We start from the raw sequence: 42,330 nt of genomic DNA, 5'->3' as shown, positions 1-42,330 counted from the left end.
TGATCGGCAACGACGTCGCCATCACCATGGCCGCCGAGGCCGGACAGCTCCAGCTCAACGCCTTCGAGCCCATCATCCTGCACTCCCTCTCGGAGTCCATCACCCACCTGCGCGCGGCCTGCCTCACCCTCGCCGAGCGCTGCGTCGACGGCATCACCGCCAACACCGAGGCACTGCGCGCGAGCGTGGAGAACTCCATCGGCCTGGTCACCGCCCTCAACCCGCACATCGGGTACACGGCCGCCACCGACATCGCCAAGGAGGCCCTCGCGACCGGCCGCGGTGTGGCGGAACTCGTACTGGAGAAGGGCCTGTTGCCGGCCGAGCGGCTGGCCGAACTGCTGCGCCCGGAGGCCGTGGCGGGCAACGGCCAGGTCCTGTTGTAGGGCGCGTATGGACATTCGGCAGCTGGAGTACTTCCTTGCGATTGTTGATCGTGGGGGGTTCAACCGTGCGGCCTCGGCTCTGTACGTGTCGCAGCCGTCGCTGTCGCAGGCCGTGCGGGCACTGGAGCGTGATCTCGGCTCCGAGCTGTTCCATCGCATCGGGCGCAGGGCAGTCCTGACGGAGGCCGGAAGGGCCCTGATCGAGCCTGCCCGGGAGGCCGTGCGGAGTCTGGAGACGGCGCGGGCGAGTGTCGCGGCGGTGCATGAGCTGCGTGAGGGGCGCCTGGATGTGGCAGCCATGCCGTCGCAGGCGGTGGAGCCGCTGACGACCTTGGTGAGTGCCTTCAGCCACCGGTATCCCGGCGTCTCTGTGGCCATCAAAGCGGCGTTCACCTCGCGTGATGTGATCGACATGGTGCGCACGGGTGCCGTGGAGTTGGGGCTTTTGGCGTCCGCCGGTCCGGTCTCCGACAAGGAGGTCTCCTCACATGCGCTGGGGCGGCAGCGTTTTGTGCTGGTGGTGCCGGCCGACGGCCCGTTCGCTGATCGGACGGCGGTGGACTGCCGGGAGCTTGCGGGACAGCGGCTGATCGTCGGGCAGCCGGGTACCGGGATGCGCGCCTACGTCGACGCGCTGCGGGAACAGGGCATCGAGTTCACCGTCGCCGCCGAGACCGAGCACCGCGTGTCGCTCATGCCCCTGGTACTGGCCGGGGTCGGGCTCGCGGTGATCACGGATTCCTGGCGGGACGTCGCCCGGCGACTGGGCGCCCGCGTCCTGGACATCGAGCCGAAGGCCACCTTGGACATCGCCCTCGTCAGCCGCCGCGGCAGCCTGTCCCCCGCAGCCACCGCGTTCGTCACGGCCGCCACCTCGGCCGGCGACAGCTGACAGGCATGGCTTATAAGCAGGTCCGCACCGCGTCTTGCCGCCGCCACGGCTTCTGCCTGCCACGGGCGCACCGGACGGCACGAACCGGTCTGCGAGCACCAGCCGGTCGATCGGTGCACCACGGAACGTCCGCGTCTTCAGCAGTGCGATGACCTGTCGTCCCATGAGCCGAAGCCACCCGTGATGACGATCCTCATGCGCTTTCCCCTCGGTGGTTCCGGTAGTCGTTCAGCCAGCGGAGACCTTCGCTCGTGCCGGCGCGGGGGTTGTACTCGCAGCCGATCCACCCGTCGAAGCCCAGCTCGTCGACCACGTCGAGCAGGTGGCGGACGTTGAGCTCACCCCGGTCGGGCTCGTTGCGGTCGGGCACACCCGCGATCTGCAGATGACCGACCCGGCCGGTCGGCAGGTCGCGGCGCAGGGTCGCCGTGAGGTCGCCCTCGACGATCTGGCAGTGGTAGAGGTCGAGCTGCACCTCGAGATTCGAGGCTCCCACCTCCTGCACCACGGCGTGGGCCTCGGCCTGGGTGCTCAGGAAGTATCCGGGCATGTCGCGGCCGTTGATCGGCTCGATCAGGATGTCGACGCCCACCGCGGCGGCCCGTTCCGCGGCCCAGGCCAGGTTGGTCAGGTAGGTGTCGCGGTGCTTGGCCCGCTCGACCGGTGTCGCGTCCGGTCGGACCAGCCCGGCCATCAGGTGAACCCGCGGGCAGCCCAGCGCCGCCGCATATTCCAGCGCCCGGTCGACCCCGGAACGCACCTCCGCCTCGCGTCCGGGCCGTGCCGCCATCCCGCGCTCTCCGGACTCCCACGCTCCGGGAGGTGCGTTGAAGAGCACCTGCTTGAGGCCGTGGTCGTCGAGCCGGCGGCGCAGTTCGGCGGCGTCGTAGGCGTAGGGGAAGAGGTACTCGACGGCCTGGAAGCCGTCAGCCGAGGCCGCGGCGAAGCGGTCGAGGAAATCGTGCTCCTTGTACATCATGGACAGGTTCGCTGCGAACCTCGGCATGCTGGCTCCTGTGTTCCGGCCGGGGACGGCCAGGGTCAGTTGTTGACGACGTGCTGCTTGGTGGAGAGCACCGCTGCGGTTCCGACGACGAGGGCGACGCCAGAACGTACATCGGGATCACCGCCGAGCCGGCGGCGTCCTTGACCGATCACGTAGCGGCTGACGAAGCCGACGAGGTTGCCCACCGAGTTGATCACGAGGTCCGCCTAGGGTCTTTCGTTTGGATCAGGCCGGACCCCGCGAGCCCGGCATGATCCAAACGAGAGGCCCTAGGCCCTTTCTGTGGCACGGACAGGTTCAGCCGTCTGCTCGTGCAGCACGCGCACCGCGTTCTCCGCTCCGCTGCGCGGGCTGGAGAGCACGGGCTTGCCGACGGCTTCGGCTATCGCGGGAGCCAGCCGTGCCATGGACGCTTGGGCCAGCACGATCACGTCGACCTCCGCGGCCAGTGCCCGTGCCCCGTCCAGCACCATCGCGTCGTGGCGGTCGCGGTCACCGGACATCAGCACCGAGAAGGCGCCCTCGCAGAGCCGCTCCTGGACGGTGATGTCGCGACCGGCCGCCCGTGCCTTCTCCTCGACGAGGGCACGGGTCGGCGGCAGCGTCGTGGGGACCGTCGCCAGGACGCCGATGGCGTCCGCGGTCTCGACCGCTGACGCGGTCATCGCGTCGTCAATCTTGACGATCGGGACGGAGACCAGGCGTCGGGCCACGTCGATGGCCGGACCGAGCGAGGAGCAGGCGGAGAAGATGACGTCGGCCCCCGCGGACTCCGCGGCCTGGGCCAGGTGCACCATGCGCTGCGCGCTGGCAGGTGAGATCTCGCCGTCGCGCACCACGGTTGCGAGCACGTCGCTGTCGACGAAGTGCAGGACCTTGGCGTCCGGAGCGAGTTCCGCGAGGTAGTCGTTGAGGACCGGCTCGACGTTGATGAACAGCAGGCTGGTGTGCAACACGGCGATCGAGGCAGTGGTGGACATGGTGGCTCCAACAGTGTGCGGCATAGGCCCGCGTGCCGAGAGGGCACGAGAGCGCGAGACAGAGCGGTGCGAACCGCGCGCAACGCGCGCGGCCGGGGGCGTACGACGGTCGTGTATCCGTCGGTGTGGTGCGGCTCGGGGTCAGCGGGACTGAGACCAGGTCACGCGTTTCCCCCCTCGGCGCGGGGGCTCAGGCGGCCGATGACCTCCAGGGCGGCGTCCCGGACCGCGTCGCGGCCCGCCGCCCACAGGGAGACGACGTCGGAGCCGGGCAGCGCGGCCGGGAGGGTCGCGCGGACGGCCTCCAGACAGGCGCGGCGCAGTTCGGCGTTGACGTTGACCTTGGCGACGCCTCGGGCGAGAGCGCCGTGCAGCTCCTCGACGGGCAGGCCACTGGCGCCGTGCAGGACGAGCGGGACCGGTACGGCCTCGTGGATCGCGGCCAGCCGCTCCAGGTCCAGGCGGACCGGGTGCTTGGTGAAGCCGTGGACGTTGCCGACGGCGACGGCGAGTGCGTCCACGCCGGTCGCGGCCACGAATTCGGCCGCTTGCTGCGGCTCGGTCATCGCCGCGGTCTGCGCGACGGCGTCGGTGGAGACGTCCTCGTCGCCCGGGAGGGCACCGAGTTCGGCCTCCACCCAGGCGCCGTGGTCGCGTGCCCGCCGGACCGCCTCCTTCGTCAATGCGACGTTCTCGGCGAACGGCAGGTGGGAGCCGTCGACCATGACGGAGGTGTAGCCCGCCTCCAGGCAGGCGGTGATCTCGTTCAGGTCCCGGCTGTGGTCGAGGTGCACCCCGAGGCGGGCGGCGGAGTGTCCGGCCGCGTCCAGCGCCAGCCGCATCAGGGCCTCGCGTCCGGCGTGCTTGAAGGGGCTGGAGCCCGCCTGGATGACGAGCGGCCGTCCGGCGGCCTCGGCGGCGGCCGTGATGCCCTGGACCGTCTCCAGGTTGTAGGCGACGAACCCGGGCAGGGCGTGACCGGCGGCCGCGGCCTCCTTCAGCGCATCGGTTCCGTGCAGCAGCATCAGGCACTCCTGAGCAGGTCGAGGGCGTCGGCGAGCGCGTCGGCGCCGCCGACGTTCCCGGCGAAGACGATGTAGGGGATGCCGGCGGCGGGGCCGTCCGCGGGCTCCCAGAGCGAGACGATGCCGGGCAGCAGCGTGCCCCGGGCCCAGACACGGCGGATCTGAAGGCCGTGGGTGGCGGTGTCGCTGGAGGTGATACCGCCCTTTGCGACGACGAAAGCGGGCCGCCGGGCGGAGTTGACCTGGCGCACGGCCTCCACGAGCGCGGCGGAGACCCGGCGGGAGATCGCAAGACTGTCGTCCGCGTCGGCACCCGTCACCAGCACGCGAGAGGTGCGGATCACGGCGTCGGCCGAGTCCAGCGCGCCGACGGCCGCGGCCGCGACCTCGGTGATGTGGGCGTCACACCGCTCCTCGTCGAGCAGGAGGGCCACGTCGAGTTCGTACTCGGCGATCCCGCCCCGCTCCCGCAGCCGGTCCAACTGCCGTGTCGTCAGCGCGACATGAGACCCCACGACGATGAGACCGTGCGGTGCGTCCCCGCGCAGGGGGCGCAGTTCGGCCGGGGTGAGTGGTGCCCGCGCCGCCTGTCCGGCGCGGGCCCTGACGAAGGACGGCCCGACCCGATACAGCAGCCGCGTGCCGTTCTCCTCCGCCTGAGCGAGGGCCAGGGCCAGTACCCGCAGATCGTCGTCGCACACCGCGTCGACCACGGCCGTACGGCCGCCGCGCAGCGAGGACAACAGCCGCGCCGTGTGCACCGGGCCGCCGCTCCGCAGGTCGTCGAGGGTGATGCACAGGACCTCGTCCGCGGGCACGCGTCCGCCCGTCTTCTCCTCGACCCACTGGGGCAGCGACGAGCTGCGGTAGCCGAAGGTGGCGTCGCGGGCGAACTCGCTCTGGCCGACCGGCAGCAGCCCGTCGGCCGTCCGCATCCAGTGGCGGGAGCCGACGGTCAGCCGGCCCGCCTCGATGTAGGCGGGGACCAGCACCACGCCGTCCGGAGCGCCGACGCCCGACTCGCTGAGTTCCTCGGCGAGGACATCGGTCTCCAGCGGGAAGTGGCCGCGCAGCGTCGAGTCACCGCGACTGGCCAGGACGTAACCGGTGCCCTCGGCCGCCGACGCCTCGCGCAGGGCACGGACCACCTCGCGGTTGCGGGCGGCGGCGTCCTCAGGGGAGAGGCTGCGGGTGTTGGTGAGGACGAAGAAGACGGCGCTGTCCTGGCGCAGCGCCCAGCGCAGATCGTCCACCGTCCAGGAAGTCAGGACGGGCACGTCGGCGACGGTCTGGGTGCCGGTCGGATCGTCGTCGAGGACGACGAGACGGGGGCCACCGGAGATGCGGGCGGCCACCTCCGCGGCGCTCACCTCACGGACCGGAGGCAGCCCTTCCAGCACCGCGGCCTCGGGGACGGCCCGCGTCTGGGCATGGAGGGGTAGGGGCATGGCGAACTCCTGGCCTGTTACGAGTAGTTGAGGGGGAACGTCAGTCGAGGTCGCGCTTGATCACGTCACACCAGGGCTTGACCGGGTCCCGCGACGACCTCGGGACGGAGCAGCTCGGCGAGGGCGTCGGCGGGCAAGAGGTTTTTCTCCAGGACGAGTTCGGCGACTCCGCGCCCGTTGGCGAGGGCCTCCTTGGCGATGTCGGTGGCCGCCTCGTAGCCGATGTACGGGTTGAGGGCGGTGACCAGGCCGATTGAGTTCTCCACCGCCGCCCGCAGCGCCTCGGTGTTGGCCGTGATCCCCGCGACGCACCGCTCGGCCAGGGTCAGGCACGCGCGCTGAAGGTGCGTGATGCTCTCCGAGAGGGAGTGCAGGATGATGGGCTCGAAGGCGTTGAGCTGGAGCTGTCCGGCCTCGGCGGCCATGGTGATGGCGACGTCGTTGCCGATCACCTCGAAGGCGACCTGGTTGACGACCTCGGGGATCACCGGGTTGACCTTGCCGGGCATGATGGACGAACCGGCCTGCACCGGCGGCAGGTTGATCTCGTTCAGACCCGCGCGCGGCCCCGACGACAGCAGTCGCAGGTCGTTGCAGCTCTTGGAAAGCTTGACCGCGATGCGCTTGAGCACACCGGACATCTGCACGAACGCGCCGCAGTCCTGGGTGGCCTCGACCAGGTTGACCGCGGTCACCAGCGAAAGCCCGGTGATGTGCGACAAGTGGCGCCGCGCCGACTCGGCGTATCCGGCAGGAGCATTGAGGCCGGTGCCGATCGCGGTGGCGCCCAGGTTGATCTCGTGGATCAGCTCCACCGCCTCCGCCAGCCGGCTGCGATCCTCCTCCAGCATGACCGCGTACGCCGAGAACTCCTGACCCAGCGTCATCGGCACCGCGTCCTGCAGCTGGGTGCGGCCCATCTTCAGCACGTCACGGAACTCCACAGCCTTGGCCGCGAAAGCGTCCTGCAGCACCGCCATCGCCCTCAGCAGACCGCGCACCGCATACACCGTCGCGATCTTGACGGCGGTCGGGTAGACGTCGTTGGTGGACTGGCCGAGGTTGACGTCCTCGTTGGGGTGCAGGAACCGGTACTCGCCCTTGGCGTGCCCCAGCAGCTCCAGCGCCCGGTTGGCGATCACCTCGTTGGCGTTCATGTTGGTCGAGGTGCCCGCGCCGCCCTGGATGACGTCGACCACGAACTGGTCGTGCAGCTTGCCGTCACGGATCTCACGGCACGCCTCCACAATGGCGGTGGCCTTCCTCGGCTCCAGCAGGCCGAGTTCCTCGTTCGCCAGGGCGGCGGCCTCCTTCACGGCGGCCAGAGCGTCGATCAGATGCGGGTAGGCGGCGATCGGCGTCCCCGTGACGGCGAAGTTCTCCCTGGCGCGCAGGGTGTGGACGCCCCAGTACGCCTCGGCGGGGACGTCGCGATAACCGAGCAGGTCGTGCTCGCTGCGGTGAGCTACGGCGGTCATGGCAGGGCGGGCCTCTCTCGGAGCATGTTCAGGCGTGCGTGTGCGTGGGGTGCAGCAAGGGGGCGAGCGAGCACGACCCGCCAGGGCAGTGGGGGACTTCCCACGACCACGTCACGGGAAGTCCCCACGGTGTCACCGCCGTCTGTATCGACTCAGAACAACTTGTCCTTCGCCTTGTAGTTCGAGCCGCCGAACGGCAGGAACCAGGCGGTGCCGCTGTAGAAGGGAACCGGCCCCTTCCGGGCCCACTCGGGTGCCGTGAAGCCGCGCGTGCGGCGGCCCCCCTGGTCCACGTCCGCCTTGCCGGCCAGCGCCACCTAGGGTCTTTCGTTTGGATCATGCCGGGCTCGCGGGCCCCGGCACCGCGCCTCGCCGCGTTGTCGTCGGTCGGCAGGGCTCCGCCCCTGCCGCCCTCCTCCGCCTTGCGATGCACGGCACCGGACCCCGCTCCCTGATCCGGCCTGATCCAAACGAAAGACCCTAGGCGATGGCCCTCCCGTCGGACGCCTCCAGGACGGTGAAGGAGCGCCCGTCGGCGGCCGGGACGTGCTTGCCGTCGATCAGCAGCTCGGTCAGCTCAAGTTCGGCGCTCACGGCCGGATCTCCCCTTCGACGGCACCGAAGATGACGACCTCGTCGCCGGGACGGACCGTGCGGATCCGGCGCACCCAGAGCACGATGCCGTCCTGCGGCGCGGTGACCTCTTCCAGGGTGTTGCCGTAGTGGTCGGTGATGGTGGCGATCAGATCACCTTCCTTGCAGGTCTCCCCCGGTTCGGCGCGGGCGACGAAGAAGCCGCCGGAGGCGGAGCGGGCGAAGGTGCCGGAGACGGTCGTGTAGGTGTCCCGCAGCTCCGCCTCACCGTCGGTCATGCCGAGGCTGCGCAGGATGTTGCGGACGGAGTTCATGTGCCGCTCGACGTTGGCCTCGCGGTAGGTGGCGCCACCGCACTCGATGGTGATGGCGGGCTTGCCGGCCTCGAGAACGGGGTGGCGGACCGTGCCGCCCCACTTGCCGCCCTTCCAGACCAGCTCGTGCCCGGCGGCGAGGGCCAGGTCGGTGGCCAGGTCCTCGTAGCCGCCCTGGAGGATGACCAGCGGGGCGATCTCGCCGTAGGCGCCACCGGTGTGCAGGTCGACCACGGCGTCGACGGCCGGGACGACCTTCTCGACGAAGGTGGCGGCCAGGCGCTGGGAGTACGAGCCCTCCGCGTCGCCCGGGAAGATGCGGTTGAGGTTGAGGTGGTCGATGCCGCTGGCGCGGGCGGCGGCCTCGAAGGCGGGGGTGTTCAGGCAGGGGATGCCGACGACGGTGCCGCGCAGGGTGGCCGGGTCGATCTCGGCGAGGACACGCCGGATGGCCTCCTGGCCGTCGTACTCGTCGCCGTGCACGCCCGCGTCCACACACAGGACCGGGCCGTCCTGGGCGCCGTTGACGACGATCAGCGGAATGCCGAGCTCCACGCCGTAGCTGCTGGTGCCGACCGGGATCAGGCCCTGGGCGCGCTCGCCCGGGGCGACGGTCAGCGAATCGATGGAGTACATGTGGTTCCTTCCCAATAAGTGGATCAGATGCGGGCGGACGCCTCGGCGAGGGTGCCCACGAGGATCGCGGCGATACGGTTGAGGACGGCGCGGTCGCTGATCAGCGGGGGCGCGATCTGGACCAGCGGCGCGGAGCGGTTGTGGACGCGGGCCAGCAGGCCGGCTTCACGCAGTAGGCGAGGGATCAGGTCGAGAATCAGATCGGCGCGGGCGCGGTCGCTCAAGCCGCCGCCGTCGAGGTCGCCGACGAGTCCGCAGGAGTAGAAGAACCCGGTGCCACGGACGTCGCCGACGATCGGCAGGTCCGTGAGTGCCGCCATGCGCTGCGCCAGGTCGTCCTGAAGGGGCGGACGTTGTCCAGGATCCGGTCCCGCTCCATGATCTCCGGGTTGCGCAGGGCGGCGCTCTCACGCTCCCGTGGTGGTCAGCTGGGGTGGGGGTTGTCTAGGGGCGGGGGTCCGCCTCGTCGGATCCGCGGCCCATGCCGGGGACCGGGAGGGTGTCGGGTCGCGTGGCCGTGTCGGGGTCCCACGGGATGGCCAGGGCGGCGAGTTCGGTGCCGGGGCGGACGGTGAGGCCGTGCATGCCGTAGATGATCCGTCCGCCGGCCGGGGAGACGTTGAGCCGCCCCTGGTACGCGGCGTCGATGGGGGTGAACTCGCCGCCGTGCACTCCCGCGGTGATGACGACCCGGGGGCCGGGGCGGGTGCCGTTGACCAGGGTCAGCGGGATGTCCGCTGTGAGGGTGCCGAGGTCGGCGCGGACACTGCCGCGCGCCTTGGTGCCGGGCTCGGCGTCCAGGGAGCCGACGGAGAGGGTGGTGCCGCTCATGGTCACGCCTCCGTCCGGCCGAGGGTGGAGATGAAGTCGATGGGCTGGGGCGAGGAGCCGTCCAGCGCGAGGTCGGCGGCGATGTCGCCGAAGGCGGGCGAGAGCTTGAAGCCGTGGCCGGAGAAGCCCGCGAGCAGGATCACGTTCTCGGCGCCGGGGAGCGGGCCGACCAGGGGGCGGCTGCTCTTGGTGTAGCCCTCCATGTAGACCGACAGCCGGGTCGGGTCGGGGTTGAGGTCCGGTATGTAGCGGCCGATCAGGTCGGCGTAGATCTGCAGTTCCTCCGGTGCGACGGTCCGGTTCAGCTGGTGCGGGTCACCGGCGGGCTTGTTCAGGGCCTGGGAGAGGCCGAGCTTGACGGAGACGCCGTCCGGGGAGGGCAGGCCGTAGCAGTGGACGGGTGCCGTGCGGATGAAGGCGGGACGCTCCTCGCCGAACCAGGCGTCGGTGGTGGGCATGAACCAGGCGCTGACCACGCGGAGGATCTCCACCTCCCACGGCAGGCCGGGCAGCAGGTCGTTGACGTAGGGGCCGACGGTGACGACGACCGCGTCGAAGCGCTCGCTGCCGGCGTCGGTGCGGACCTCCACCCCGCCGTTCGCGACGGGGACGATCTCGCGGACCGTGGTGTAGCGGTGGATCACCGCACCCAGCTGCTCTGCGCGGCGCGCGGCGGTCTGGATGGTCAGCTCCGGGCGGATGAAGCCGGCGCGGCGGTCGAGCACGGCCGCGTCGCCGTCCTCGATGCGGTACTGCGGGAAGCGCTTGGCCAGCGACTCGGCGTCCAGCACCTCGTGGTCGAGGCCGTGCTCGGCGATGGACTCAAGCACGGTCGCCATCTGCTGCTGCTCGGTCGGCCCCATCAGCAGGCACCCGGTCAGGCGGCGCAGCTCGCGGCCGGTCTCCTGCTGGAGCTGTTCGTACAGGGCGTCGGAGTGCTTGAGCAGCGGGACGTAGCGGGAGTCCTCGAAGTGGGCGCTGCGGAAGATCCGGGTCTCGCCGCCGGCGGCACTGCGGTCGTGGCCGGGTGCGTACCGGTCGTAGCCGACGACCTCGGCGCCGCGGGCCGCCAGCCGCCAGGCGGCCTGACTGCCCATCGTTCCGACGCCTACCACCGCGACACGCTTCTTGGCAGCTGACACAGGACTTTCCTTTCGTATCGCCGAGGCGCATGCTGAGCCCTCGACGTGAGGCTGTTCGAGTAAGAGGGTTTGGACGGGAGTTGGGCCCTGAGTGGCCGATGGCTCACAGCCGCCCTTTGTCCCGAGGTTCCGGCTCAAGATCCCGGTACGGCGGTGTACTCGGATGCGGTTCCGAAGGGCCGGGACGGTCAGCGAAGTTCCAGCAGCTTCTCGGTGAACTCGTCGGTCGTCGCCGTGCCGCCCAGGTCGCGGGTTCGCACATCGGACTTGGCCAGGACGGCGGTGATGGCGTTGTCGATGTCCCGGGCGGCCTCGGGGTGGCCGAGGTGGTCGAGCATCATGGCCGCGGACCAGATCGCGCCCAGCGGGTTGGCGATGCCCTGGCCCGCGATGTCTGGCGCGGAGCCGTGCACCGGCTCGAACATCGAGGGGAAGTCCCGCTCGGGGTTGAGGTTGCCCGCCGGGGCGATGCCGATGGATCCGGCGACCGCGGCCGCGAGGTCGCTGAGGATGTCGCCGAAGAGGTTGGAGGCGACGACTACGTCGAAGCGGGCGGGGTCGAGGACGAACTTCGCGGCCAGCGCGTCGATGTGCTCCTGGTTCCAGGTGACACCGGGGTGCGCGGCGGCCCGCTCGGCGATCAGCTCGTCCCAGAACGGCATGGTGTGGATGATGCCGTTGGACTTGGTGGCGGAGGTGAGCTTCCCCCGGCGGCGGGCGGCGAGCGAGAACGCGTAGTCGGCGATCCGGGTGACCCCGGCCCGGGTGAACACCGCTTCCTGGACGGCCAGTTCCTCGCGTGTGCCCTGGTTCATCCGTCCGCCGATCTCGCTGTACTCGCCCTCGACGTTCTCCCGCACGACGACGAGATCGACCTCACCCGCGGCGGCGCTGCGCAGCGGGCTGTCCACGCCCTCGAAGACCCGGATCGGCCGCAGGTTGACGTACTGGCGGAAGGTGCGGCGGATGGGGATCAGCAACCCCCACAGCGAGACGTGGTCCGGCACGCCCGGGTAGCCGACGGCGCCCAGCAGGATCGCGTCCGCCTCGCCCAGCCGGTCCAGGCCGTCCTCGGGCATCATCGAGCCCTCGCGCACATAGCGCTCGCAGGACCAGTCGTAGGAGGTGTAGGAGAAGCCGATTCCGTGGCGGCTGCCGACGGCGTCCAAAACTCGCCGGGCGGGCGGCAGGACCTCGGTCCCGATGCCGTCACCGGGGATGAGGGCGATGCGGTGGTTCTGGATCGTCATACGGTCGATTGCAGCAGCGGGCCGGGCAGCGCGTCCAAGACACAATCCCGATGTGCCTTATAGGGGCGCCTTATAAGGCGGCCCGATTGCGGTTCCGTCAGCGCTCCGTCCAGGAAGGCCATCGCCGCCGGGGACAGCGGGCCGCGACGGCTGATCAGCGCGATGCGCAGCTCGGCGTTCGGTTCCAGATCGAGCACCAGGGCGCCCGCCCGCTCCGCAGTCCGCCGACAGGAGCCGGGGTCACTACCGCCGGCCCCACCCCCTCCAGCACCGTCTGGCTCACGCTTCCAGACGGATGGCCGCGCCCCGGGGGAGGCCGATACTCTCGCCATGATCGATCCGGACAACCCGTGTTCTGAGGACGGCTTGGACGTGGGTGGCGGACGGCCACACACAAGCCGCGGGACGTCCGGAGCGTCAGACGATTCGACAGGGAGAGGGTAGTGACCGTTCTCGATGGGATCCTCGCGGGGGTTCGCGAAGACTTGGAAGAGCGCAAGCGTGCGACGCCGTTGGCGGAGCTGCGCTCCCGGGCAGCGGACGCGGCACCCGCGCTTGACCCGCTGCCCGCGTTCCGGGCGCCTGGGGTGTCCATCATCGCCGAGGTGAAGCGAAGGAGCCCCAGCAAGGGTGCGCTGGCGGACATCCCCGACCCTGCGTCCCTCGCGGCCCAGTACGCGGCCGGCGGTGCCGCTGCGATCAGCGTGCTCACCGAGAGCAGGCGTTTCGGTGGCTCCCTCGCCGATCTGGACGCCGTACGTGCCCGGGTCGACGTGCCCGTCCTGCGCAAGGATTTCATCGTCGACCCCTATCAGCTGTGGGAAGCTCGCGCGCACGGCGCCGATCTCGCGCTTCTGATGGTCGTGTCGCTGGACGACGGCCAGCTCACCGACTTGATGGGGCTGTGCGGAGAGTTGGGTCTCACGCCGCTCGTGGAGGCGCACTCGGCCGACGAAGTGCGGCGCGCTGCCGCCGCGGGAGCTGAGCTTCTCGGCATCAACGCGCGGGACCTGACAACGCTGGACGTGGATCGCACCGTGTTCGCCGACCTCGTGACGGGCATCCCCGAAGGCACGGTCAGAGTCGCGGAATCAGGAGTGACGGGCCCGAAGGACGTCGCGGAGTACCGCGGTTGGGGAGCCGACGTGGTACTGGTCGGCGAGGCACTGGTCCGCTCGGGGGACCCGCGCAGCGCCGTGGGCGAGTTCATCGAGGCTGCCGGAGCGTGATGGCGTATGGCTCGGCGGGTGTGGCATGCGTGGAAATGCCGCGAGCCGAGCCATACTTCGTAGCCCCTCGCCGACGCTGATGTGAGGGTGCTCGTGGTGACAGACGGGCATGCGTGCTCTGGGGCGTTCACCCCGCCGACCAGTGGGCAGGACGACTGCACGGCCACATCAGCGCAACAGACGCACGTCGCGCAGCCGGATGGTGGTTGCGGGGCCGACCGCTTCGAACGCGCCGATCAAGCGGGAAGGCGGAACGGCCAGATCCAAAAAAGAGGTTCTCGTGGATCAAGGGGCGCTTGCACAGCGTGAAGAGGCTTGTGGTTAAGGCTTTAATCACTCAGCCTACCCGGCGTCGGCACGACAGCGACGGCCGCCGGGTGAGGAGTTCTCAGATGCCAGATGCCTTCGACGGCGCCTCTGCGAGACCCGCGGGCGGTCCGCCGCACCGGCGGACGTTCCTGGCCACCGCGGTGCTGAACGGGCGGGTGTTCACCGGTACCCACGGCAGCGCACGAGCGCAGACGGTGGCCGCCGGCAGCGACGGACGAGTTCTCGCGGTCGGCGGCAACGCGGACAGAGGCCGTCGCGTCGGCCCTCGTACCGTCGTCAATGCTGAGGCGCGGGGGTGCCGACCCACCTGTCCGGGTGTCTGACGGGTTCACGATTTACCAGCGTGCCGATGGCAGAACAAGCACAGTCGAGGCCAAGCAGAGCCCTTTTTACGTCAGGTTCCCTCTTCTTGCCGCGACCGGGGCTGTATGAAGTCAGGACGCTCGGGTCCTCGCGACCTCGCGGGTGCCCGGCGCAAGTGCGTCACATGGACAATGAGGGGAAGCGGTGGAGGCGACGAGTACACAGGTGCGGCAAGGCACCATACCTGCAATCGTTGCGGCGCGGTGGGCGCTGTGGACGTTTGTCATCGTCAACTTGGTGATCGTCGAGGTCTTGTTCCTCACCGCCGGGACAGGCAAGAACGGGGTGCTCACGGTCGCCAAGTTCTTCGGCCTGCACGCCGCCGTGCTGATGCTGTTCCAGCTGCTGCTGGTGGCCCGACTGCCGTGGCTCGACCGCCGTATCGGCATGGACCGGTTGACGGTGTGGCACCGGTGGGTCGGCTTCACCCTGCTGTGGACCATCCTCACCCACGCCGTGCTGGTCGTGCTGGGCTACGCGAGGCTCGATGACGCGTCGATGACCAAGACGTTCTTCGCGCTGGCCGGAGTGCCGGCCTCCCTGCTCGGGATGTTGGCCGCGGCGGTCGTCGTCGTGGTCGCCGCGACTTCCGCCCAGTATGCGAGGCGGCGGCTCCGGTACGAGACCTGGCACGGCCTGCACCTGCTGCTGTACGTGGCGTTGGGGCTGGCGTTCGTCCACCAGTTGCTGGAGACCACGACCTTCAGCTCTTCCGTGCCCGCGAAAACCTACTGGTGGGCCCTGTGGCTGTTCGCGTTCGGTGCCCTGGTCACAGGTCGGATCGTCATGCCTGTGTGGCGCAACGCCTATCACCGATTCCGGGTCACGGCGGTGGTGCCGGAGGCTGACGACGTCGTGTCGGTGCACGTCACCGGCCGCCACCTCGACAAGCTGCCGGCCCGTGCCGGCCAGTTCTGCATCTGGCGATTCCCCGGCCACAACCACTGGTGGCTGGCGAACCCCTTCTCGCTGTCAGCGGCACCCGACGGCCGTACTCTGCGCCTGACCGCCAAGGCGGTCGGCAGCACCAGCGCAGGCCTCCGGCACATCCCGATCGGCAGCCGCGCGTTCGTCGAGGGGCCGTACGGGGCCTTCACCTCGTTGCACCGCACGCGGCCCGACGCACTGCTGATCGCCGGAGGAGTGGGGATCACGCCGGTTCGAGCTCTGCTGGAGGAGGAGCCGACGGGAGACGTCGTCGTGCTCTACCGGGTGCGCAGCGAGAACGACGCCGTGCTGGTCGATGAGGTGCGAGCCCTGGTCGCGGACCGCGGCGGTCAGCTGCACCTGATCACCGGCCGCACGGGGGAGGGGAACACGGCGTTCGAGCCGGACAGTCTCCGTGCCCTGGTGCCCGACATAACCGAACGCGACGTGTACGTATGCGGCCCGCCCGCGATGACCTCGGCCGTGCTCAGCGCCCTGCGCGGACTGAAGGTTCCCCACCTGCAAGTGCATGCCGAGCGGTTCGGTTTGGCCTGACGACCGCCGTTCCGGCAGGACTGCTCGGAACTGAGAACTCACTGCCAGCCGCCGGCATGACCGGCGGCTGCGGTGCGACCGGCGGACTGCGCCAGGGCCGGTGGCCGGCCGTACGCAGGAAAGTGCTGCTGCGGTCGGCCGCCCCGCCCTCTCGTCCAGGTTCAGCAACCTTCGGAGTGCGGCGATATCGGCGGCGGTCGACCGATCTCCGTCTCCTGGTACTGACCGCTGCTGCGCTTCGAGGTGTTCCGTTCGCCGGGCTCGCCGACTCGAGCTGGTCGTCCTTCCAGTCGTACAACTTCCCCGACCGCTACATCCGCCACTACGCCTACGAACTCCGCCTCGACCCGATCACCACCACGACGGCCCGCAGCGACGCCACCTTCCGCGTGACGAGCTGACCGCGCAGAACAGGGATGCCGGCGCCCTCACGGCGACCTCCCACCGGCCGCCCGCCCTCGGCGGCGGGGAAGGCGCCGGCATTCCGCCCGCGAGCCATCCCGGTCGAGCACCGTGTGACCGGCCCGCTCTGCGAGCTCCCGAGCGTGCCGATCGCGTAGCGGACGGTCCCGGTCCCCGGAGACGGGCCCACTGACGCGCAGGCCGTCGCCGTTCTGCCGGGTCCCCGGCGACGGCCCGCCGGGCTCGGATCTCATCGCGGCTCGGGCTCGGTGAGGGTCTGTGCGCACCAGATCGTCTTGCCGTCGGTGCTGTGCCGGGTTCCCCACCCCTGGGTGAGCTGGGCGACGAGCAGCAGGCCCCGGCCGCCCTCGTCGAAGGCGCGCGCCCGGCGTAGGTGCGGGGCGGTGTTGCTGGCGTCGGAGACCTCGCAGATCAGGGAGGTGTCGCGGATGAGCCGCAGCCTGATCGGGGGCTCGCCGTATCTGATGGCGTTGGTGACCAGCTCGCTGACAACCAGTTCGGTGACGAATGACGCCTCCTCCAGGCCCCAGGCGTCCACCTGGTCCAGGGCGAACTTTCTGGCGCGCGGCACCTGCGCGGGGTCGGGTTCGACGTCCCAGTCGGCGACGTGCTGGGGATCCAGCGCCAGAGTGCGAGCGAGCAACAGGGCGGCGTCGTCGGTGCGGTGTTCGGGGAGCATGGTGTCCAACACCGTGTCGCAGAGGCCCTCCAGCGAGGTGGCCGAATGGTTCAGGACACGCAGCAGTTCGGCGATCCCCTGGTCGACGTCGCGCTCGCGGCATCCCACCAGTCCGTCGGTGTAGAGGGCGAGCAGGCTGCCCTCGGGCAGCTCGAGTTCCGTGGCCTCGAACGGCAGCCCGCCGATGCCGAGCGGTGGTCCCGGCTGTGCGGGTGCCGGGGTCCTGGTGCCGTCCGGGGAGATGATCAGCGGCAGCGGATGACCCGCGCTCGCCAGTGTGAAGCGGCGGGAGACCGGGTCGTAGACGGTGTACAGGCAGGTGGCCCCGAATTCGCCGGTCGGCTGGAAGCAGCCGGTGGGCTGGAGGTCGCTGGCGAGGTGGATGACCAGGTCGTCCAGGTGGGTCAGCAGCTCGTCCGGCGGCAGGTCCACGTCGGCGAGCGTGCGGACCGCCGTGCGCAACCGGCCCATGCTGGCCGAGGCGTGCAGGCCGTGACCGACCACATCGCCGACGACCAGGGCGACCCGGGCACCGGAGAGCGGAATGACGTCGAACCAGTCACCACCCACCTCCGCGCCGGTCCCGGCGGGCAGATAGCGGGAGGCCACCTCGAGCGCCTCCTGGCTGGGCAGCTGCTGCAGCAGCAGACTGCGCTGCAGCGTCAGTGCGGTCGTGCGCTCGCGTGAGTACCGGCGGGCGTTGTCGATGGCGACGGCTGCCTTGGCGGTCAGCTCTTCGGCGAGGATCAGGTCGTCGGCGGTGAAGGCCTCGGGCCGGTCGCTGCGGGAGAACGTGACGACGCCGAGCAGCGCGCCGCGGGCCCGGAGCGGCACGGTGATCCGGCCGGTCAGCCCCTCCGCGGCGATCGACTCGTCGATCAACGGGTTGCCCGGCGGCCAGTGGGCCGGGTCGGCGGCGAGCCCGGGCCCGAAGGCCCATTCGCCGCCCTCGCCCGGTTCGGCGGCGAGCTGAACCGTGGACCTGCCGGTGGCCATGCAGCGGACGGCGACGGAACCGGGAGCGTGACTGACCGGCACCGGGGGCCCGGGAGCGCGGCCGGTGTCACACTTCGCGCTGTGCTGGGCGGCGCGGCTGAGCGCGACGGCTTCGCCGGAGGCGGAGGCGGGGGAAAGAGGCGGTTCCTCTCCGCGCAGCACCTCGTCGAAGAGATCTACGGTGACGAAGTCGACGAATCGCGGCACGGAGGTCCTGGCCAGCTCCTGGGCGGTGCCGATCACGTCGAGTGTCCGGCCGATGCCGCGGCTGGCCTCGTTGAGCATGAGCAGGCGCTGCCTGGCCCAGTACTCCGCGCTCATGTCGAATCCCCAGTTGGCGACCGCGCGGACCCTGCCCTCGGCATCCCGAACGGGCCAGATGCTGGTGGCCCAGGCGTTGGCGTAGTTACTGCCGAGTGGCCGGAAGACGGTGATGAGACGTGCGGGCTTGCCCGTCCTCGCCACTTCGGCGAGCTGGTCGGTGTAGGGCTTGTCGTCCCTCTCGGGGAACAGTTCGCGGTCGAATTCGGGAAGCACCTCGCGGTACTTCTTACCGAGCACTTGCTCCTCGGAGTGCGCGATCACCCGGCCCGAGGACGCGTTGATCCACAGAAACCGCAGCTCAGGGTCGTAGACGCCCAGAGCGAAGGGGCTCTGCTCGAAGGCCAGGTCGGCGATCACCGGGCGGCGTTCCCAGCGGTGGACGGTCACCGCATGGCCCAGCGCCCGGCCGTCGGCGCCGAACAGCGGGTGAGCCGACACCAGAGCGTCCACCGTGGAACCGTCTCGGTGGCGCAGGGGGACGAGCCCCGTGTGGTCGGGGCCGCTGCCGTAGCTCCCGGGGAAGCCGGGTGGTGGGGGAGCGGCCAGCAAATCGGTCATGGGGCGCCCGACGGCGTCCTCCGCCGTCCAGCCCAGCAGCAGCCGCCCGCTCTCGCTCCAGCCGCTCACCACGCCGTCCGGGTCCACCACAAACCCGGCAGTGGGGGCACCCTTGCTGGTCATGGCCACGCGCGATGCCTCCGTCCCGACAGCCGTGCCCGTCAGGGCTGGTTCCCAGCGACAGCCTCCAGCCTAGATCCGCTTCTGCTGCACGGCGCCCCGGCCGGTGCGTTCCGGATCGCCGGGTGCCGGAGTGGGCGGGCCGGTGCCGGCGCCTCCGCGCCCTTCGGCACGGTCGAGGCCGGCGCCCCGATCGTGCGTGGGCTCAAGGGGGCGGCTCGTGCGTGGGCTCAAGGGGGCGGCGGACCGTTGTTCGCCAACCCGGTCCGCCCCGCACGGCCTGGTCGACAGGACCGCGTACCAGTTCTGCGTCTCGACCGCGAGTGCAGCATGCACGGCACAAGGACGCCGTCGCACCGACAGCGCGGGCAACGCCGTAGCGGGGAGTCGGTCCGGCTCTGCCGCGCGGCGTCGGACTTGTCGCCGTCGGCACGCTGGCATCCCTTCCCGCGCGGCGCTCGGTGCCGTCACCAGCCTGTCGGCAGACCGGTGAGGAACGAGGTGAGCCGGTCGGCGATGACTCGGTCGTCGTGGGCCGAGTAGTGCCAGTCGCAGCCGAGGAAGTCCAGGCCCGAGTCATCAAGGGCCCAGTAGCGGACCCGGCTGTCGCCGGCGTCGTTGCGCGCCTTGACCACCTGCTGGACATGGCCGGCGTACTGGCCGGCGCCTACCGCCACGATGGTCGTGTCGGCCCCGTAGCGTGTGCGCAGCTTCTGGATGAAGGCGCCGTAGGCGCTGCGGTAGCCGGCCGCGAGGCTGTCCGGCGTCCACGGCTCACCGGGGTTGATGGCGGTCGAGAAGTCGTTGGTGCCGAGGTTGACCACCACGACCTGGGGGCGCCAGGTGCCCGGGTTCTGCCAGACGTCGCCCGACACGTTCAGCAGGGCACGGTCGTAGAAGGTCCGGTACGTGACGTCCGGCGAGCCTCCGTTGTAGTTGCGCACCATGCCACGGCCCGAGTAGCCGTTGATCTGGTAGTCGGCGTTCAGTTGCCGGGCGGTGAGGGCGCCGTAGCTCACGTCGGCGTTGGTGGTCCGCTTGATCTGGTCCTGGGTGCAGTCGCGGGAGGTCGAGAGGTTGCCGTAGCCCACCGTGAGGGAGTCCCCGATGAACTCGATCTGGCGGTCGCGGGCCGTCGGTCTGCTCAGTACGGCACCGCCGGGCGCGGCCACGAAGCCTCCGAACGTGCTGGTGTCCCCCGGGCTGTCGTTGCGCTTGACGAGCCGGACGGTGTGCTCACGGTTCTGCAGGCCGTTGATCCAGTGCGTGGTGTCGCCGGGCGTGACGAGTGTGGCGACGGTGGCTCCGTCGACCTGGACGTCGTAGTCGGCGGCCGAGTCGTTGAGCACGATGCCCACGCCGGTGCCACTGACGCGGCCCTCGAAGTACACGCCGGGCCAGCTGTACTGCACCGTGTTCCCGGCGTCCTTGACCCGCCCCGCGGTGTGCACCTGTGCCAGTACTCCCGTCGCGCGGACCAACTGCCACTGCTGGTTGGCCCCGCCCCAGTCGGTGAACTGCACGACCTTGGCGCCGTCCGCGGTGGAGGCGGTCTTCACCTCGACGGCCTTGCCGCTGTTGCGGTTGATCAGACGGACGTAACCGTCCGGCGAGTCGGCCAGCCGGAACTGCTGGTTGGTACCGCCGGCGTCGCCCCACTGCACGATGTCCGCGTGGTCGGCACCGGAGTAGTTGTAGACGTCCAGCACCTTGCCGGAGTGCTGCGCCTTGAGCCGGTAGTAGCCGCCGCCCGAGTCGACGAACTGGAAGCGCTGGTTGGCCCCGCCGTGACGGGTCCACTGCTGGACGGCAGCCCCGTCAGCGGCACTCGCACCCGACACGTCGAGCGCCTTGCCACTGCCCCGGTTGACCAGCACATACCACGCGCCGGTATCCACCGTGGCCGCCTGCGCCGTCCCGGCGGCACCCAGCCCGCTCACGAGCGCCGCCAGCAGGGCGATCACCGCGCCGAGCACCCCCGCACGCCTCCCACGCCCCCACCAGGGGGCCCCGCAATTGAATGTCATATGCATGTCATCCATCCGCATTCGTGTCGCATCACTGAGTGAGGCCGCCCGTCCCCGGGACACGCGCCCGAGGCAGGGCCCAGCAGCGTCGAAGTGTGCGAACTCAGCCGACAGGCCTGCGCCGGACTCGGCGCGTCCACCCCGCGTCGGTGCGGCATCCGGCGATCGGCCATCGCGGCCATCGCATCCGGTCGCATGGCTGGAGGTTCGCACCGCCGGCGGCCGGCCGCCCCGGCACTGACTGCGGCTCCTTCATCTCCGCCGACGGCAGCGGCAGCGGGCTCCGCCGGCTACAGCGCGGTGAAGGTCCACAGCAGGTTGGTGCTGCTGCCGTAGGTCCACTGCTTGGTGACGGAGCCCGAGGCGACGTCGCCGCCGCCGTCGAGGACCAGGCCGGTGGTGCGGTTGGCGATCGAGTAGCGGTCGCCGCCCCGGTGGGTGATCGTCCACTGCTGGTTGGTGGCGCCGTTCCAGGGGGCCTGTCTGGCTGCGGAGCCATCGGCGGTGGCGCCCCAGCCGTCGGCGACCATGCCGTTCGTGCGGTTGACCAGCTTGTAGTAGCCGCCTTCGACCGCCTCCGCGTGCCACTGGAGGTTGTTGCTGCCGTTCCAGGTCCATTGCTTGAGGTTGGATCCGGAGGCCACGTCGCCACCGCTGTCCAGGGCGAGACCGTCGGTGACGTTGGTGATCCGGAAGTACGTCGCCGGGTCGAACTGGACCCTCAGCGAGGTGATCTGGTCGTTGTTGCCGGTGACCCGCAGGTCGGGGTTGTCGGCGGTGAAGGTCCAGGAGGTGCCGGTGAAGTTGTCTCCGGAGTAGCCGATCACCTGGTAGCCGGGGGCCGGCCGGAGGGAGGAGAGAGTGCGCGCGCCCAGCCCGGCCGTGCTCAGGTCGGCCTCGGTGTAGTCACCGACGGTGAGCACAGCGGCCTTGCCGGTGTAGTTGACGTCCGTGCAGACGACGGCGCCGGCGAGCGGCCGCAGGCCCGGGATCGCGCCGGAGAAGGCGAGCTTCAGCACGTAGGCGCCCGCGTTGTACGGCGCCGAGGACGGCAGGGGGACCGTGAGGCCGGAGGCGTTCTGGGTCGGTGTGGGCAGGTCGATGTAGGTGCCGGCGGTGTCGCCGAGGAGCTTCACCGAGGTCAGCGAGGAAAGGTTGATTCGGTCTGAGCTGAGGGTCTTGATTGTCAGCGAGCTGCCGGGCCAGCCCAGGACGGTGGCGTACAGGACGTTGCCCGCCTTGTTGCGGGTGAAGCGGATGTCCTGCGCGGTGCCGGCATGCGGGGTGGTGAAAGAGCCGCCGCCCATCTTCGTCGGGCCCTCGCCGTACGCCGTCCAGGCGCGGGTCGCGTACACCGACTCACCGAAGCGCTTCAGGTAGTCGCCCATACCGAGCAGGATGTCCTTCTGCGCCTGAGGGATGGTGCCGTCGGCCATCGGCGCGATGTTCAGCAGCACGTTGCCGTTCTTGCTGACCCGGTCGATGAACGAGTGCAGCATCTGTTGGATGGTGTAGTAGCCGATGCCCTGGGTGTAGCACCAGCTGCTGCTGGAGATGCTGTCGTCGGTCAGCCAGTACGGTGTGGTGAGGTCGGCCGGGCCGCCGCGTTCGTAGTCGAAGACCTCGCCCTTGCCGTTCATGCCGTCCTTGTAGGTGGCGACGACTTCACGGCCCCAGCCGTTCGCCTGGTTGTAGTAGTACGCCAGGAAGTTCAGGCGCTGCGTCTCGTCGACCTCGTCCAGGTTGAAGTCCTGCCACAGGATGTCGGGCTCGGCACGGTCGATGACCTCCTTCAGCTTGTCGAACCAGAGCTGGTTCTCCGCGGCCGAACCCAGCTGCCCGTAGAGCTTCTTGAGGCTGGGGTCCGTCTGGGCGGGGGCGAACTCGTAGAAGCCGGTGAAGTTGTACGCGTGGTGCATGGCCACCAGCAGCTTGAGGCCCCTGGCGCGGATGGCCGTGGAGAAGAGCCGCAGCAGGTCAAGACCGGGGCCCTTCTTCGCCGAGTTCCACTCGTTGACCTGGCTGTCCCACATGGAGAAGCCGTCATGGTGCTCGGCGACCGGCCCGGCGAACCTGGCGCCGGCGTCGACGAACAGCTGCACCCACTCGTCCGGGTCGAACTTCCCGCCGGCCGACTTCAGCTTCGGAGCGAACTTCACGGAGTTGCCCGCCAGGTCCTGAGCTCCGTTGATGAAGTTGTGGTACGGCCATGCCGACGGCTGGCCGTAGGTCGCGATGTGATGCTTGTTCGCGTTGCTTCCGGCCTGGTACATGCTGCGTGGGTACCACTCGTTGTCGGAGGCGGGGACGCTGAAGGCGCCCCAGTGGAAGTAGATCCCGAACTTCGCGTCCTGGAACCACTCCGGAGCCGGCGGGTGCTGGTCGAGCGAGTTCCAGTCGGGCGTGTACGTGCTGGGCGCCGCCTGGGCGACACCGGCACTGACCACGTCTCCGGCAACGGCCGCCGCGGCCACGCAGGTGGCGCCGGCCAGGAAATGGCGTCTGTTGATCGAACTCGACATGGAGACATCCCTGGTGCGAAGGGGGCAGGGGAGTACGGGGCTACGCGAGTCGGCGTGACAGCTGTGCATGAGGCGCCGCTTGTTACGCATGAAGGTCCGCCATGCCTCCCTGGGATGTCAACGGGTGTGCAGGGATGAAAGTGGCCGTACACTCAGGCGAGTTGCCCCATTTGCTTCACTTGGTTGCACACTGCGGCCAGGCAGACATGGCATGTCTGGCGGTGTTTCGTGGCCAGATCTGAGCCATCGAGTGGCGATGATTGATGGGATGAATACTCGCCTCCGGTTTGCCACGTCTCCATGTGCGGGCACGCGTGACCTGGGCATTCATCGTGATTTGTACGGAGGTCTGGACAGGCCCCCGGTCGCGCCTCTATAAACATCCCATCTCTAGTCGCGGCGATCCGAAGATGTCGTCGAGGCGAAACATCTCCCGCTACGGGACCGGCGCGAGGAAGCACCGATGAGACTCAGAACCGCCCTCTGTTCCGCCGTCTCCGCCCTGTCCGCACTGGCGCTGCTCAGCGCGTGCGGCGGCTCCACCACGTCGGCGTCGTCGAGTGGCGCGCCGCTGGTCGGCGTCGACTACCCGCGCTCCGACACCGACTTCTGGAACTCCTACATCAAGTACACGCCCCAGTCCGCCAAGGAGTTGGACCTGGAGCTGAAGACCACCAACTCGCAGAACGACGTCGCCAAACTGACCGCCAACGCCCAGACGTTCATCAGCCAGGGCGTCAAGGGCGTGGCGATGGCCCCGCAGGACACCGCCGCCATCGCGCCCACCCTGGCGCAGATGGAGGCGAAGAAGATCCCGGTCGTCACCGTCGACACCCGCCCCGACACCGGCAAGGTCTACATGGTCGTACGGGCCGACAACCGCGCCTACGGCGAGAAGGCCTGTCAGTTCCTCGGCACCAAGCTCGGCGGCAAGGGCAAGGTCGTCATGCTGCAGGGCGACCTCTCCTCCATCAACGGCCGTGACCGCACGGAGGCGTTCAACGCCTGCATGAAGAAGAACTACCCGGACATCAAGGTGTTCGGCGAGGCCACCAACTGGGACGGGGCGGTCGCGGCCCAGAAGCTGCAGACCGACCTCACCGCCCACCCGGACATCAAGGGCATCTACATGCAGTCCAGTTTCGCCCTCTCTGGCACCCTCCAAGTCCTCAAGCAGAAGGGCCTGTTGGCCGACCCCCAGGACAAGAAGCACGTCTTCGTCGTCTCCAACGACGGTATCCCCGAGGAACTCAAGGACATCGCCGCCGGCAAGATCGACGCCACCGTCTCCCAGCCGGCCGATCTCTACGCCAAGTACGCCTTGTACTACCTCAAGGCCGCGATCGACGGAAAGACCTTCAAGTCCGGCAAGACCGACCACGGCAGCACGATCATCCAGGTCCGCGACGGCCTGCTCGAGGACCAGCTCTCCGCTCCGCTCGTCACCGCGGACGGGGCCACCTACGGCGGCGTGCCCAGCGTCAAGAGCGACGACAAGTCCCTGTGGGGCAACAACCTCGGCTGATCCCCCTCCGAATACAACGGCCCACGACCACAAGGCGGTTGAGATGAGCGGCGAGGAGCGAGCAGTCACCCCCGCGCCCGCCCCGGCGGACGACGGACGGGCCCCGGCGGACCCGCCCGTCGTCGAGGCGAGGGGCATAGTCAAACGATTCGGTCCGACGGTCGCCCTGAACGGCGCCCGGATCACCATCCGACCCGGCGAGACCCACGCGCTCGTCGGCCGCAACGGAGCGGGCAAGTCGACCCTGGTGTCCGTCCTCACCGGCCTCCACGCCTCCGACGAGGGAACAGTGACCTTCGGCGGCGAACCGGCCCCCCGCCTGGGCGACCGCGACGCCTGGCGCCGGCGCGTGGCCTGCGTCTACCAGAAGTCGACGATCATCCCCACGCTGACCGTCGCCGAGAACCTCTTCCTGAACCGGCACGGCCACGGACGCAACCGGCTCATCAGCTGGCAGGCCACGCGTCGCCGCGCACAGGACCTGCTGTCGACGTGGTCGGTGGACGTCGACCCGCAGAGCCCGGCCGGTGAACTGAGCGTCGAGCAGCGGCAGTTCGTCGAGATCGCCCGGGCGCTGTCCTTCGGGGCGCGGTTCATCATCCTCGACGAGCCGACCGCCCAGCTCGACGGGGCGGCCATCAACCGCCTCTTCGACCGCATCCGCGACCTGCAACGCCAGGGCGTCACCTTCCTGTTCATCAGCCACCATCTCCAGGAGATCTACGAGATCTGCGACATGGTGACGGTCTTCCGCGACGCCCGGCACATCGTGACCGCGCCGGTCGCCGAACTGAGCCGTGCCGACCTCGTCGCCGCCATGACCGGCGAGGCGGCGGCCGACCGGCGCGAGGACCGGGCGAGCACCCTCGACCCGAGTGCCACGGCCGCGCTGAGCGTCCACGCCCTGCGCGGTGAGGCGTACGACGACGTCAGCTTCCAGGTCGGCGCCGGCGAGATCGTCGGCCTCGCGGGCGCCGCCGGCAGCGGGCGCACCGAGGTGGCCGAGACCGTCGTAGGACTGCGAGCGGCAGCGGCGGGCGAGGTGGAGATCGCCGGGAGGCGGCCCCGGCCGGGCAGCGTGCCCGCGGCGCTCGCCGCCGGCGCCGGGTTCGTCCCCCAGGACCGGCACCACCAGGGCTTCGTTCCCGACATGTCGATCGCGGACAACGCCACCCTGTCCGTGCCGAAGCGGCTGGGCTCCAACGGGTTCCTGAACCGCGCCCGTCGGGACCGGCTCGCCGAGGGCCTGATCGAGAATCTCGCGATCAAGACTCCGGGTCCCGATCTGGCCGTCTCCGCCCTGTCCGGAGGCAACCAGCAGAAGGTCGTCATGGCCCGCGCCCTGGCCGACGACCCGCGTCTGTTGGTCCTGATCAACCCGACCGCGGGCGTGGACGTGCGCTCCAAGGAGTTCCTCCTCGCCAAGGTCGAGCAGACCGCGGAAAGCGGCACCGGAGTACTCATCGCCTCCGACGAACTCGACGACCTGCGCATGTGCGACCGGGTCCTGGTGATGTTCCAGGGCCGTGTGACCTCAGAGATCGCCCGCGGCTGGCACGACCACGACCTCGTGGCCGCGATGGAAGGAGTGGACCTGCATGCCTGAAGTGATGCCTGAGACCGTCCTCGCGGACACCGCCGCGGCCAAGGCCGCCGAGCCCGAGGTGAAGCGGATCGCGCTGCTCGGCGGCAGGCTGCCCCTGGCCCGCCTGCGCGACCTCGCGCTCGTCCCGGCCATCGTGGTCATCGCGATCGTCGGCCAGATCGTCAACCCGGTCTTCCTGCAGGCGGACAACCTCATCAACGTCCTGCAGACCATGTCCGAGATGGCCCTGCTGGTCCTCGCCCAGGCGATGATCCTGATCGTCAAGAAGATGGACCTGTCCCTCGAGTCCACCATGGGCCTCGCGCCCGGTGTGGCGGCCTGGCTGGTGGTGCCGGCCGGCGCCGGACACGGGCTCGGCCTGCTGCCCGGCGCCTGGGCCATCCCCGTCACACTCGCCGTCGGCGCACTCGTCGGGGTGATCAACGCCCTGCTGATCATCCGCTTCGGCCTCAACGGCTTCATCGTCACTCTCGGCATGTTGATCGTGCTGCGCGGCGTCCTCACGGGCATCTCCGGCGGCCAGACCTTCTTCCAGCTGCCCGAGTCGATGCTCTACCTGGGCACCGCCGAATGGTTCGGGATGCCGGCCTCCATCTGGATCTGCCTGATCCTGTTCGCCGTCGCCATCGTCGCCCTCGGCTGGACCAGCTTCGGCCGCTCGCTGTACGCCATCGGCGGCAACGTCGACGCCGCGAAGGCAGCCGGCATCCGCACCGACCGGGTGCTGTGGATCGTCGTCGTCACCGGCAGCGTGCTCGCCGCCCTCGCCGGACTGATGCTCTCCGGCCGCCTGGCCTCCGTCGCCTCCGCGCAGGGCAACGGCTACATCTTCACCGTGTTCGCCGCCGCCGTGATCGGCGGAATCAGTCTCAACGGCGGCAAGGGCACCATGTTCGGCGCGTTCAGCGGCATCCTGCTGCTCTTCATGATCCAGAACGTGCTCACCCTCGCCGGCGTGCCCGCGCAGTGGATCGGCGCCCTCAACGGCCTGATCATCCTGGTCGCGCTGACCATCTCGCGCATCACGGGCGGCAAGGTCCAGGAGTGAACCGGGCGGCCGTCCGGGCCGCCCGACCCCCTCCGCCGCCTCACATCTCGTCGCAAGGGCCCGTACTGCCCCTGCTCTCACAGGAGTTGCCGCCATGTCATCCGCCCTGCCCGCTTCCCCGGCCCCTGCCCGCATCACCGCCCTCGACGTCCTGGACGTGCGCTTCCCGACGTCCGAGCATCTGGACGGGTCGGACGCGATGAATCCCGAGCCCGACTACTCGGCTGCCTACGTCGTCCTGCGCACCGACGCGGGCGACGGACTGGAGGGCCACGCCCTGGCCTTCACCACCGGCCGTGGCAACGACGTGCAGGCCGCCGCCATCGCGGCGCTCGCCCCACACGTGGTGGGCCTGTCGGTCGAGGAGGTCTGCGCCGACCTCGGCGCGTTCTCGCGCTCCCTCGTCCACGACCCCCAACTGCGCTGGCTGGGCCCGGAGAAGGGCGCCATCCACATGGCCACCGGCGCCGTCGTGAACGCCGCCTGGGACCTCGCGGCCAAGCGGGCCGGCAAGCCCGTGTGGCGCTTCCTCGGCGAGATGTCGCCCGAACAACTGGTGGCGCAGGTCGACTTCCGCTGGCTCAGCGACGCCCTCACCCCCGAGGAGGCCCTGGGGATCCTGCGCCGCGCCGAGCCCGGCCGCGAACAGCGCATCGGCCACCTGCTCGGCCAGGGATACCCCGCCTACACCACCACCCCCGGCTGGCTCGGATACTCCGACGAGAAGCTGGCCCGCCTCGCCCGCGAGGCCGTCGCGGACGGCTTCACCCAGATCAAGCTGAAGGTCGGCGCGGATCTGGACGACGACGTCCGCCGCATGCGCACCGCACGCGAGACCGTCGGCGACGGCATCCGCATCGCGGTGGACGCCAACCAGAGGTGGGACGTCCAGGCCGCGATCGACTGGATGCGCGCCCTGGCGCCGTACGAGCCCTACTGGATCGAGGAGCCCACCTCCCCCGACGACATCCTCGGCCACGCCGCCGTGCGCAAGGCCGTCAGCCCCATCAAGGTCGCCACCGGCGAGCACATCGCCAACCGGGTCGTCTTCAAGCAGCTCCTCCAAGTCGGCGCGGTCGACATCGTGCAGATCGACTCCGCGCGGGTCGGCGGCGTCAACGAGAACATCGCGATCCTGCTGCTCGCCGCGAAGTTCGGGGTACCGGTCTGCCCGCACGCCGGCGGCGTGGGCCTGTGCGAGATGGTGCAGCACCTGTCGATGTTCGACTACGTCGCCGTCTCCGGCACCGTCGAGGACCGGGTCATCGAGTACGTCGACCACCTGCACGAGCACTTCGTCGACCCGGTGCGCATCGTCGACGGCCACTACCTGGCGCCGACACTGCCGGGCCTGAGCGCGCAGATGCACGCCGAGTCCCTCAAGGAGTACGCCTACCCCGACGGCCCGGTCTGGACCTCCCGTGTCTGACGTGCGGACCCTGGGCCGCCACCGCCGGGAGGTTGACGGCCGGCTGTTCCGAGAGCGAGAAGCAGACAGTGCTCCGCGGTACGGCGACCGCCCTGCGCCGGCTGCCTGACAAGAAGGAGAGGACACTCCCGTGCTCCTGACCGAACTACTGCATCCCGGCATCCTCGAATCCCTGGCCGGAGCCGGTCACGGCGCCCGCGTCCTGCTCGCCGACGGCCACTACCCGGCCAGCACGGCCACCGGCGAGCGCGCCAGAACCGTCCACCTCAACCTGGCCCCCGGCCTGCTGGACGTCACCACCGTGCTCGGCGTCCTGCTGCGCGCCCTGCCCGTCGAGTCGGCCCACGTGATGGTGCCGCCCGAGGGCGAACCGGAGCCGCCCGCCATCACCGAGTACCGCTCGACGCTGGCACCCGTCCCGGTCGACACGCTCGGGCGCTTCGAGTTCTACGACGCGGCCCGCTCGCCCGACCTGGCGCTGGCGATCGTCACCGCCGACATCCGTACCTACGCCAACCTGCTGCTGACCATCGGTGTCCGCGCTGAAGGGACCCTGACCCCACGATGACACTCGCCGTTCGTTACACGGCCGCCCGCACCCTCGACACGGCTCCCGCACCCAGTACGCCGCCCGGCCCCGGGGAGGTGGAGCTGGCCCCCGCCTATGTCGGCATCTGCGGCACCGACCTGCACATCTTCCACGGCGACATGGACGCCCGGGTGTCCACACCGGCTGTCCTGGGACACGAGATGTCCGGCCGGATCGTACGCGTCGGGCCGGGCGTCGAGGGCTGGCAGCCCGGCGACGCGGTGACCGTGATGCCGCTGCGCTGGGACGACACCTGCCCGGCCTGCCGCTCCGGCCACCAACACGTCTGCCAGAACCTGGACTTCATCGGCATCGACTCCCCGGGCGCGATGCAGCAGCGCTGGACCGTGCCCGCCTCCACCCTCGTCCGGCTGCCCGACTCCCTGCCCCTGGACCGGGCCGCGCTCGTCGAGCCGACGGCGGTCGCCGTGCACGACGTGGGCCGGGCCGGGCTGCGAGAGGGTGAGATGGTCGTCGTGGTCGGCGGCGGCCCGGTCGGCGTCCTCATCGCGCTGGTCGCGCGGGCCGCGGGCGCGGACGTCCGGGTGGTGGAGCTGAGTGCCCACCGTCGGCTGCTCGCCGAGGAGTTGGGGCTGACGGCGTGGAACCCGGGCGACGACGACGTGCCGGCGGCGGTGCGGCAGTGGACCGGGGACGCGGGCGCGGACGTCGCCTTCGAGGTCTCCGGCGCGGCGGGCGGCGTGGAGACGGCGGTCGACGTGCTGGGCGTGCGAGGCCGTCTCTGCCTGGTCGCCATCCACCCGCGCCCCCGCGAGGTGAACCTTCACCGCTTCTTCTGGCGCGAACTGACCTTGGTGGGCGCCCGGTTGTACGACCGCACCGACTTCGAGAAGGCGGTCGCGCTGGTGGCGGACGGCACGATCCCGGCCGACCGGTTGATCAGCAAGGTCGTGCCGCTCACGCAGGCGCCCGCCGCCTTTGAGGCGCTGGAGGGCGGCGGTGACGTGATGAAGATCCTGGTGGACTGCACCGACGACGCTCAGGGAGCCGCCGTATGACCTCCTTCGACCTCACCGGAAAGCTCGCTGTCGTCACCGGAGCCCGGCGCGGCATCGGGCGGGCCATGGCGCGCGCCCTCGCCGAGGCAGGCGCGGACGTCATCGGCGTCAGCGCCTCGCTGGAGGAGTCCGGCAGCGCGGTGGAGAAGGACGTCGTCTCCGCGGGCCGTACGTTCGAGGCGATCCGCACCGACTTCGCCGACGCCGAGCAAGTACGGACCCTGGGTACGGACCTGGCCGGCCGTGCACGGCCGGTGGACATCCTGGTCAACAACGCGGGCACGATCCGCCGTACTCCGGCCGCTGAACACGCCGAGGCAGACTGGGAGTTGGTGCTCCAGGTCAACCTCAACGCGCAGTTCGCGCTGACTCGGGCCGTCGGCGGGGCGATGGTGGCCCGCGGCCAGGGCAAGGTCATCTTCACGGCGTCGCTGCTCAGCTTCCAGGGCGGCATCACCGTCCCCGGCTACACCGCCGCCAAGCACGGCATCGCCGGACTGACGAAGGCGCTGGCCAACGAGTGGGCGCCGCGGGGCGTCAACGTCAACGCCATCGCGCCCGGCTACATCGCCACCGACAACACCCAGGCGCTGCGGGACGACCCGGTGCGCAGCAAGGCGATCCTGGACCGCATCCCGGCCGCCCGCTGGGGGGACGCCGACGACCTGGCGGGCGCCACGGTGTTCCTCGCCTCGGATGCCGCCGCCTACGTCCACGGCGTCGTCCTGCCCGTCGACGGCGGATGGCTGGGCCGATGAGCGGCACCTACCTGGCCTCCGTGCTGGCCGGTGCCCGCGTGATGCCGGTCCTGACGGTGCGGCGCGTCTCGACCGCCGGTCCGCTGGCCGACGCGCTCGCGGCGGGTGGTGCCCGGTGCGCCGAGGTCACCTTCCGCACACCGGACGCCGAGCAGGTGCTCAAGGAGATGGCCGCCCATGGTGGCCTGTCCGTCGGCGCCGGCACGATCCTCACGCCCGAGCAGGCGGAGCGGGCCGTGGCGGCCGGGGCCCGCTTCGTGGTCTCGCCCGGCTTCGACGAGGAGATCGTCGCGAAGTGCCGGGAGCTGGGGGTGCCCGCGCTGCCCGGTATCGCCACCGCCACCGAGTTGATGCGCGCCCTGAAGGCGGGCCTCGACACCGTCAAGCTATTCCCCGCCGAGTCGCTCGGCGGCCTGCGGATGCTGCGGGCGCTCGCGGCGCCCTTCCCCCGGACGCGCTTCGTGCCGACCGGCGGGATCGGCGCCGACCAGCTGGCCGGCTACCTCGCCGAGCCCGCGGTCCTGGCAGTCGGCGGCAGCTGGATGGCGACCACCGACCTCCTTCGGCGGGGCGACTACGAGGCAATCCGCCGACTGACCGCGGAGGCGGTGGAGAGGAGCACGTCGTGATCGACGTGGTGGCCCTCGGCGAGGTGATGCTGCGTTTCGACCCGGGCGAGGGGCGGATCCGCACCGCCCGCTCCTTCCAGGTCTGGGAGGGCGGCGGCGAGTACAACGTCGTCCGCGGGCTGCGCCGCTGCTTCGGCCTGCGCACGGCCGTCGTCACAGCCCTCGCCGACAACGCGGTGGGCCGGCTCGTCGAGGACCTGATCCTCCAGGGCGGTGTCGACACCTCGCTGATCCGCTGGGTACCGGACGACGGCATCGGCCGCACCGCCCGCAACGGCCTCAACTTCGTCGAACGCGGCTACGGCATCCGCGGCGCGCTGGGCGTCAGCGACCGCGCGCACACCGCCGTCTCCCAGCTGTGCAAAGGGGACATCGACTGGGACTCCGTGTTCTCGGCCGGGGTGCGCTGGTTCCACACCGGCGGCATCTTCGCCGGCCTGTCCGACACCACGGTGGAGGTCGCGGACGAGGCCATGGCCGCGGCCCGCCGCCATGGCGTCACGGTCTCCTACGACCCCAACCACCGTCCCAGCCTCTGGGTCGGCCGGGGCGGCGCAGACCGGGCCCGCGAGGTCGACCTGCGGCTCGCCCGGCACGCCGACGTCGTGGTGGGCGCCCTGGGCCTTGCCGGGGCGCACCCGGGACAGGCGCGCATCGGGGCCGACCGGGTGGCGGACGCGCTCACCGAGGTGGCCGGCCTGCTGCCCGAGGTGAAAGTACTGGCCACGACCCTGCGCGACGTGCCCTCGGCCGGGGTCAACGACTGGTCCTCGGCCGCCTGGTCCGCCGACACCGGCTTCGTCACCGGCCCCCGGATGACCGGCCTGCACGTCCTGGACCGCATCGGCTCCGGCGACGGATTCGCCGCCGGCCTGATCCACGGACTGCTCGGCGACACCGGCCTGGAGCGCGCCCTGGCCTACGGCACCGCTCACGGCGCGCTCACCATGACCACGCCGGGAGACGTCTCCATGGCCTCGCTCGCCGAGGTCGAGGCGCTCATCGCAGGCGGGTCGGCCCATGTCAGACGCTGATCGGCGCCCCCTCAGCCGTATCCCAGGAGCACGTCCTGCACCAGCGGAAGATCCAGAACACGGCCGTCTCCGTCACCGAACTCGGCTGGCGATGCCGGCCGGGCGCTACACGCTCCTGGGCCAGTCGGCACTGGACGGCGTTCTGCCCGCCGCGCGGAAACTGGGCAAAAGCGTGGTGGCGGTGGGTGCCTTCACCTCGGGACTGCTGTCCCAAGACCGGCCCGCCGAGGGGGTGAAGTACGACCGTCAGGACACTCCACCGGCCCTGGTTGCCCGTGCTCGGGCGATCGCCGAGGTCTGCACGGCCCACGGGACCACGCTGCCCGCCGCCGCGATCGCCTTCCCCCACGCGCATCCCAGTATCATCAACGTCACCCTCGGCATGCGGAATCGGGAACAGGTCGTACGAAACGTGGAACTCCATCGTCAGCACATCCCCGACGGGCTCTGGGCCGATCTCCGCGCTCAGAGGCTGATCAGGCCGGACGTGCCCACAGAGCACGGCCTGGGGAGGGAGTCGCGTTGTCTCTGACGGACAAGGCCATCGAGCGGATTCGTGAGCTGATCCGGACCGGAGCCCTGCCCCCGGGCTCGAAACTCCCACCGGAGCCGGACCTGGCCGCCCAGCTGGGACTGTCCCGCAACCTCGCCCGCGAAGCGGTCAAGGCGTTGGCTGTCGCGCGGGTTCTGGAGGTCCGGCGGGGTGACGGCACGTATGTGACCAGCCTGCAGCCGAGCCTGCTCCTGGAGGGGCTCGGCGGAGCGGTGGAACTGTTGCAGGGTGACTCGGTCGCCCTGCAGGACCTCATGGAGGTGCGGCGCCTCCTCGAACCTATGGCCACGGCCCTGGCCGCCACCCGGATCTCCGACGACCAACTGGCCGAAGTGGAACGGCACTTGGACGCCATGCGTGAGGCCCGCGACGACGTGGAACAGCTGAACGCCCACGACGTGGCCTTCCACCGCGCCGTCGTCTCGGCCACCGGCAACGAGACCCTCCTCACGCTCCTGGAAGGCATCTCCGGCCGCACACTGCGCGCCCGCATCTGGCGTGGTCTGGTCGACGACAAGGCCGCGGGCCGCACCCTCGCCGAGCACGAGGCGATCTTCAATGCCCTGTCCACCCGTGATGCCTCCCTCAGCCAGGCCGCCGCGCTGCTGCACGTGAGCAACACCGAGCAGTGGCTGCGGGAGCACCTGCGCTCGGGCGAAGCCCTCCCCTTGGGGACGACAACGGAGTGACGGGCGAGCGACGCCCGCTCACGTCTTCTGGCCCGAAGTCCTCAGACACGGGATGCATGTGCAGGGCGCCGAGGGAGGCGAGCTCCCGACCCCCGTCGGGTGGGCCGGGGCGCCTGCCCTGCGCGGTTCGGTGTCCTCGGCAGCAGGAGTCATCCGGTGCCCGGCCGGCGCCCAGCACGCCCCCCGGTGGTACGGATGATCAGCGACTGGGGCCGGGGCCGGCGACCGCCTCGTAGGCGTCCAGGGCCGTGCGTACGGCGCGGCCGCCGACGGCGAGGGCGTGCATCTGCCACCCGTCCGCGCACCACGCTGGCCGCCCGCACCGGGGAATCGGCTTTGCTTGTGCGGCCGCGCCGGAACCGGCCACCACGACCTGTTCCGGCCACCGACGCCCGATAGGCTGAGTGATTAAGTTCTTAACCAAAAGCGGTCATACGGCAGTTGGGGTGCCCATGGAGAGCTCTCGTGCCTGGCGGCGTCCCACGCTCGGCGCCGTGGCCGCACGGGCCGGGGTGTCCACGGCCACGGTGTCGAACGGGCTCAACGGCACCGGACGGCTGTCCGAGGCGACCAGGCAGCGCGTGCTGGCCGCGGCAAGGGAACTCGGTTACGCCCCGGCCAGTACGGCCCGTGCCCTGGCCCGAGGGGCCACCGGAGTGCTCGGCCTGACCATGACGACGTACGGCGACCTGCCCGTCCCGTACACCGAGATCCCGTACTACGCACAGCTGACACTCAGCGCCATGGCGGCGGCCCACGAACGTGGCTATCTGCTCCTGGCGATGCCGAGTTCCATGTCACCGTGGATGTGGCTCAACACTCCGATGGACGGCGTCATCCACGTCGAGCCGCGCGCCGACGACCCGGTGCGTTCCATTCTGCGGGAGCGTGGCATACCGATGATCAGCGAAGGCCGGCCGCCCGATCCGCATCGGTGTGACGCGTGGGTGGACACCGACCACGAAGCGGCCCTGCGCCTGCTGCTCGATCACCTGACGGAGTGCGGCGCCCGGCGGATCGGGCTCTCCCTGCCCCTGCACGACGATGCGTACCCGCACCTGATCGCGGACGCCTACCGGTCCTGGTGCGATGAACTCGACATGCCCGCCCTCGTGGAGGAGTACGCTCCGCTGCCCGACTACTTCGCGGCCGAACAGGACGCGGTCGGCCGACTGCTCCGCCACGATCCGCGACCGGACGCCGTCATCGGTGTCTACTCCGACTCCGGTCACAACATCCTCGCGGCTGCCCGTCATCACGGTCTTCGGGTGCCGGGGGACCTGCTGGTGGCGTGCGTCAGCGAGGATCCGGATTACGCCGTCACAGCCCCGCCCGTCACCACCGTCAGCCTCCGTCCGGACGCGGTGGGCGTCGAAGCGGTCGATCTGCTGATCGCTGTCATCAACGCACGGAGCGGCGTGGACCGGCGTCGGCTCGTGCAACCGGTGCTGATCCCTCGCCGGTCCACACGGCGCGCGGTGCGACGCAGGAACGGCACACCGTGACCGCGGCAGGGCTGCGGAGGCGCTGGCCCGGCCCCGGCAGCACCAGGAAACCCAAACGGTGGGCTTCCGGATCCCGTTGGGGGAGAAGGGGCAGCGGCTGGGGAGGGGGGAGGAGGCGGCGCACGCGGGCGTTGCGGCGTCGGCGAAACGGCTGCGGCAACCGTCATGAGCCATGCCGGTCAGCACTCTGCCCAACGCCAGTCGGGCCTTCCCTGGAACACGCACACACACCGTGAACACGAGCCGTGCTCAGCCCCCCAGGCACGAGACGTTTTGCTGGCCGCATCCACAGCCACTGTCCATGTCACGGGCGTCGAGACAGTGGCTCGCCCCCAGCCTCGTCGAGACCCCGACGCCGACGCCGGACACCTGAGTCCCCTCGGTTTCCGTACGCCGCCGAGGGCAGTCCGTAGTCGCACCCGGTAGCCGCCCTCCGCGGTCGGGCCCGGCTCCAGGGTCCCGTGCGGGATCTCGGCCCATTCCCGCAGGCGGACGACTGCCTCCGTCGAGCAGTGGCAGGGCTGCGACGACGTCGGAACGGCGGGCGCAGACGTCGGCCCGCCGGCGGTGCGCGCCCGGACCAGGCAAGCCACCTGGCTGACGGTAAGTCAGGAAGGATTTGTGGGGCCGGTCGGAGGGCCCCTGTTTCAGCGGTGTGTGCCGTATCACGCCCTTCGAGGTCCGCCCAAGTTGTCTAAGTCACAGCGGAAATGTCCTTTTAGCGTCCATGCTCGACCGGGACAGCGACTCCCGAAGCGGAGCCCATCGGGCATGGGCGCGAAGTCTCAAAGCGGCCCATGGCGCAGCCCTCGTGACGTTCCTCCTTGTTCCCCCCGGAAAGGTGCCATCATGGCCGCTTACCTCTGTCCGCCTGCCGTAATACACGGCGAGCACGCCGTGGAGACCAGCCAGATCGTCGCGGAGGTGCGCGACCGGCACCCGCACGCGGCGTGGGCGCCGCGGATCGACGCCATCGCATCCAGTACGGGCATCGAGACCCGCGGGTGGATGCTGCCCCTGGAGACCACTGTCGCGCCCGGCCACGGCGGCGGCCTGCGGGCTGTCGGCATCGGGCCCGCCCAAAAGGCGCTGGCACGCGACGGGTTCACCCAGCAGGACGTGGACCGCGTGATCGCCGCCCTCGAGGCGATACCCGCGCCGCAGACCGTCCAGGAGCGCACCGCCCCGGCCTGGAAGGCCGTGCAGTCCTACGGGGAGCGTGCGGCGCGCGGGGCCCTGCAGATCGCCGGGCTGGACGCCTCGGACATCGACTGCCTGATCACCAGTCACTCCACCACGCCGGCGCTGCCGGGCCTGGACATCGCCCTGGCCAACAGGCTTCCGCTCCGCAACGACGTGATGCTGCTGCCGGCCACGCAGTGGGCCTGTATCGCGGGGACCCGCTCCCTGGCCCTGGCGGCGGACCTCGTGGCCGCGGACCCCGACCGGGTGGTCCTGGTCGTGATCGCCGAGGCGCTGAGCACGACCTACCAGCCCGCGGACGACACCATCGAGTCCCTGATCGTCCGGTTGCTGTTCGCGGACACCGCGGTCGCCGCGGTGGTCACGGGACGCCCGAGACGCGAGTCGGCGCTGCGACTGGACGCCGCCTGGCACCACACCCTGCCCGGCACCCAGGACCTGCACCGCCTGGAAACGCGGGCGGACGGCACCCACTTCGTGATGGACCGGCGCGGGCCGCGCGCCGTACAGGAGACGGTCACCGCGATGTGGGAGTGGCTGCGTCTCCGTTACCAGGACGACCCCGACTCCTGGCACCCCGACGTGCTGCTCGCGCACCCCGGCGGGACCCGGGTGCTGGAGTACATGGAGCAGACGATGCCCGACGCGTGGCCGTCGGGACTGCTGGACTACAGCCGGGACAGCTACACCGGCGGCAACCGCGGAGGCGCCGCCGTGTTCGACATCATGAGGCGGGCGCATGACGCCGAGCAGAAGCCGGGCAGTCGCGCCGTCCTGTACGCGGCGGCACCGGGCCTCACCGCCACCGCCCTGGAAGGGGAGTGGCTGTAGGGCGAGCCCGCGTCCCCCGTACCGGCACACGGGCCGCCCGCATCACCGGTCAGGCCACCGGTACCGCTGCGGGCGCCGTCCGTGCCGTCGGTGGTGCCCCCGCCGGCGCGCACACCACCCCTGCCCCTCACCACGCTTGCGTACGCCGGCCGCGCCCCGCCCCGCAGCCGCGTCATCTCGAGACTTCCGCCCAGACCACCTTGCCGGTGTCCGTCCACCGCACACCCCACCGAGTGGTCAGCCTGTGCACGATCTGCAGGCCACGTCCGCCGTCGTCGAGGAGGCGGCCCTGGCTCAGATGTGGCCTGCCGTTGCCGGTGTCGCCCACCTCGCACAGCAGGCCGTGACCGGCCCTGATCAGTCGTACCGTGATGGGGCCGGTGGCATAGCGCACCGCGTTCGTGACCAGCTCGCTGACCAGCAGCGACACGTCGTCCCGGGTGCAGCCCCTGGTCTCCCATTGGCGCAGCAGCGCGCAGACGTGCTCGCGGGCGCGGGCGGGCGCGTCGTCGCGGGCCGGCAGCCGCCAGGTCGCGGTGTCCCCCTTGCGGTAGCCGATCATGCGCGCGAGCAGCAGGGTCACGTCGTCGCGTCGGCGCGACGGCGCCAGCGCGGAGACGACGTGCCGTGCGGCCGGCTGCAGGGCGTCCCAGGGGTGCACCGTGGACAAGGCATCCGCCAGCCTGCTGATGCCCTCGTCGATCGACAGGGCCGGATCCTCCACCAGGCCGTCGGTGTAGAGGGCGAGCAGGGAGCCCGGGGGCGCGCCGAACGTGTGCACGTCGAACGGCTCCCGCAGTGCGAACTCGGTGCCCAGGCCGGGGTGAGGGCGGGGCGCGAGCGGGCCCGCGTGGCCGTTCGGAAGAACCAGGACCGGAGGGAGGTGGCCGGCGCTGGAGAGCGTCACGTGGTGGCTGACCGGGTCGTAGAGGGCGATGCAGCAGGTGGAGCCGAGGGCGCTGTAGCCGGCCGCCAGTCCTGACTCCGCGTCGTCCAGCAGGGTGACGGTCTCGTCCAGGTGCTCCAGTACCTCGTCGGGTGCCAGCCCCGCGGACAGCAGTGCGCGGGCCTCCATGCTCAGCTGGCCCATGGTTGCCGCGGCTCCCAGGCCGTGCCCGACGACGTCACCGACCACCAGCGCGGTACGGCCGTCCGGCAGCGGGAAGCTGTTCACCCAGTCGCCGCCGACGCCCGCGCTGTCGGGGGTGGCGGGCTGGTAGACGCTGGCGATCTCAATGGTGTGGCCGCCTGTCCGGGGCAGCAGCCGGCGCTGCAACGCAAGCACCTGAGTGTGCTCGCGGTGGTGCTGACGGGCCAGGTCGACGTGATGGGCGGTCCTGGCCACCAGTTCCTGCAGGTCGAACAACTCGCTGTCGTGGAAGGGGTAGTCCGCCCGCCGCCAGACCTCCGCCACGCCCAGCACGACGGGCGGGTCGCTGTCCAAGATCAGCGGTATGCACGCCACACTCGCCGACCGGTCACCGGGCACCAGGGCACGGATCACTCGCGGACTGCCGAGTAGCCGCTCGACCGCCTCCCGGTCCGGTATCACGATGGCCTGCGGGGCATCGTCCCGCCGTACCGCCTGCGCCAGCAGGCGACTCGCGTCGCTGGGAAGATCGCCGCCCGGAGTCACGTAACCCTCGGGCCACGCCCGGTCCGGGACCAGGGCTGCCCGCCGTAGGTGGATGCGCCCCTGCGCCTGATCGGTGACGCCCTCGCCCGTCCACACGGCGAAGTCGAGGTCGACGGCGGCCACGTCTCCCCAAGCCAGCAGGGACTCCGCCAGTGACTGCGCGGTCTCGCCGATGTCCAGCGAGGTGCCGATCGCCGTCTCGGCGGCGTACAGGTGCAGCCTCCTGGCCATGGCGATCAGGGAGACGGTCAGGCCCTCCTGAGGCGCCGCGGCGGGCAGGATGCTCATCGAGACCACCAGCTCCGACCCGTCGCCGCGCCGCAGACGCTGGATCCGGGCGACGTGCGCCTCACCCAGCTCCAGGACCTGCCGCAACCGCCGTGTGACCGTCGGTACGTCCCAGGGCGGCAGGAGATCGGCGAAAGGAGTCCCGGCCACGGCGTGCAGACCCGCGAATACAGGGGCGTCCAGATTGCAGCGGGTGATTCTCAGATCCCTGTCCAGGTTGACCACGCCGAGAATCTGATCCTGACGGTCGGCTGCCGGGTTGTCGAGTACGCGTGGGCGGGTGGTGCGGTCGCCCTGCGCGTTGGCCGGATCGGCGGCCGCTGCCGGTCCGCCGCGCGAGATGTAGCGCCCCAGGGCCCTGCTGACCAGGTCAAACGGCGATGAGGACGAGGAGGAGGGCGTGGAGTCCATGCGGCTCTCTCAGCAATCGGCGCAGCGCCGGGGTCGTTACTCGGACCCGTGCGACGGGGCCCCGAGTCCCTGACCGCACACCTCATTGAATAACACCGAGGGCCGCCTCGCCCACACCAGCGGATCGCACGGTGAACGCTGACAGTGAGGGGAGTACCGCGGCCGGCGGAGCCGTGCTCACCCTGCCGGGGGCACCGCCCGCCAGGATCGACGACCTCCCCAGGAGCACCGGGCGCCGGCGCCGACGGTGAAGGCCGGTCCGAGTTCGCTCCAGAGGCGCGCCCGGGCCCGCCGGCACCACCGCTCGGCCGGCCACGGGCGGTGAGCATCAGCACGGGCAGGCGCGTGTTCTCGCTCCGCAGCCTGCGCGGGATTTGCGTTCCGTCCACGTCCGGCAGCCTCCCGTCCAGGAGACGACGTCCGGCGCGCAGTCCCGCGCGAGGCGCGGAGCGCTGCGTCCGTCCTCTGCCGCGATGGAATGCCGCCCCGCCTCGGTCACAGCCGCGGAGAGGAGCTCGGTGAGCTCGGGCTCTTCGTCGACCATCAGCGCGAACCGTGCCTTCACGGACACCTGAGGCGCCAGACATGCGCCGACCTTCTCTCTGTGGGCCATGCAGATCATGCGTGCCGAGCTGAGTGTGCCGGGATGCCGGTGCGGGCCCCCTTGACAGACAGCCGTCCTGGCGTCCAGTGTTACCGCCCAATACGCAGAGCGCAATATATTGGAGCACCCGGAGGCGTCCATGCACCCATCGCAGACCCCCACCACCAGCGCAGACACCCCCAAAGCCCGGCCCGCAGGACTGCTGCGGCGATGTCTGAGGATGCCGATCGGAATCCAGTCGATCATCGCCGTCGGCCTCGGATCCCTCATCGGATCCCTCGCCCCGTCGGCCGGTGAGCAGATGAAGATCCTCGGTGAGGTGTTCCTGAATGTGGTGCAGGTCGTGGTCCTGCCCCTGGTCTTCCCCCTCATCGTGCTGGGCATCGCCCGCATGGAGTCGGTCAAGAAGGTCGGCCGGATCGCCGGTAAGGCCATCCTCTACTTCGAGATCGTCACCACCGTCATCCTGCTGATCGCGGTCGGACTGGCCAAGCTCGCAGGCATCGGCAAGGGCGCCCCCGTCCATGGGGCCGACGCCAAGGACCTGGACGGCCTGAGCCAGGGCATCGACTTCCACGAGCTGGTCCTGCACGCCGTACCGAAGAACATCTTCGCCGCGTTCAGCGAGGGCAACCTGCTCGGCGCGATCGTCTTCGCCCTCCTCGTGGGCGTCGCCATGGCCGCGATCGGGGAGAAGTCCGAGCCCTTCGCCTCTGTCCTGGAGTCCGTCGCCGCGGTGATGTTCAAGGCCGTCGGCTACGTCATCCGCATCGCGCCGCTGGGCGTGCTCGGCTTCATCTCCTACGACGTCGCCCACTACGGCTTCGGCAACCTGCGCAGCCTGATGGGTTTCATCGCCGTCGTCTACGCGGGCCTGGCCATCGTCCTCGGCGTGCTCTTCCCGCTCATCGCCGCGATCTACCGCATCCGCTACGTCGAGCTGCTGAAGTCGATCGCCGGGCTCGCCGGGATCGCCTTCGTCACCCGCAGCTCCGAGTCGGTGCTGGCCCCGCTGATGGGCAAGCTCGAAGCGTTCGGCCTCAGCCCGTCGACGACCTCGTTCGTCGTGCCCCTCGGCTACTCGTTCAACACCGACGGCTCCGTCCTCTACCAGGCCGCCGCCCTGGTCTTCCTCGCCAACGCCTACGGCGCCGACACGTCCCTGCCCGCCCTGCTCCTCATGGTCGGCGTGCTGGTGATCCTCTCCAAGGGCATGGCCGGCGTCGCCTCCGCCTCCATCGTCGTCCTCATCGCGGCCGGCAACTCCATCGGCCTGCCCGCCGAAGGCATCGCCCTGCTCCTCGGCGTGGACTTCATCGTCGACATCGCCCGCACCGGCGTGAACGTCATCGGCAACTCGCTCGCCGCCGCCGTCATCGACAGCTCCGAGAACCGGCGCGAAGCCAAAAACGGTCGGCGACCCACCACCGACACCGAGCCCGAGACCGCCCAGCCGGCCGGGACACTGCAGAAAGAGACCGCGCAGTGAGCAACCGCGCCACCACGGAGATCATCGGCATCCTGGGCGGCATGGGGCCGGCGGCCACCGCCGACTTCTACGCCAAGCTGGTGTCGCTGACGCCGGGCAGCAGCGACCAGGACCACCTCCGGACGGTCATCTGGTCCGATCCCACCATCCCCGACCGCACCGAGGCCCTGCTCGGAAACGGCCCCGACCCGAGCCCCTGGCTCCTCAACGGCGGCCGCGTCCTGCGCGAGGCCGGCGCCACCCTCATCGCCATCCCCTGCAACACCGCCCACGCCTTCGTTCCCCGCATCGCCGACCACGTCGGCCTGCCGATCGTCCACATGATCGGCGAGGTCGCCGAGCACCTCACCACCCTGCGGCCGCACGTGCACACCGCCGGACTGCTCGCCACCAGCGGAACCGTCCGCGCGGGCCTCTACCAGGAGTGGCTGGACCGCTCCGGAATCAGC

Annotated in this window: 35 protein-coding genes and 3 pseudogenes (1 of these 38 only partly in view); 21 read left to right on the top strand and 17 right to left on the bottom strand. The window is 70.5% G+C overall.

Annotated elements, in window-relative coordinates:
- Together aspA (AC067M_RS27110) and AC067M_RS27105 are read left to right on the top strand one after the other, a co-directional pair.
- A pseudogene (aspA, locus tag AC067M_RS27110) lies at positions 1-386 on the top strand (aspartate ammonia-lyase); the annotation flags it as partial.
- Between the two features lie 7 nt (positions 387-393).
- A complete protein-coding gene (locus tag AC067M_RS27105; protein ID WP_478699629.1) occupies positions 394-1,278 on the top strand; it encodes a LysR family transcriptional regulator in 885 nt (294 codons plus the stop codon).
- Positions 1,279-1,471: 193 nt separating this feature from the next.
- Here AC067M_RS27105 and otnI read toward each other — a convergent pair whose 3' ends face one another.
- The 13 genes from otnI to AC067M_RS27040 form a co-directional block, all read right to left on the bottom strand.
- The gene (gene otnI / locus AC067M_RS27100) at positions 1,472-2,284 is read right to left on the bottom strand and encodes a 2-oxo-tetronate isomerase (RefSeq protein ID WP_478699628.1); all 813 of its coding nucleotides are present in this window, start codon (positions 2,282-2,284) and stop codon (positions 1,472-1,474) included.
- Between the two features lie 35 nt (positions 2,285-2,319).
- On the bottom strand, positions 2,320-2,481 hold the full coding sequence (locus AC067M_RS27095; protein WP_478699627.1) for a hypothetical protein: 162 nt from the start codon (positions 2,479-2,481) through the stop codon (positions 2,320-2,322).
- A 72-nt stretch (positions 2,482-2,553) separates the two neighbouring features.
- Positions 2,554-3,264 carry an aspartate/glutamate racemase family protein gene (locus AC067M_RS27090; protein ID WP_478699626.1) on the bottom strand — a complete coding sequence of 237 codons (711 nt, stop codon included), beginning with the start codon at positions 3,262-3,264 and terminating at the stop codon, positions 2,554-2,556.
- Positions 3,265-3,425: 161 nt separating this feature from the next.
- Positions 3,426-4,289: a class II fructose-bisphosphate aldolase gene (locus AC067M_RS27085; protein WP_478699625.1), complete on the bottom strand. Its 864-nt coding sequence runs from the start codon at positions 4,287-4,289 to the stop codon at positions 3,426-3,428.
- A complete protein-coding gene (locus AC067M_RS27080; RefSeq protein ID WP_478699624.1) occupies positions 4,289-5,737 on the bottom strand; it encodes a four-carbon acid sugar kinase family protein in 1,449 nt (482 codons plus the stop codon). The genes AC067M_RS27085 and AC067M_RS27080 overlap by 1 nt, the downstream gene beginning before the upstream one ends.
- A gap of 65 nt (positions 5,738-5,802) precedes the next feature.
- Positions 5,803-7,215: an aspartate ammonia-lyase gene (aspA, locus tag AC067M_RS27075; protein ID WP_478699623.1), complete on the bottom strand. Its 1,413-nt coding sequence runs from the start codon at positions 7,213-7,215 to the stop codon at positions 5,803-5,805.
- A 152-nt stretch (positions 7,216-7,367) separates the two neighbouring features.
- On the bottom strand, positions 7,368-7,532 hold the full coding sequence (locus AC067M_RS27070) for a hypothetical protein (RefSeq protein ID WP_478699622.1): 165 nt from the start codon (positions 7,530-7,532) through the stop codon (positions 7,368-7,370).
- Between the two features lie 273 nt (positions 7,533-7,805).
- Positions 7,806-8,759: a succinylglutamate desuccinylase/aspartoacylase family protein gene (locus tag AC067M_RS27065; protein ID WP_478699621.1), complete on the bottom strand. Its 954-nt coding sequence runs from the start codon at positions 8,757-8,759 to the stop codon at positions 7,806-7,808.
- Positions 8,760-8,782: 23 nt separating this feature from the next.
- Positions 8,783-9,079, bottom strand: coding sequence for a hypothetical protein (locus AC067M_RS27060; RefSeq protein WP_478699620.1), 297 nt, complete (start codon positions 9,077-9,079; stop codon positions 8,783-8,785).
- A 124-nt stretch (positions 9,080-9,203) separates the two neighbouring features.
- A complete protein-coding gene (locus tag AC067M_RS27055) occupies positions 9,204-9,590 on the bottom strand; it encodes a hypothetical protein (protein ID WP_478699619.1) in 387 nt (128 codons plus the stop codon).
- Positions 9,591-9,592: 2 nt separating this feature from the next.
- A complete protein-coding gene (gene solA, locus AC067M_RS27050) occupies positions 9,593-10,732 on the bottom strand; it encodes an N-methyl-L-tryptophan oxidase (protein WP_478699618.1) in 1,140 nt (379 codons plus the stop codon).
- A 188-nt stretch (positions 10,733-10,920) separates the two neighbouring features.
- The gene (locus AC067M_RS27045) at positions 10,921-11,976 is read right to left on the bottom strand and encodes a tartrate dehydrogenase (RefSeq protein WP_478699635.1); all 1,056 of its coding nucleotides are present in this window, start codon (positions 11,974-11,976) and stop codon (positions 10,921-10,923) included.
- A 2-nt stretch (positions 11,977-11,978) separates the two neighbouring features.
- Positions 11,979-12,179: a hypothetical protein gene (locus AC067M_RS27040; RefSeq protein WP_478699617.1), complete on the bottom strand. Its 201-nt coding sequence runs from the start codon at positions 12,177-12,179 to the stop codon at positions 11,979-11,981.
- Between the two features lie 246 nt (positions 12,180-12,425).
- Here AC067M_RS27040 and trpC point away from each other — a divergent pair, with 246 nt between their 5' ends.
- The 4 genes and pseudogenes from trpC to AC067M_RS27020 all read left to right on the top strand — a co-directional run.
- Positions 12,426-13,211 (top strand): indole-3-glycerol phosphate synthase TrpC, encoded by a 786-nt coding sequence (gene trpC / locus AC067M_RS27035; protein WP_478699616.1) that lies wholly within the window; start codon positions 12,426-12,428, stop codon positions 13,209-13,211.
- 392 nt (positions 13,212-13,603) lie between these two features.
- Positions 13,604-13,864 (top strand): hypothetical protein, encoded by a 261-nt coding sequence (locus AC067M_RS27030; protein WP_478699615.1) that lies wholly within the window; start codon positions 13,604-13,606, stop codon positions 13,862-13,864.
- Positions 13,865-14,084: 220 nt separating this feature from the next.
- Positions 14,085-15,386, top strand: a complete 1,302-nt coding sequence (locus tag AC067M_RS27025) for a ferredoxin reductase family protein (RefSeq protein WP_478699634.1) — start codon at positions 14,085-14,087, stop codon at positions 15,384-15,386.
- Positions 15,387-15,640: 254 nt separating this feature from the next.
- A pseudogene (locus tag AC067M_RS27020) lies at positions 15,641-15,787 on the top strand (AbfB domain-containing protein); the annotation flags it as partial.
- Between the two features lie 251 nt (positions 15,788-16,038).
- Here AC067M_RS27020 and AC067M_RS27015 read toward each other — a convergent pair.
- The 3 genes from AC067M_RS27015 to AC067M_RS27005 form a co-directional block, all read right to left on the bottom strand.
- Positions 16,039-18,489, bottom strand: a complete 2,451-nt coding sequence (locus AC067M_RS27015; protein WP_478699633.1) for a SpoIIE family protein phosphatase — start codon at positions 18,487-18,489, stop codon at positions 16,039-16,041.
- Between the two features lie 464 nt (positions 18,490-18,953).
- Positions 18,954-20,513, bottom strand: coding sequence for an RICIN domain-containing protein (locus AC067M_RS27010; protein WP_478699632.1), 1,560 nt, complete (start codon positions 20,511-20,513; stop codon positions 18,954-18,956).
- A gap of 290 nt (positions 20,514-20,803) precedes the next feature.
- A complete protein-coding gene (locus tag AC067M_RS27005; protein WP_478699614.1) occupies positions 20,804-23,035 on the bottom strand; it encodes an alpha-L-fucosidase in 2,232 nt (743 codons plus the stop codon).
- Between the two features lie 463 nt (positions 23,036-23,498).
- Between AC067M_RS27005 and AC067M_RS27000 the strand changes: the two genes are divergently transcribed.
- The 13 genes and pseudogenes from AC067M_RS27000 to AC067M_RS26940 all read left to right on the top strand — a co-directional run bounded on the left by AC067M_RS27000 (position 23,499) and on the right by AC067M_RS26940 (position 37,453).
- Positions 23,499-24,560, top strand: coding sequence for a sugar ABC transporter substrate-binding protein (locus tag AC067M_RS27000; protein WP_478699613.1), 1,062 nt, complete (start codon positions 23,499-23,501; stop codon positions 24,558-24,560).
- Between the two features lie 43 nt (positions 24,561-24,603).
- Entirely contained in the window at positions 24,604-26,166 is a 1,563-nt protein-coding gene (locus AC067M_RS26995) for a sugar ABC transporter ATP-binding protein (RefSeq protein WP_478699612.1), read from the top strand.
- Positions 26,167-26,170: 4 nt separating this feature from the next.
- Positions 26,171-27,214 carry an ABC transporter permease gene (locus tag AC067M_RS26990; RefSeq protein ID WP_478699631.1) on the top strand — a complete coding sequence of 348 codons (1,044 nt, stop codon included), beginning with the start codon at positions 26,171-26,173 and terminating at the stop codon, positions 27,212-27,214.
- Positions 27,215-27,308: 94 nt separating this feature from the next.
- Complete coding sequence (locus tag AC067M_RS26985) at positions 27,309-28,643, top strand: L-fuconate dehydratase (protein WP_478699611.1); 1,335 nt, start codon at positions 27,309-27,311, stop codon at positions 28,641-28,643.
- Between the two features lie 130 nt (positions 28,644-28,773).
- On the top strand, positions 28,774-29,211 hold the full coding sequence (locus AC067M_RS26980; RefSeq protein ID WP_478699610.1) for an RbsD/FucU domain-containing protein: 438 nt from the start codon (positions 28,774-28,776) through the stop codon (positions 29,209-29,211).
- Positions 29,208-30,251, top strand: coding sequence for a zinc-dependent alcohol dehydrogenase (locus AC067M_RS26975; protein ID WP_478699609.1), 1,044 nt, complete (start codon positions 29,208-29,210; stop codon positions 30,249-30,251). The genes AC067M_RS26980 and AC067M_RS26975 overlap by 4 nt, the downstream gene beginning before the upstream one ends.
- Complete coding sequence (locus AC067M_RS26970; protein ID WP_478699608.1) at positions 30,248-31,009, top strand: SDR family NAD(P)-dependent oxidoreductase; 762 nt, start codon at positions 30,248-30,250, stop codon at positions 31,007-31,009. The genes AC067M_RS26975 and AC067M_RS26970 overlap by 4 nt, the downstream gene beginning before the upstream one ends.
- Positions 31,006-31,638 carry a bifunctional 4-hydroxy-2-oxoglutarate aldolase/2-dehydro-3-deoxy-phosphogluconate aldolase gene (locus AC067M_RS26965; protein ID WP_478699607.1) on the top strand — a complete coding sequence of 211 codons (633 nt, stop codon included), beginning with the start codon at positions 31,006-31,008 and terminating at the stop codon, positions 31,636-31,638. Before AC067M_RS26970 ends, AC067M_RS26965 begins: the two co-directional genes overlap by 4 nt.
- Positions 31,635-32,672 (top strand): sugar kinase, encoded by a 1,038-nt coding sequence (locus AC067M_RS26960; RefSeq protein ID WP_478699606.1) that lies wholly within the window; start codon positions 31,635-31,637, stop codon positions 32,670-32,672. The genes AC067M_RS26965 and AC067M_RS26960 overlap by 4 nt, the downstream gene beginning before the upstream one ends.
- A gap of 85 nt (positions 32,673-32,757) precedes the next feature.
- Positions 32,758-33,204 (top strand): annotated as a pseudogene (locus AC067M_RS26955) (aldo/keto reductase); the annotation flags it as partial.
- Positions 33,195-33,914, top strand: coding sequence for a FadR/GntR family transcriptional regulator (locus tag AC067M_RS26950; protein WP_478699605.1), 720 nt, complete (start codon positions 33,195-33,197; stop codon positions 33,912-33,914). The pseudogene AC067M_RS26955 and the gene AC067M_RS26950, both read left to right, overlap by 10 nt.
- Positions 33,915-34,366: 452 nt before the next feature.
- The gene (locus AC067M_RS26945; protein WP_478699604.1) at positions 34,367-35,419 is read left to right on the top strand and encodes a LacI family DNA-binding transcriptional regulator; all 1,053 of its coding nucleotides are present in this window, start codon (positions 34,367-34,369) and stop codon (positions 35,417-35,419) included.
- Positions 35,420-36,268: 849 nt separating this feature from the next.
- Positions 36,269-37,453, top strand: a complete 1,185-nt coding sequence (locus tag AC067M_RS26940; protein WP_478699603.1) for a beta-ketoacyl-[acyl-carrier-protein] synthase family protein — start codon at positions 36,269-36,271, stop codon at positions 37,451-37,453.
- Between the two features lie 172 nt (positions 37,454-37,625).
- On the opposite strand, the gene AC067M_RS26935 is transcribed toward AC067M_RS26940, so the two are convergent.
- Positions 37,626-39,788 carry an ATP-binding SpoIIE family protein phosphatase gene (locus AC067M_RS26935; RefSeq protein WP_478699602.1) on the bottom strand — a complete coding sequence of 721 codons (2,163 nt, stop codon included), beginning with the start codon at positions 39,786-39,788 and terminating at the stop codon, positions 37,626-37,628.
- Positions 39,789-40,612: 824 nt separating this feature from the next.
- On the opposite strand from AC067M_RS26935, the gene AC067M_RS26930 reads away from it, so the two are divergent.
- Together AC067M_RS26930 and cuyB are read left to right on the top strand one after the other, a co-directional pair.
- Positions 40,613-41,881: a dicarboxylate/amino acid:cation symporter gene (locus AC067M_RS26930; protein WP_478699601.1), complete on the top strand. Its 1,269-nt coding sequence runs from the start codon at positions 40,613-40,615 to the stop codon at positions 41,879-41,881.
- On the top strand, positions 41,878-42,330 hold the 5' portion of the coding sequence (gene cuyB, locus AC067M_RS26925) for a cysteate racemase (protein WP_478699600.1). 261 nt of this gene lie beyond the right edge of the window; only the first 453 of its 714 coding nucleotides appear in the window; it begins with the start codon at positions 41,878-41,880; its stop codon lies beyond the right edge, outside the window. Before AC067M_RS26930 ends, cuyB begins: the two co-directional genes overlap by 4 nt.

It is taken from the genome of Streptomyces sp. NPDC043427 (assembly GCF_056436655.1).
Note: the sequence above shows the minus strand (reverse complement) of the source record. Positions and strands in the feature narration are given on the sequence as shown.

Excerpts from the sequence above, each read along its gene's own strand:
- AC067M_RS27060 (WP_478699620.1), bottom strand. The coding sequence starts at position 9,079 with ATGGCGGCACTCACGGACCTGCCGATCGTCGGCGACGTCCGTGGCACC.
- AC067M_RS27080 (WP_478699624.1), bottom strand. The coding sequence starts at position 5,737 with ATGCCCCTACCCCTCCATGCCCAGACGCGGGCCGTCCCCGAGGCCGCG.
- AC067M_RS27030 (WP_478699615.1), top strand. The coding sequence starts at position 13,604 with ATGCCAGATGCCTTCGACGGCGCCTCTGCGAGACCCGCGGGCGGTCCG.
- AC067M_RS26995 (WP_478699612.1), top strand. The coding sequence starts at position 24,604 with ATGAGCGGCGAGGAGCGAGCAGTCACCCCCGCGCCCGCCCCGGCGGAC.
- AC067M_RS26990 (WP_478699631.1), top strand. The coding sequence starts at position 26,171 with ATGCCTGAGACCGTCCTCGCGGACACCGCCGCGGCCAAGGCCGCCGAG.
- AC067M_RS27105 (WP_478699629.1), top strand. The coding sequence starts at position 394 with ATGGACATTCGGCAGCTGGAGTACTTCCTTGCGATTGTTGATCGTGGG.
- AC067M_RS27065 (WP_478699621.1), bottom strand. The coding sequence starts at position 8,759 with ATGTACTCCATCGATTCGCTGACCGTCGCCCCGGGCGAGCGCGCCCAG.
- AC067M_RS27015 (WP_478699633.1), bottom strand. The coding sequence starts at position 18,489 with ATGACCAGCAAGGGTGCCCCCACTGCCGGGTTTGTGGTGGACCCGGAC.
- AC067M_RS27000 (WP_478699613.1), top strand. The coding sequence starts at position 23,499 with ATGAGACTCAGAACCGCCCTCTGTTCCGCCGTCTCCGCCCTGTCCGCA.
- AC067M_RS26935 (WP_478699602.1), bottom strand. The coding sequence starts at position 39,788 with ATGGACTCCACGCCCTCCTCCTCGTCCTCATCGCCGTTTGACCTGGTC.
- AC067M_RS26940 (WP_478699603.1), top strand. The coding sequence starts at position 36,269 with ATGGCCGCTTACCTCTGTCCGCCTGCCGTAATACACGGCGAGCACGCC.
- AC067M_RS27090 (WP_478699626.1), bottom strand. The coding sequence starts at position 3,264 with ATGTCCACCACTGCCTCGATCGCCGTGTTGCACACCAGCCTGCTGTTC.
- AC067M_RS27055 (WP_478699619.1), bottom strand. The coding sequence starts at position 9,590 with ATGAGCGGCACCACCCTCTCCGTCGGCTCCCTGGACGCCGAGCCCGGC.
- AC067M_RS26930 (WP_478699601.1), top strand. The coding sequence starts at position 40,613 with ATGCCGATCGGAATCCAGTCGATCATCGCCGTCGGCCTCGGATCCCTC.
- otnI (WP_478699628.1), bottom strand. The coding sequence starts at position 2,284 with ATGCCGAGGTTCGCAGCGAACCTGTCCATGATGTACAAGGAGCACGAT.
- aspA (WP_478699623.1), bottom strand. The coding sequence starts at position 7,215 with ATGACCGCCGTAGCTCACCGCAGCGAGCACGACCTGCTCGGTTATCGC.
- AC067M_RS27085 (WP_478699625.1), bottom strand. The coding sequence starts at position 4,289 with ATGCTGCTGCACGGAACCGATGCGCTGAAGGAGGCCGCGGCCGCCGGT.
- AC067M_RS26985 (WP_478699611.1), top strand. The coding sequence starts at position 27,309 with ATGTCATCCGCCCTGCCCGCTTCCCCGGCCCCTGCCCGCATCACCGCC.
- AC067M_RS27005 (WP_478699614.1), bottom strand. The coding sequence starts at position 23,035 with ATGTCGAGTTCGATCAACAGACGCCATTTCCTGGCCGGCGCCACCTGC.
- AC067M_RS26945 (WP_478699604.1), top strand. The coding sequence starts at position 34,367 with ATGGAGAGCTCTCGTGCCTGGCGGCGTCCCACGCTCGGCGCCGTGGCC.
- AC067M_RS26975 (WP_478699609.1), top strand. The coding sequence starts at position 29,208 with ATGACACTCGCCGTTCGTTACACGGCCGCCCGCACCCTCGACACGGCT.
- AC067M_RS26970 (WP_478699608.1), top strand. The coding sequence starts at position 30,248 with ATGACCTCCTTCGACCTCACCGGAAAGCTCGCTGTCGTCACCGGAGCC.
- AC067M_RS27010 (WP_478699632.1), bottom strand. The coding sequence starts at position 20,513 with ATGACATTCAATTGCGGGGCCCCCTGGTGGGGGCGTGGGAGGCGTGCG.
- AC067M_RS26965 (WP_478699607.1), top strand. The coding sequence starts at position 31,006 with ATGAGCGGCACCTACCTGGCCTCCGTGCTGGCCGGTGCCCGCGTGATG.